This window comes from Actinomadura chokoriensis (assembly GCF_041463665.1).
GTDB lineage: Bacteria > Actinomycetota > Actinomycetes > Streptosporangiales > Streptosporangiaceae > Spirillospora > Spirillospora chokoriensis_A.
In genome coordinates, this window is sequence record NZ_JAXCEJ010000005.1 from 57,672 (window position 1) to 113,514 (window position 55,843).

Sequence of the window (55,843 nt, forward strand, 5' to 3'; positions counted from 1 at the left end):
CGCTCCCGCCCGCGGGCTCCTGGTGGCTGCGCGACCGCCTGGACGACCGCGTCCGCGTCTCGACGGGCCGCCGCGTGGCGAAGGCCGTGGAACTGGAGGACGGCGTCGCCCTCACCACCCTCGACCGGACGGGCCGCCGCATCGCCGTCGAGGTCGAGCACGTCATCGCCGCGACCGGTTTCGTCCCGGACGTCGGCCGCCTCGGCCTGCTGGCCCCGGAACTGCGCGGCGGCATCCGCACCCGCCTCGGCGCCCCGGTCCTGAGCCGCGACTTCGAGGCGTCCACACCGGGCCTGTACTTCGCGGGCCTGGCGGCGGCGTCCATCTTCGGCCCCGTGATGCGCTTCGTCCACGGCGCCGACTTCGCCGCGACGCGCATAGCCCACCACATCATCCACCGGACCCCTCGCAGGCGCCCGACAGCGGCCCGCCTGGCAGAAGTCCTGGAACCGGACACGACCCGCCAGTAGTCCGAGAACCGCTCGCCTCCAGGAGCACCCGCTCCTGGAGGCGAGCCTTTGAAAGCCGAGCCCCGGCGGCGTACGCCCCGACCGTGCCGTCCCGGTTCCGCGGGTTGAGGATTTTCCTCTAGGGGTGGTTTTGTGTCCCGGCCCTCGGGGCGGTGCTCTAGTACCTCGTCGCGCGGGCGCGGCGGCGGCGGGCTTGCTCGGCTCTGGCGGTGGCCACGGCCCAATGGCAGCGCCAGTACAGCGTCCAGGCGGACGACCAGCCGCGGCGGGTCCTGGGGCCCTGAGCGGCGGGGACGTCGGAGAGCGCGATGCGGTCGAGGTCGGCGCGGGTGAGGAACCGGTGGGCCTGGCGGCGGGGGGCGCGGCGCCGGCGCAGCGGGCGGAGGCGCGTGCTCGCGGACGAGGGGTTGGGCATGGGAGCTCCTCGGTGAGCGGCCGGGTGACCGCCGTTCGCCCACTGTAGCGCGTTGGATACCGTCCGCCATGCTTCTCCCGGAATCGGTATGGGATGTTCGGTGAATAGGTCGATTCCGGCAAAGCAGGCGTTGTGTCGGCGGAAACCCTGGTGCGGTAAAAGCCGGATTCATGCGCTGGTAAATGTTCCCGGGACACGCGCGGGAAAAAATGTTTGGCTCCTTGCGCGGGCCGGTCTCGGTGCTACCTTCGACCAGTCCTCGAATCGAGAAGGAGAACCGGCAGTGGATTCCGTTCCGATCCAGCGTGAGGCGACTCGCCTCCAGGGTCGGCCGCGGCATGTCCTCGTGCCCGTTCTCCTGCGGATCGCCGCCATTGCCGGTTTCGCTTTCGCGGGCTGGTTCGCGCTTTCCGCGCTGAGCGACTCCGCGTACGCGGCGGAGCAGCCGTCGCACGCCGCGCCGGCGGAGGGGCCGGGCGCGCTCCGGCACCTCACGTCAGCGCCCGGCTTGCGGACGGTGACCGAGGGCGTGCGCGAGGTGGGCGACGACCCGGTGCGGTACGTCCGGTCGCGGCAGCACGACCTGCTCGCCGACAAGCAACTGCCGACCGGCAAGCACCTGCTCGCCGGCAAGCACCTGCTCACGGACAGGGGCCTGCTCGCCGGCGAGGACCGGGTCATCGGCCAGGTGCGCGAACTCGCCGGCGACACCGGCGTCCCGCACGTCCGGATCCCGGACCTCGGGCCCGAGCGGCCCGTCATCGGCGACCTCGTCCACCCGGTGAACGACGCGCGTCCCGGTCAGGAGACGGCCGCTCCCGAGCGGCTCGAGGAGCAGCACGAAGCCGGCGCCACCGGTAAGGCGGAGTCCAAGGACAAGGCTTCCGGGGCGCGTCACACGGCCGTCGCTCCCGTCTCGGTCGCGGACCAGAAGGCGGGCGACTGCACCCGCTGCGGCGGTGACGACCGTGCCCCGGCGCACGGACCCGTTCCGCCCGGGCAGGACGCTCCGAAGGGCGGCGGCGGTTCCGCGGGCGGGCACCAGATCGTGCCGGTCGCCGACCTGCCGAGCCGCCGGTCCCCGGCGGCGCCCACCGCCGTGGACGCGAGCACGTTCCGGCGCACCGCGCTGACCGACGTGGCGGCGCCCGGCGGCCCGTCCGTCGTCCCCGACTAGGCGCAACCGGCCCGCAGCGGCCGTTTCCCGGCGACCGCGTGTGCGAGACACGCCGTCCGCCCTCACTGAACCTTCCTCAAGAGCAACGGCCGAGCCTGGCCGCTGCCGGCGTCGCGCCCACCCGAAGGGTGCCGCGGCGATCACCACCGATCCAGAAGACAGGAGCAACACATCATGCGTATGTGGGCAATGAGCACCTCCCGCGCCGCCCTGGTGGCCGCGGGCGCCCTCGCCATGGGAGCCGCCTTCGGCCCCACCGCCAACGCCGGCGGCTGGGACGGCGGCCATCACGACGGCGGGGTCAAGATGGAGTCGTCGGGCAACTTCGGCGTGCTGAACGGCAACCAGGTGTACGCGCCGATCAGCATCCCGGTCGACGTGTGCGGCAACGCGGTCGCGATCGCCGGGCTCAGCCGGGCCCAGTGCAAGGGCGGCGCCACGGTGTCGTCCCACCGGTCGAAGGACGGCGACGACGGGGGCAAGGGCTACCGGGCGGCCGGCGGCCACGCGGCGGTCCAGGGCCACCGCGCGGTCGGCGGCTGGGACGGCGGCCACGGCGGCGGCCAGGGCCACGGCAAGGGCGTGGACATGAAGACGTCCGGCAACTTCGGCATCGCGAACGGCAACCAGGTGTACGCGCCGATCAGCATCCCGGTCGACGTGTGCGGCAACGCCGTCGCGGTGCTCGGGGCCGCGCAGGCGAAGTGCAAGGGCGGCGCGTCCGTCAAGCGGATGGCCGAACGCAAGGTGGACATGCAGAGCTCGGGCAACTTCGGCCTGCTGAACGGCAACCAGGTCTTCCTGCCGATCAGCATCCCGGTCAACGTGTGCGGCAACGCCGTCGCGGTGCTCGGGCTCGCGCAGGCGCAGTGCAAGGGCGGCGCGTCCGTCGGGGACGGGCACGAGCACGGGCACCACCACAAGCACCCGCACAAGCCGTGGCGGCCGCCGGTGAAGAAGCACAAGAAGCCGTACAAGCCGTCCAAGCACCGCCCGGCCGCCAAGCACGAGAAGCTGCCGTCGACCATGCGGGGCGACGCCCACCGCGTGGCGAACACGGGCGCGAACTACCGCCGCGCGGACGGCCTGCCCGGCGTGCAGGGGCTGCTGGACTCGCTCCGCCGGCTCGCCAAGGTGCCCGGGATGGACGCGCAGCCGGGCCAGGTCGGGCCGCAGCTGCCGGGCGCCGGCTCCGGGGCGCCCGTCCGGATCGGGTCGCCGGTCCTGAGCTGATCGCACGCCGGCCCGGGTGACGATCCGCAACCGGCGAACGAGGTGAGGGGCGGCAGACGTGCCGCCCCTTCCCATGTCATCGGCACCCCAGCTCGATGGAGACGAACCATGCTCGACCGAACAACCCTCGGCGCGGCGGTCGTCGCGGCGTTCTGCTGCGCGCCCGTGCTGGGCGTCCCGCAGGCGCACGCGTCAGCGCAGGTGCGGGCGGCGGAGCACGTGCGGGTGATGCCGCAGGCCGCGCCCGCGGTGGCCGCCGCACGTCCGAGAAAGGGCGCGCTGATCGGGACGATCCGGATCAAGCGGATGCACCTGAAGGCGGACGTCCGGCAGGGCGTCGCCCAGAAGGTGCTGCGGCGCGCCGTCGGGCACTACCCGGGGACGGGCCTTCCCGGCCGGGACGGCAACACGGTGCTGCTCGGCCACCGGACGACCTGGCTGCGCCCGTTCAACAAGCTCGACCGGATGCGGCGCGGTGACCGGATCGTCCTGCGCGTCGGCCGGACGACCTACGTATACCGGGTGAGCGTCAAGCGCGTCATCAGGCCGGCCGACCGGCGGGCCCTGGAACCGGTGCCGTTCCATCGGCGCAGCGCGCCGCACGGCCAGTACGTCACGCTGATCAGCTGCACACCGAAGGGGTCGGACCGGCGCCGCCTCGTCGTCGTCGGGAAACTCCGGCCGAAGCGCTGACAGGAGGACGGGCGCTGGACGGCGCGGTGCGGCTCCGCACCGTTCAGCGCCCGCCGTAGAGGGCGATCAGCCCGTCGTAGTCGCCCTTCGCGAGGGTGGCCGGGCCGTCGTCGCACGACGCGATGGACGGCGCCATCGTGAGGTTCTCGTGCTCGGTCCCCTCGACGTGGGCCAGCCCGAGGACGTGGCCCGCCTCGTGCGTCGCGACCGCTTCGGCGGAGTAGCTCCCGGCCGGGCAGGAACCGCTCGTCCACCACCGCTTGCCCTGTGCCTGCAACGCCATGTCGGTCTCGACCGTCGTCGGGCCGTCGAACCAGGTGCAGCTCGCCGCGAGGACGTCCCTGCCCGCGTCCGGCATCGCGTGCCAGCCGAAGGTGTTGACCCGGTCCCGGTTTCCGCAGGTGGCGCCGCCGGTGATGTTCGGGGCCCGGTCCGCCTGCCCGGCGTTGCGCTCGCCCACGTCCGGCGGGACGGCGAAGCGGCCCTCGCCGTTGCAGTCCGTCCGGGCTCCGACCATGTTGGAGATCGCCTTGGCGATGGGCTCCACCGGCAGCCCGGCCGTCCCCGCGTAGTAGCGCCACTGGACGGTGGCGCCCTTCGGCCATCTGCTCGGCTCGGCGCGGTGGACGCCGTCCTCGCACGCGGCCGCCGGCGCCCGGAAGCCGCGCGGCCGGCCCTGCGGCACCCGCCCGCCGTCCGTGCCGACGGTGATCTCGCCGGCCCGGGGATCCACCGCGATGCGCAGTTCGGCGCCGCCGTCGGTGCGGATCTCGTGCGCGACCAGCGAGGTCCCGTCGGACGGGACGACCGCGACGAGCCCGTTCGCGCCGCGGACCGTCCGGCCGCGCAGGTCGCAGTCGGCGATCTTCACGCGCTGCGGCATCGCGCGGGCGGAGAGCGTCCCGCCGGGCTTGCACCACGCGGGCGGACGCCGGGGCGGAGCGGTCCCCGCGGGCGCCGTGCCGCTGAAGACCGTGCCGCTGAAGACCGTGCCGCTGAAGACCGTGCTGCTGAAGACCGTGCCGCCGAACGCCGTGCCACTGAAAGCCGTGCCGCTGAACGCCGTACCGGCGAGCGCGGTGGCGGCCGCCATGGCCCCGGCCCGCCGGGCCGCCCGTGGAAAGTCGCGCATAGCAGTTTCTCCGATGTGCGGGAACGTCCCCTGGCAGTCTTTCGTGGGGCCGGGAAAGGGAAACGGGCGCTTCCTAAAATGATCACCATGCCGGGGGTCCCGGTATCCGTGGCCGATCTGTTCAATGGGCATTTGTCGAGAAATGGCCGACTGGTGCGGCGCGGTGGGTGGTAAGAATCTAGTAAATTGCCTTCCATAATCGAGCAAACGTGTTTATTACGCCCCCATACGGAAAAGCAGCCTGTAATCCGGCAACTCGGGATCAAATAGAACACCGTTGCCGGGAGGTCGGGCGCAGGACCACACCTCCCCCTGGCCCCCTCCGCCCGGCAGCGTTCACGGAAGCAGAGGTGTTCAACGTGCAGACGCAGACACAGGTGCGGGAGCTCATGGGCATGAGCGTGACCGACACCAACGGGACCAAGGTCGGCACGATCAAGCAGGTCTACCTCAACGACGACTCCGGTGCCCCGGAGTGGGTGACCGTCCACACCGGATGGTTCGGGATGCGGGAGAGCTTCGTCCCACTGTCCGGCTCGCGCAAGAACAAGGACATGCTTCAGGTCCCTTACGACAAGGAGACCATCAAGGGCGCTCCGAACGTCGACGCGGACGAGCATCTGTCCCACGCCCAGATCGTGGACCTGTACCGCCACTACGGCGTACGCCCGCCGGGCGGCCGACGTGAGGGCGGCCAGCAGGACACGCCCCGGACGGCCGACGAGGGACGTCCCACCGGCGAGGGCAGGGCCGCGACCGGCCGGACCGGAACCACCGAGCCCACCGGAACCACTGAGCCCACCGGCACTGCCGAGACCACCGGAACCACTGAGCCCACCGGGACCCCGGGAACCGCCAGGCCCACCGCCGGGACGACGGGCGCCCCGGGGATGGCCGTGCACCCGGACCGCACCGGCGAGCGCGGGCAGGCCATGCCGCCGCGGCCGGCGGGCGAGGGCGCGGGCGTTCCGGCGGCCGAGATCACCCGGTCGGAGGAGCAGTTCCACATCGACACCGAGCGGCACGAGGCCGGCCGCGTCCACGTGCACAAGTTCGTCGAGACGGAGATGGTGGAGCGCACGGTCCCGGTCTCGCGCGAGGAGATCAAGATCGACCGCGAGCCGATCGTGGGCGGCGAGCCGGACCCGGAGATCACCATCGGCGAGGACGACCGCGAGATCATCCTCTACGAGGAGCGTCCGGTCATCGCCAAGGAGACCGTCCCCGTCGAGCGCGTCCACGTGCGCACCGAGCAGGTGCAGGACGAGCAGACGGTGCGCGGTGAGCTCCGCAAGGAGCGCATCGAGGTCACCCGCGACGGGGGCACGGGTGCCTAGTGGCGGGCCGACCGCGGAGACCGGCGCCCGCGCCTCCATGTGATCCGCCTTCCACGTGAGCAGTCCATAAGTGATCCGCTCGTCCACGTGAGTTGCCCGTCCCCGGCGGGCGGTGGCGGCCTTTCGCCGCCGCGCCCGCCGGAACGATCGACGACCAGGTCCTGAGTACACGCCACACCGGATAGAGCGCCCGGGTCGCCCGTTTCACCCGCCGGCCGGCCCGGGCGCTCGCACGCCCGGACAGGTCCGGACATGACCGGACGTGGCCACGGGCGGCGGCGGGTGCGAGCGCGCCGACGTCGGCGGGCGGCGCCGGCCCGGCGGGGACGAACTCGGCCTTCGCCCGCCCGGGGCGCTTGACCGACGTGTGTGTTCAGTGGCCGTCAACCCCTCTTCCATGGTTTTCGCAAGGGCCGGCCGCGAAATAGGCAGGTTTGTTGACAGGTAGCGGAGGGCCGGGGGAGGTTCCTGGGAGACGACGCCGCCGAGCGCGGAGGTCGTGGCCGTCCGGGCGAGCCACGACCTCCGCTCCCGGCAGCGCGCGGTCCGCCGGGCCGCGCGGCGTCCCCGGAGCGACCCAGGAGGGACGACTTGCGACACCCCCACAGACGCCTCATCGCCACCCGGATCGGGCGATCACTGGCCGCGTTCGCGACCGTCGCGGCCCTGCCGTCCGCCGTCGCGGTGGATCCCGCGCTGGCCGCGCGGGCGCGCGGGCCCGCGGCCTATCTCGACGCTCGGCGCCCCGTCGCCGAGCGGGTGAGCGACCTGCTCGGCCGGATGACGCTGGAGGAGAAGGTCGGCCAGATGACGCAGGCCGAGCGCGGCGCCGTCGACGGCGCCCGCGACCAGATCACCACCCTGGCCCTCGGGTCGGTGCTCTCGGGCGGCGGGTCGGTGCCGGCCGACAACACGCCGTCCGGCTGGGCGGACATGGTGGACGCCTACCAGTCGAAGGCGCTCGCCACCCGGCTGAAGATCCCGCTCCTGTACGGGATCGACTCGGTGCACGGCCACAACAACCTCGTCGGCGCGACCGTCTTCCCGCACAACATCGGGATGGGCGCGACCCGTGACCCCGGCCTCGTCCGGAAGGAAGAGCAGATCACGGCCGTCGAGACGAAGGCGACCGGACCTCAGTGGGTGTTCGCGCCGTGCGTCTGCGTCAGCCGTGACGTTCGCTGGGGCCGGACGTACGAGAGCTTCGGCGAGCACCCGCGGCTCGTGACCGAGATGGCCGTCGCCATCGAGGGCTTCCAGGGCGGGAACAAGCGCGACCTGGCCACGAACCGGCACGTCCTCGCGACGGCGAAGCATTACGCCGGGGACGGCGACACGGTGTTCGGCTCGTCCACCAGCGGGACGTACACGATCGACCAGGGCGTCACCGTCACCGACCGCAGGACGTTCGCGAAGGTCGATCTCGCGCCCTATGTCACCGCCGTGCGCAAGTACGGCGTGGGCAGCATCATGCCGTCGTTCTCCAGCGTCGACTGGACGGAGGACGGCGTCGGCAACCCGGTCAAGATGAGCGCGCACACGGAGCTGCTGACGGAGGTCCTCAAGAAGAAGATCGGCTTCGACGGGTTCCTCGTCAGCGACTGGGAGGCCGTCCACCAGCTCCCGGGCGACTACCCGACCCAGGTCCGGACGTCCGTCAACGCCGGCATGGACATGTTCATGGAGCCCTACAGCGCCCCGCAGTTCGTCCGGACGCTGCTGGACGAGGTCCGCGCGGGACGCGTGAAGACGTCGCGCATCGAGGACGCCGTCAGCCGCATCCTCAAGGCGAAGTTCGAGCTGGGCCTGTTCGAGCACCCCTACACCGACCGCGGCCTCGCCAGGACGATCGGCTCGCCGGAGCATCGGGCGGTCGCACGCGAGGCCGTCGCCAAGTCGCAGGTCCTGCTGAAGAACTCCCAGGGCGCGCTGCCGCTGCGCAAGGGCGAGCGGATCTACGTCGCGGGCGTCAACGCCGACGACATCGGCAACCAGGCCGGCGGCTGGACGGTCACCTGGCAGGGATCGTCCGGCGGCATCATCCCGGGCACGACGATCCTGGACGGCATAGAGCAGAACTCGTCCCACGTCACCTACAGCGCGGACGCGTCGGCGCCCACGTCCGGCAATGACGTCGGCATCGTCGTGGTCGGCGAGACCCCGTACGCGGAAGGCGTCGGCGACGTCGGCAACGGGCACACGCTGAACCTGTCGGACGCCGACAAGGCCAACATCGACAAGGTGTGCGGCGCGATCCGGACGTGCGTCGTCCTCGACGTCGCGGGACGGCCGCAGATCGTCACCGACCGGCTGCCCAGGATGGACGCGTTCGTCATGTCCTGGCTGCCGGGCAGCGAGGGCGCGGGCGTCGCGGACGTCCTGTTCGGCAGGCGTCCCTTCACCGGCCGCCTGCCGGTGACGTGGCCGCGCAGCGAGGGCCAGGAGCCGATCAACATCGGCGACCGGGACTACGCGCCGCTGTTCCCCTACGGCCACGGCCTCCGCACCCGCCGCTGACCGGCCTGCCCGCCGCGGGCCGAGACCCCTGCCCAGGACCGGCCGCCCGTCACCCCTCGGGCGGCCGGTCCGGTTTATCCCGCTTTACTCGGGAGAGGCTGCCTCCGTGGAAAACGTGGATCGGGAGCCGCGGACCGCGTTCGTGCTCGGCGGCGGCGGCGTGCTCGGCGCGCACGAGGTCGGCATGCTGCGGGCGCTGGAGGAGACCGGCGTCCGCCCCGACCTCGTCGTCGGGACGTCGATCGGCGCGCTCAACGGCGTCTTCGTCGCGGCCGAACCGGACACGGCCGTCGAGCGACTCACCAGCCTCTGGTCGGACGAGTCCGTCCGCGACGTGTTCGGCGCGCGCATGGTCTCCCGGCTGTGGACGCTCGCCCGCTCCGGCACGCACCTGCACTCCAACGAGCCGCTGCGCCGCATGCTGGACGAGCTGCTCCCCGTCCGGACGTTCGAGGAACTCGCCGTCCCGTTCCAGTGCGTCGCCGCCGGGATCGAGACGGCGATGGCGCACTGGTTCACGTCCGGGCCGCTGCCGCCGGCGGTGCTGGCCTCGTGCGCCGCGCCGGGCCTGCTGCCGCCCGTCCGGGTCGGGGACGGCCACTACTACGACGGCGGGCTCGTCCACAGCATCCCGGTCGGCCGTGCCGTGATGCTCGGCGCGACGACCATCTACGTCCTGCACGTCGGGCGCATCGAGCGCGACCTGCCGCCGCCGCGCCGCCCGTGGGAGGTCGGCATGGTGGCGTTCGAGATCGCGCGCCGGCACCGGTTCTTCGAGGAGATGGCGACCCTCCCGGACGGCCTGACCGTGCACGTCCTGCCGGCGGGCGGCAAGTCGCAGAAGGCCGGGGTCGACCTCGCGCAGATGCGCTACCGGAACGTGTCCGGAATCGGGGCGCACATCGAACGCGCCCACCAGGCATCGTTGGAGTACCTCAAAGAACGAGCGTGAGATGCTGCCTGCCCCTTTCGTCCGCCGGATGGTCTTCACTCCGCTGCTGTTCGTGCTGACCCTGCTGGTCATCGTCCTGTTCCCGGTCGCGTTCACGCTGGCGTTCCTGATCGGCCGCGACCGCAAGCGGGTCCTCCGGCTGCTGTGGTTCACGCTCGCCTGGGGGACGCGGGAGTCGGCCGCCGTGCTGGAGTGCGGCCGGCTGTGGATCCTGCGCCGCGCCCACGACGACCGGCACTACGACGTCATCCGCCGCTACGTCGCCGGCCTGTACGGGGCGGCGCAGCGGCGGCTCGGCCTGCGCGTGGAGGTAGACGGCGGCGGGGACGTGCCGCCCGGCGACCGCCCGCTGATCGTGCTCAGCCGGCACGCCGGGCCCGGTGACGCGCTCCTCATCGTCCACCACCTGCTGGCCGACTACCGGCGGCGGCCCCGCGTGGTCATGAAGGCGCAGCTCCAGTTCGACCCCTGCATCGACATCGCCGCGAACCGCATGCCGAACGTGTTCGTCACGCCGGGCGGCGGCGCCGTCGCGGACATCGGCCGGCTCGCCGCCGGGCTCGGCCCCCGCGACGCGCTGCTGATCTTCCCGGAGGGCGGCAACTTCTCCCCGGCACGGCGGCGCCGCGCGATCCGGCGGTTGACCCGGTTGCGGCGCACGGAGGAGGCGACCCGCGCGGCCGCGATGCGCAACCTCATGCCGCCCCGACCCGGCGGGGTGCTCGCCGCCCTCGATTCCGCCCCGTCGGCCGACGTCGTGTTCATCGCGCACGTCGGGCTCGACGACATGGCGACGGTCGGCGACATCTGGCGGCGGATCCCGCTCACCGGCACCGTCCACGCCCGCTGGTGGCGCATCCCCGCCGAGGACGTCCCGGACGGCCGGGACGCCCGCGTCGACTGGCTCTTCGAACAATGGGAGCGGGCCGACGCCTGGATCGCCGCGAACCGGGCGCCCTCGCCCGGGTGACATCATGGACGCATGGGCGACGAGGGGTCCGTGCGGGTCGACCTGTGGATCTGGTCCGTGCGGCTGCTGAAGACCCGTTCGATGGCGACGACGGCGTGCCGGGCGGGGCATGTCCGCGTGAACGACGAGCGCGCCAAGCCGTCCACGGCGGTGAAGCCGGGCGACACGGTGCGGCTCCGCCATGACGGGCGGGAGCGGATCGTCGTCGTGCAGAAGATCGTCCGCAAGCGGGTCGCGGCGCCTGTCGCGCAGGAATGCCTGATCGACCAGAGCCCGCCCCCGCCGCCCCGCGAGGCGCTCATCCCGGTCGGCCGGCGCGAGCGCGGCGCGGGTCGCCCCACCAAGCGCGACCGCCGCGAGCTGGAACGCATCCTCGACCGCTACCGCGTCCAGAACGAACCGCCCGAAGGCGACTGATCAGACGGATCGCTCGCCGCCGTAGCGGCGCTCGGACTCCAGCGCCGACGCCACGTCCCGCGGGTAGCCGTGCCGGGCCCTGGTCAGCAGCAGACCGTTGATCAGCAGGGGCAGCAGCGCGAAGAGGAACGCCCGGTCCAGGCCGGTGGCCGTCTCGTCCTGGGCCGCGAACTGCTCCGACAGCCAGCCGAACAGCACGGGCGCCGCGGCCTCCCCGGCCATGCGGACCACCGTCCGGACCGCCTCCGCACGCCCCCACAGCCGGAAGTGGACGACGTCCAGCCGCACCGCGTCCAGCGGCGGGTTCGCGGCGGCGAGCGCGGCGGCGGCGAGCGTGAACAGCGGCAGCGCGACCAGCGCCCGCGTGGTGAGGAGAGCGGGCACGAACAGCAGCGCGGACGCGGCGAACGCCGCCCCGGGCACGATGACCCGCGCGGTGACCACGCCTTGCTGCACCAGGCGGTCGGCCAGGCGCCCGCCGAGGAGCACGCCCGCGAGCGCGGCCACCCCGATGACCGGGATGAACCCCGACAGTTCGGGGCGGCTGAGCGAGTACCGCTCCTGGACGAAGACGATCGCGAAGGTGCGCAGCCCCGCGAAGAAGAAGTAGCCGATCGTCGACGCCACGATGATGATCACGTTCGTGCGGATCCTGAGGACGTGCCGCACGGCCTGCGGCAGCGTCATGCTCTCCGGATCGGTGTCCAGGATGATCCGCGGATCGGGCTCCACCTCGGCCTTGTCCACCTGCCGCCGCGCCGGTTCCTCGCCCCGGCCCGTCACCGGCCCCTGCGCGCCCCGCTCCGGCTCCGGCAGCATCCGCCACAGCAGCACGGCCAGCACGAGCCCGAGCCCCGCGACGAACCAGAACGCGACCCGCCAGCTCAGCGCCGCGGCGATGTTCCCGCCCGCGATCAGCCCGAACCCGACGCCGACCAGCTCACCGGCCAGGATCCGCCCCCACGTCGCCGCCCGCTCCTGCGGCGGGAACAGGTCGCCGATCAGGGACGCGACCGTCGGCCCCGCCGTGGCCGTCACCGCGCCCAGTGCCACCCGCGACGCCAGCAGCCATTCGTACGAACCGGCCAGCCCCCCGACGATCATCGCGAGGCTCCACAGCACGACGCTGCCCGCGAGCAGCGGCACCCGCGGCACCCGGTCGGTCAGCTGCCCCACCGGGAGCGTCGCGAGCGCGCCGACCGCCGCCGGCGCCGCGGTGAGCACCCCGACCTGCGTGTTGCCGATGTGCAGCGCGTGCCGCAACTCCTGGACGATCGCCCCGACGACCCCGACGTCGGCCGTGTTCAGCGCGAGCACGCACGCCAGCAGCACCACGGCGCGCGCCCGGCGCCCCCCACCGAGCCGGTCCGCCAGGGCGCGGCGCACCCGTCTCCACGACCGCGGGGTTCGCGCCGATGTCACCAACCACTACTGCCCGTGCGCTGACCAGGTATGTCGTGCGGGCGACCACCCCCGCCGGGGCCGGTGACCCGCGTGGACTCCGCCACTGCGCGGCCGAGCGAGCGCGTCCTGCCGCGTCTCCGGTTTCGACGGGGGCGTTCGCGCTGCTGGGAGACTTACCGTGTACGGGTAGAGTGCGCCGGGAGGAAGATCCATGACCCCACGGACCGACGCCGACGAGCTGACCGAGCAGCCCCGTGTCCCGCTGAGCCGGAGGCGGGTGCTGCGTGCGGCCGTGGGGCTGGCCGACCGGGACGGCCTCGACGCGCTCACCATGCGCCGGCTCGCGCAGGAGCTCGGGGTCGAGGCGATGTCGCTGTACCACCACGTCGCCAACAAGGAGGCCGTCTTCGACGGCGTCGTCGAGGTGGTCCTCGGCGAGATCATGGCGGCGGTGGACGAGGCCGAGGCTCCGTCCCCGGAAGAGGACTGGCGCGCCGCGTTGCGCGCGCGGATCCTCGCCGCCCGGCAGGTCCTCCTGCGCCACCGCTGGGCCCCGCAGGTGCTCGAAACCCGCCCCGACGCGAGCCCGGTCGTCATCGCCTACCTCGATCAGGTCGTCGCCATCCTCCGGGCGGGCGGCTTCTCCTTCGATCTGGCCCACCGCGCGCTGCACGTCCTCGGCAGCCGCGCCCTCGGGTTCACCCAGGAGCTGTTCCAGCCCGACGGCGCCGAGGACGCGAACGCCGCGGCCGCCGCGATGATGGAGCAGATGGCCGACCGGTTCCCGAACATCGTCGGGATGCTGGCGGACGCCGTCCACGACGACCCGGACGGCACCCTGGGCTTCTGCGACGACCAGTTCGAGTTCGAGTTCGCGCTCGACCTGATCCTGGAAGGTCTGGAACGGCGCCGAGCCTCCGCCTCGTGACCCCTTCCGGGCGCGACTGAGCCCGCCGACGCCGGTCGGCGCGCGGGACGTCCCACGCCTTCGGGCACTCACCCGAACCTTTTCCGCCGCAACCCTTGACCGCCTTACGCCGTACGATTACCTTACGCCGTATGACAACCTTACGACGTACGACGGCGTCTGCTCAGATCGTCGTCCCGACCGACCGAGGCGGAACACCGGCCGAAAGGAAGACGCCATGAAAGCCTGGAGCTGGGACCGTTACGGCCCGCCCGAGGTGCTGACCCTCAAGGACATGGACGAACCCGCCATCGCCCCGGACGAAGTGCTCGTGCGGGTACGGGCGGCCTCCGTCAACCCCTACGACTGGCGGCACGTCGGGGCGGATCCGAAGCTGGTACGGCTCAGCATCGGCCTGCGGCGGCCGAAGCCGGGCCTGGTCCCCGGCGCCGATCTCGCCGGCGTCGTCGAGCGGGTGGGCGACCAGGTGACCGGGCTGCGCCCCGGCGACGCGGTCTTCGGCGAGGTCCGGCTGGGCTCGTTCGCCGAGACCGTCGCCGTCCCGCAGGGACGGCTGGCCCTCAAGCCCGCCCGCCTCACCTTCGAACAGGCGGCGTCGGTGTCGATGGCCGCGCACACCGCGCTCCAAGGGCTGCGGGACGTGGGCCGGATCTCCGCCGGGCAGCGCGTCCTCGTCAACGGTTCCTCCGGCGGCATCGGCACGTTCGCCGTCCAGCTCGCCAAGACGTTCGGAGCCGAGGTCACCGGCGTGTGCAGCACCCGCAACATCGAACTGGTCCGCTCCCTGGGCGCGGACGAGGTCGTCGACTACACCCGCGACGACTTCACCGAGCGGGAGGGGCGGTACGACCTGCTCATGGACATCGTGGGCGACCGGTCACTGGCGCGACTGCGCCGCCCCCTGACCTCCCGCGGCACGCTCGTGATCGTGGGCGGCATCGCCTCGGCCCGCGGCGGACTGCTCGGCCCGGCGGCCCAGGTGGCCCGCGGCGCCCTGGCCGCCCCCTTCGTCAGCCAGCGCATCGCCACCGTCAGCTGGAAGCCCAACTCCACGGACCTCCGCCTCCTCGCCGAGCTGATGGAGAAGGAGCAGATATCCCCGGTCATCGACCGGACCTACGCCTTCGCCGAACTCCCCGAAGCGCTCCGCTACATAGAGCGCGGCCACGCGCGAGGCAAAGTGGCCATCAGGTTCTAACGCGTGTGATCCCGGCGGCTCCGATGCGCACCGCAGCGATCTGCACGCACCCTCGCCCGTCCCCGGTCAGCCGGTTCGGGTCAGGGTGTCGATCGCGGTGACCTCGTCCTTCGTGAGGGCGAAACCGTCCAGGTCGAAGTTGGCGGCGATGTGCTCCCGGCGCGAGGACCTGGGCAGGATCGCGATGTCGTGTTCCAGATGCCACCGCAGGACGACCTGGGCGGGAGTGACCCCGTGCCGCTGAGCGATCCCGGTGAGGACCGGATCGCGCATATCGGTGTTCTTCAGGCCGCTGTAGCCCTCGACCGCGATTCCCCGGCGGCGGTGCTCGTCCAGCAGGGCCGGGTCGTGCTGCGCCGGGCTCCACGAAACCTGGTTGACCGCCGGCTGTTGTCCGGTCGCCTCGGTCAGCTCGTCGATCAGTGCCGGGCTGTAATTGCTGACCCCGACGTTGCGGGCCAATCCCGCGTCCTTGGCGGACAGCAGCTCCCGCCACGTCGAGACGAGCTCGTCCTGGCCGGTCGGCCAGTGGATCAGCCAGAGATCCACGTAGCCGGTGTCGAGCAGGCGAAGGCTCGACTCCAGGGTGCGGCGGGCGTGCCGCGCGTCCTGCGGGCGCAGCTTGGTGGTGACGAAGACCTGCTCCCGACCCAGGCCGCTGTCCTTCACGGCTCTGCCGACGTCCGCCTCGTTCTGGTACAGCGTCGCGGTGTCGATATGCCGGTAACCGATCTCAAGCGCAGCGCGCACCGACTCGTACGCCGTCCTGGACCCCAGCTGCCAGGTCCCAAACCCGATCAACGGCATCGCGGTACCACCGGGCAGATTCACAGTCCGAGTCATGCAGGGCATTCTGCCCCCGGACGCCCGGCCTAGACCGAAGGCCGCGCTCCCGAGGCTGGATGGTGCCTCTGGCCCCCGAGGGCTTGGCGTCCGGGCTGCGGCTTGACCGTCGACATACCCGACCGCTACCGATAGCGAGTAGAAGAGGAGATAGCGAAAAGCTTAGTATATTCGCAGATAATTCCCCATCAGAGATGTTGGGAGTTGGACGATGAACTACCCACTTCTTAACGTTTTCTTGACCATGATGTGGGTCTTCTTTTGGGTGCTGTGGTTCGTGCTGCTGTTCCGCGTGATCGGCGACCTGTTCCGTGACGACTCCCTGAGCGGCCTGGCCAAGGCCGCCTGGACGGTCTTCGTCATCGTGCTGCCGTTCCTGGGCGTCTTCATGTACCTGATCGCCCGCGGCAAGGGCATGGGCAAGCGAGAGATGGCCCGTACGCGAGAATTCGCGGCCCGGTACCACGAGGCTTCCGCAGGGAGCGTCCCGCCCGCCGGGGGCAGTTCCGAGGAACTGGCCCGCCTGGCGGATTTGAAGGCTCACGGCGATCTGACCGCGGATGAATTCCAGCGCGCCAAGACCAAGGTCCTCACGGGGTGAGTCGCACGGCCCACAGGCGCCCCCGCCGTGGACGGACGCGTTTCAGGGCGGCCGAGTCGAACCCGATCTGGGCGCGGCTCACCGCCCTGGACTTCATCGGCAACTCCTTCCAACTGGCCGCCCTCGCCGTCCTGTGCTTCTTCCCGTTCCTCATCGTCGTCACCACGGCACTCGGCCGGGACACCGCCACGGTGGTGGCCGGCTGGCTGGGCCTGGACAAGCCCGCGGCGGAGGCTGTGGCGGGCCTGTTCAAAACAGACTCGATCTCCGGATCGCTGACGGTGGCCGGAGCCTGCCTGCTGATCGTCGGCGCCGTCGCGGTGGCCGGGGTCCTGCAGGGCTGGTACCAGCGGGTCTTCGACGTTCCCAGCCGGGGCTGGCGAGATTCGATCGACCGGTTCCTCTGGCTGGTCGCGCTCTTCGGCTACAGCACGATCCAAGCCGTTGTCGGAAGATTCCTGGGCCCGATCGGCGGCGCGGTGGCACAGAACCTGCTGGGCCTCGTGCTGGCAACGCTCTTCTGGTGGTTGAGCATCGAGATCCTGCTGGCGGGTGCGGTGCGGTGGCGGACATCGTTCCCCGCAGCCGTGGCCACCGGAGCGTGCTGCCTGGGGCTGGGCGCCTTCTCGGCCCGCTTCTTCTCCGAGCAGATCGTGGTCAACAACCAGAGTTACGGACTCATCGGGGTCGTCATGGTCATCTTGTCCTGGCTGGTCGCCGTGGGAGTGGTCGTCCACCTCGGTTCGGTTCTCGGAGGCCTGTACACCGAGCACCGCGCCCGGTCCCGTTCGCCCCGCTGAGCGGAGCGACCCGGGGGCCGGGATCCTCACCCCGCCGCGGCATGACGCCTCCCGTTGACGATCGTTCGTAGTAAGAACTATTGTACTTCGCACTACGTATATTTCGTACTGCGAAGGAGATGCGGATGATCGAGTACCGGGCGCGGGGCGGTGCGCGGTGAGCGACGAGCGGGGCGGGACCAGGCCCCTGATCGCCCTCGTGGTGGCGGTCTTCGGATACGCGCTGATGCAGACCGTCGTGGTCCCGGCGTTGAAGGTGCTGCAGGTCGGGCTGCACACGACCCCGGCCACGTCGGCCTGGATCCTCACCGCCTTCCTGCTGTCCAGCGCGGTGCTGACACCGCTGTTGGGACGGCTCGGCGACCAGTACGGCAAGCGGCGGGTGGCCCTGGCGGTGCTGGTGGTCTACGCGGTCGGGATGGCGTGCGCGGCGGCGTCACAGAACATCGGCCAGCTCATCGCCGCGCGAGTGCTGCAGGGCGCGGCGCTGGCGCTGGTCCCCCTGTCGATGGCCATCCTGCGGGACGCGCTGCCGCGCACCCGGCTGCCCTTCGCGATGGGGCTGGTGTCGGGGGTCGTCGGAGCCGGCGCGGGGGCCGGTCTGATCGCCGGCGGGCTGCTGGCCGATCACCTGTCCTGGCGGTGGCTGTTCGTCCTGGGCGCCGCGCTTGCGCTGGTGAGCCTGGCGCTGGTGGCACTGTGGGTGCCGGCCGACCGGCGCACGGCCGGAGGCGGGATCGACCTGCCGGGCACCGGGCTGCTGGGCGGAAGCCTCGTCGCGGTCCTGCTCGCCCTGGCCAAGGGCCCGGCGTGGGGCTGGTCGTCGGGCCGGGTGCTCGGGCTGTTCGCGCTCGGCGGGCTGCTGTTCGCCGCGCTCATCGCGGTGGAGCGAGGCAAGGGCGACGCCCTCATCGACGTCGCCGAACTGGCCGACCGGCCGATGCTGATGACACATCTGGCTGCGTTCCTGTTCGGCACCGGCTCGTACTTCTTCTACCTGGCCCTGCCGCAGTACGCGCAGCAGCGGCCCGGCGGCACCGGAGCCGGTTTCGGTGCTTCGGTCACCGAGGCGGGCCTGCTGATGCTGGCGGGCGCGCTGGCGGTGATCCCCGCCGGGATGGCGGTCGGACGGCTCACCACCGCGCTCGGGCCCCGCTGGCCGATGGCAGGAGGGTTCGCCCTCATCACCGCCGGGTCGGTGCTGTTCGCCCTCGCGCACGACCAGAAATGGCAGCACGTGGTGTTCTACGCGATCGTCGGGGTCGGAACCGGCCTGGTCATAGGTGTGCTGCCCAAGCTGATCGCCGACATCGTGCCGCTGGAGCGCACCGGCACCGCCAACGGGCTGAACAACATCGCCCGCACCGTGGGCGGCGCCGTCGGCACCGCGGCGGCCGCCGCCGTGATCGCCTCCGCCGACGCCCCGCGCGGCGCGACCCCCGACTCCACCTACACCACCTTGTTCCAGCTGGCGACGGCCGCGGGGGCGCTCGGCATCGCGGTCGCCCTCCTGGCCGTCCGCCACCGAGTCCGTCCCGCCGCGCCGGCCCCAGCCAACACCCGCGAGCGGGCGCGAACGACCAAGTGAGTGAACCTGTGAACGTCTTCAGCGACGTCGAACTGGCCTATCTGCGCGACGCCCCGGCCCGGCTCGGACGGCTGGCCACGGTCGGGCCGGACGGAACACCGCACGTCGTCCCCGTCGGCTGGACCCTCGATCCGACGGCGACCTTCATTGAGATCGGAGGCCGCCACCTGGTGCGGTCCAAGAAGTTCCGGGACGCGGCCCGTACGGGCCGCGCCGCCCTGGTCATCGACGATGTGCTGCCACCGTGGCGGCCGCGCGGGATCGAGATCCGGGGCCGCGCCGAGACCGTCTCCGATCCCGGTGCCCGAATCCGGCTGTTCCCCGAGCGCATCACCAGCTGGGGGCTGCACGAGGGCGCCACCATCGAGGACACCTACCGGCCCCGCAACGTCGAGACCAGTCGACCGCCCTCGCGCCGCTCCGGGCACAAGCGTGCGTGACCAGAGTCCTCGACGGGCCGCTCTCACTCCTGGCGGGCTGGCACCGAGAACCCCTGCGCGACAAGGAGTTGAGCCGCTGCCGACGTCAAACCCTCCCGCGCGTCGCGCTCCAGCCGCCCGGTCATCGCGTCCAGCCGCGCGACCACGTCGTCGTGGGCCCGAGTGGCGGCCTGGCCGCCCTCATCGGTCAACGCGACGCGGCAGGCTCGCCGGTCCTCCGGGTCGGCCACACGTTCGATCAGCCGCCGCTTCTCCACCCGGTCCACCAGGCCGGTCATGCTGGACCTCTCCAGATGCATCAGGCGGCTCAGCTCCGTCATCCCCAGCGGTCCTGAGATGAGCATGCACACCAACTGCAACTGCTGCGGCGTGAGCCCGTGCTCCCTGCTGACATCGGCGAACACGTGCTGCACCAGATGCGACAGCCGCACCAGGGCGTCCGCCGTGCCCAAGCCGTCCAACGCGCGCGTCGTCATGACACCTCCGGCACCCAGCCTAGCCAGCAATACTTCGGACTACGAAGTAGCCTCCGCGCCGAACCTGAGCGCGTACAGCGAGGCAGCAGCGTTCAACGCAGGTTCGTCGGCTCCGGAGAGACGCTTGAGGATCTTCGAGGGGGCCACCGGGTGCACCAGGGTGAAGCAGTACGCCTCGGCAAGGTCCGGGAAGTCTTCCTCGAACCAAAGATAGTCGGTCGCAGTCGAGTCCATGGTTGAGATCTCCGCGTACCCACGGTCGCCGTTCGAGGAAACTCCGTCCTTGCAAGGAACGAGAATCCAACGCCGTTGTTGGCGCCACCCTTCGAATTCCGACTGGCGTCAACGTGGGTCCGGAGCTCTCGTTCGTGCGAACGGCAGGGCGTAGCGACAGATCGTCTCGCGTGAATGAGTGACCCGGCTCACGGGGCTTGCGCTGGTGGATCGGACACTCTCAACCGTGCTCCTAGTCACCTGAGTGGCGAGTGAGTAGCAACTAGGTGCGGGTACTCAGGCAGGGCCCAATTTCGCTCCAGAAGACTGACGCGTATGACAAAGAATCTGCGCCGTCGTGTGGCCGCATCGATCGCTGTCGCCTACGCACTGGTCGTGGTCGCTGCCGGGGTTGATGCGGTCCTTGCCTCCCGGCCTGACGAGTCCGGACTTTCGGCGCTCGGGCTTGTGCTCGTCACGATGCCCTTGGGCGATTTCCTCTACATGATGCTGGACTGGATGCTCGGGGGAGCGTCGGACCAACTGGAACCGGCGCTGCCCCTCAGCGTGATGACCCTGGGCGGCTTGGTTCAGGCATGGCTGCTGTGGGTGATCACGCGCGGCATACCGGCAAATGAGTGACGAACACGCATGATCGGCCCCTGGCCGGACGGGTGTTCCGGCGTGGCGGGACCGGACGGGCCAGGCCAGGCCGCAAGACCGGCGCGCCGAGGTGGACGGCCCCGACCGCCGCAGGGATCAGGCGGTGGGGACGACGGCAAGAGCCTCCACCTCGATGAGCAGGTCGTCCCGGACCAGCCCGGACACCTGGATCAGGGACGCGGCGGGATCGACGCCCTCCGGCAGCATCTGGGTGCGGACGGCGCGCACCACGCCGACCCAGCTCGCGTCGCGCAGGAAGTAGCCGAGCCGGATCACGTGCTCCCATCGGGCGCCGGCGGACGCGAGCGCGGCCTCCAGGTTGGTGAACACCTGGCGGGTCTGGGCCTCCAGGTCGCCGGGGCCGACGAGGTTCCCCTCGCCGTCCAGGGGGATCTGGCCGCTGACCACGACGAGGCGCCCCGGGACGTCCACGGACACCACGTGGCTGTAGCCGGGGCCGGGCGCCAGGCCCGGCGCGTTGATCCGGCGAATCCCGCCGCCGTTCGGTCGCTGCTCCTCGCTCACGTGATCACGTTAACGCGCACTGGGCCTACTAGTGCCGCATCAGGCAACGTTCGCCCCGTCCTGAGTGCGTGACACGCCCGTCGTCTTCCCGGACCGGCGGGCGTGACCGCTTCAGACTTCAGGCATGGCTGAGCGGGTGCGGGTGCGGGAACTCGATGACGATGAGGGCAACGGCTGCTGCGGATCATCCGACGCGGCACCGGGTCGGTGGTGACCTGGCGGCGAGCACAGATGATCCTGCTATCGGCCCTGGGCATGAACGTCGCCAAGATCGCTCAGGTGGCGTTCACCAGCGAGGATCGGGTACGGGACGCGATTCACAACTTCAACGCCGACGGGTTCGACTCGCTGTATCCCGCAGGTCGTGCGTGACCACGCGTCTGTAGGTCGTGTCCACGCACCAGATCTACTCGGCAACCGCCGTGGCGGGGAGGTCTAGGACGGGGCGGACAGCGGCGAACATGTCAAGCGGGCCTCGCGCGGCAGACAGCATGGCCAACCACTCGTTACATCCCTGCCACGGACTCATGTCCGCGGCGCCGCCTCGAATCACCCCAACTCCGTCGCCGTGGCGGGGAGCCGCATCGGTCGGCGCGCCGGCATAGCCGGGCACGTATGTATCGGCGCACAACTCGCCCAGTGAACCCATGGCCGCCAGCCCGAACGCGTTCTCACTCGTCAGGACGCGCTGTTCCACCCCGAAGTGGTCCAGCAGGTCGGTTTCGGACGGCACCAGGTCACCTCGAAATGTCAGGGTCGTGGTTCCGGCCCGCGCGGCGTACTCCCACTCCGCTTCGCTGGGGAGCCGAAAAGGCAGCACGTCCCCAGAGTAGGTGAAGCCGATCTTGCGGCCGTCACTGAAGTACCTCGGGGCAGGGGTAAAGCTGTGGCACTGCGGTCGCCGGGTTCGCGACCCATCCGCATGTCCGATCCATACGTTCATCACGAACGTCCGCCCATGTTGCCTGGTCATCGCCACTGGCGCCTGGAAGGGGCACGCCCCTCGACCCGCAACCCGGTCGAGCGACCGGGACACCTGCCGGCAACAACTCCAGGAGTCCACGGCGCCGCGCGCCGGGGCGTCAGTCGGCGGAACAGGCCCCTCGAAACGGAGGCGGACCAGCGGCCGGCCCAGCCGCTGGTCACGCCCCTGTTCAGCGCAGGCGGGCCTTGCGCAGCAGGCCGACGAGGCCGTGCGTCTCGTCGTTCGGGCCGGACGAGAACCAGACGGCGTCGGTGCCACCGGTCGTCGGCGTCCCGCGCAGGAGCGCCCACAGGCCGTCGATCACGATCGGGCGGCCGTCTGGCCGGCGCAGCGCGCCCCGCCAACGGCCACGCGGGGTGAAGGCGTTGATCCGGCCGTCGCCGAAGTTGCCGACGAGGACGTCTCCGGCGAAGTCGCCGAATGATCGGGGCGCGATCACCAGCCCCCACGGCGCGTTCAGCGGACCGCGGGAGGCGAAGCGATGATGGGAGCGGCCGAACCGCCGGTACTCCACGACGAAGCCGAGCCCGGGGCCGGGGACGTCGTCCTCGGCGTCCGCATCCTGCTTGGCGTAGGTGACGAACACGGAGCCGCCGAGGACGGCGACGTTGAACGGAGCGAAGCCTGGTGGGATCGACGGGTCATTGAAGCGCCCGCCGGGCAGCCTGAGCCGCCGGAACCTGCCGTCGAAGACGTCGATGCGTCTGTTGTGGAAGTCGGTCGCCAGCAGGAACGCCCCATGGCGGGTGTGCAGCAGCGCCAGTCCCTTGTAGATGGCGCCGGGCGCGCCTGCCACGCGGACCGCGGTGGTCCCCGTGTTGCGGTTCCACGCGGTGATCGCGCCGCTCTCGCTGCTGAAGATGAAGTTGGCCGGCGCGCCGTTCACCGCGAAGTCGGCGGTGTCGTTGAAGACCTCTCCGGTGGGCGCGCCGCCCTCGACGGTGACTTCCAGTGCCTGCTTCGTGATGCCTTTCGCGCCGCCGGCGTACACGGTGGCGACGCCGGTGCCGTTGTTGGCGACCCACAGCGGCCCGGTCGGGCCAAGCGCCAGGCCCCATGGGTTGACGAGCTTGGGGTCCTGAAGACGCGCCCGGCCTGGGATGTCGGAGACCAGGTCGGTCTCGGTGAACCGGGTGCGCCAGCCCAATCCGTCGGCGCGGTCCGGGGTTCCGGCGGACGCGGGACGGGTCGGGGCCATTCCTGCCAGCAGGGCAAGGACGGCCGTGAGCATAGCTAGAAGTCTTCGCATTCAGATCTCCCCTGAATCGACCAGCCGGTCTGGAGGGACCGCGGCGATCATTACCCCGGGCAGGTTCGGCGAACCCGGCTGCCGCACCACGCGACGGAATCCTGACCAACAACGACGGCCGCTTTACGTTCAGGTCGATCGGTGCACCGCCCGGTACACCCGAGCCCGGGGAACCGACCTCATGAGATGGAACAACCAACTCGGCCCGTCCGGACACCCAACTCGCGGGCTGAACTGCAGGAATCAGGGAAAGGGGAATCGGAGCACAGGCTGTCCACGGTCAGAGCACCGGAAGCCCCGCTGCAGCGATCGTCTCGGACGTCAGTCATCGTGTCGGCGTATGGGATCGGCGCGCGGGCCAGGAGATTGATGCGCTCGCACCGAGTCTCGGTGGGGGCGTCAGATATCTAGACCTTTGCAGTAATCCTCCATTGCTAGATTGACCGGCCGCTAGACTAGACCCCGCGATCGCTATGAATCTCACGAGAGGGATCCCGCGGGCTAGATCAGTGTCATGCACAAGGGGTGCATACCTCGAAAGCGTTCCCTCTTTGTCATGCACCAATTTGTTTCTGATTTTGTGCATCCTGCTCGCGATTGAGGCATTCATATTCAAGGGATCTGACCTCGTTCACCTAAAGGTCGGTGTGGCGGTCGTGCGGGTCGCCGTCGAGCGAGGTTGATAGGCGTTCGGTGAGGCGTGGCGTCAGGGGGCCCTTGTTCAGGAAGGCCAGCCCGAAATGTCGTGAGAAAGCGCGTGAACTCGGTCTTGTCCGATCCGGGGTATCCGCCGACCAGGACGAGTGTGGTCGTTCGCGATGCTGCCGCTCGTGGCTTGGCCTCGCCATGCGTTCACAACGCGGGCCTTCAGCGGCGGCGGGGTCCTGGGTCTGGTCGGAGAGCCAACCCCCCTGCGAGATCGTGTCGGCTGCCTCCTCGGCGGCGGGGCTCAGCGGGCCGGGCAACGGGAGGGCGGGGTCTCCGGCCTCCTCGGCCGGGAGCGGGAGACGAAAGCTCGACTCGGGCTCGGTGGCCTCGTACAAAAGCCAGTTGGCGCGCCGGAAGTGCGGGCCTGGGTACATGTTGCCGTTCTCGTGCTCCCACAGCGTTTGGAAGCTCGCCACGCCCCTGAACCCTTCCCACCCGGCGACCGCGCGCAGCTTGTGACCCGTCGCTTGAAGGCTCGGGCCGTGAGTCCCCGGCGTTCGTGTGGTCTGCCGGGCTGCCAACCGTTTCGCTGCCTGGACGTACTTGACTCCGACCCTTTCCGTGGAGCAGATATCGGCCCAGACGCTCGCCGAGGGCCGGTGACGGTCGGACACAGCCGGACAGACGAGAGAAGCGCCCGGACCTGTTCTTGCAGGTCGAGCACTTCTTGCTGCTGCTTGGAGACATGGGCAGGGGCGGAGTCGAACCGCCGACCTTCCGCTTTTCAGGTCACAACGTCTGAGCGCTGTACTGACCTGCGAAAACCCAGGCCGCTCACGAGCGAGAAGCCGATAAGCGGATTGTGTTTCCGTCAGACTACCGCGCTGTGTTACCTGACGGCTATCCAATGCATGCGGCGGTCATGCCTCTGGCTCAGGTCGCCGAGATGTTCACGGCAGGCCCACCTGGCGCAGTCTCCGAGAGATCGGAGAGCAGCAGGGGCACCAGCCGCTCCTCCATGACAGCGCGGCCCGCCCGGCGCATCCGTGCGGCCAGGACGGGGTCCCAAGGGCTGGATGCGGGGGAGCCGCGCAGGGGCTCGGAGTCTCCGGCGGCCAGAGCAGTTTCGTAGTCGGCGGTGGACATTCGCCAGGGTTCGGCGCCGTAGCGGTCGATTGCGGAGGCGGTGGTGCGCAGACCGGTCCAGTCGAAGTCGCCGCGCCAGCGGATCTGCGCACCGGTTCCGGCGATGGACGTCAGCAGCCGGTTGCAGGCCGCCGAGGGAATTCCCTCTGTGCAGATCAGCGGCATGGCGACCGGAGCGGAGACGGCAGCGCGCAGCACCGACGGGTTCTCGCAGACGTGCACGACCGTGGCGGACCGCTCGATCGGCATGGTGACGAGTTGGTGCAGAGTGATCCGGAAGGGCGTACGCCGGGCGGCTGCCTGAGTCAGCCAATCGGCCAGGGGACCTTCGCCGTCCGCGGCGAGGCCGAGGACCAGGACCTGGCTGGAGAGGTCGTCGATGATGACGCCTACGGATTCCCAGAGGGCCCGTTCGGCTTCTGCGCCACGCGGCTGGTCGGCCTGCGCGCGGTGGACGAGGGCTCGCTGGACCAGCCCGGCGAGCGGCGTGCCGGACAGCGCCTTGGTGTCTCCGGTGGCGCGTTCGGCGATGACCGGCAGCGGGCTGCCGGGGGCGGGCAGCAGATCAAGGACGGAGACGGCCGCGCCGATCAGCGCGGTGTCGCCGCGGTGGATCAGCCGGGTGAGCGTCCCGTCGGTGGTCAATGCCTCAGCCCACGCCCGGTACCAGGCCGTTCCGGCATGCCGCCCCGCCACCAGTGCCCGTTCCGCCGCGTCCCGTGCCGTCTCCTCGGCGGCCGCCGCCACGGCTCGCGGTGTGATCGGCCCCGCCAGGGCCTGCACGGCGGAATGCAGGTCGGGTGCGATCGCGGCTTGGGCCAGCGTCGCGGCGACCCTGTCCAGGGGGACGGCGACCGAGCCGCCTCGCACTCCGGCTCGGCCGGAGCCCAGCAGGGCGCGGATCGCGCGCAGTTCGGCCTCGGACGGCCGCGACAGGATCAGCCGCCCGCTCAGCGTCCGCCCCAGCTCGATCCTGCGAGCGAGCGCCGCGACCAGCCGGGCCAACTCCGGATCGCCGAGCGTCCGGCGCAGCCGGGGAAGATCGACGGCCGCGGACACCGTCAGAACAGCCCTTCGGTATCCGGACCGGGCTCAGGTGCGCGCGGCGCGGGAGGCCGGATCGCGGTGCGGCGTTCGACGCGGATCGGTTCGCGGCCGTCCCATTCCCAGGTGGTGACGTGGACGGCGTCCACACCGTCGCGGCGGACCAGGTGATGCGCGGCCAGGCCAGGGACGGTCGCGTAGAAGCCCCACTCACGTTCGGAGGTCATCACCACGTCCAGATCGAAGGTGGTGAGAAGACCGAGGCACTTGGCGCGGGCGTCGTCGTCCACGCCGGCGAACGCCTCGTCCAGTGCCACCATGCGCGGCGCATGCGGGTGGGCGGAGCGGTAGTGCGCCGACGCGGCGGCGAACAGCGGCAGCGACACCGTCAGCACGCGCTCACCGCCGGAGGCCGGTCCGACCGCGCTGCGCCATCGGCCGTCCTGGTACCGCTCGATGACGAAGCGGTGCCAGGATCGGTAGTCCAGCGCCCGGCGCAGGTGCTCCTGCCAGGTGCCGTGCTCGTCCTCGGCGCGGACCCGCTCGATCTCGCGCTGCAGGAAGTCGCCGACGGCCCCGCGGTCGGCGGGCGACCACAGGTCGGCGTTCTGCCGGAGCAGCCGGGCGCGGGCCTCGGCGAGCCCGGCGGGGCCGTCCGGACTTGGCTCCCAGCGCAACCGCAGCCGCATGCCCGTGGAGGTGGGACGCTCCTCCAACTCGGCGTTCATGAACCCGACCTGCGCCTCCGCCTCCGTGATGAGCTCTTGGAGATGGCTGGCGACGTCGTTGATCAGGTGTTCTTCGAGCAGGTCGCGTTCCTTGGCGGTCAGCATCCGCTCGCGGTAGTCGATCTCGCCGTCCAGCAGCTCGGTCAGCTCGGCGGGGGCGCGCTCGCGGCCCTGGAACTGGATGGTGACCACGAACCAGTCGTCCAGGCCCGCCACCGCGTGGTGCCCGTGCCGCGAGAGCGCCTCCGACAGGTCGGAGTAGTGGCGGGTGATCTCGTCCTGGACGCGGCGCCAGGCATCGTCCCCGTCATCGACGTCGCGCAGGCGCTCCTCGGCGCGGCGCGCGAGCCGGACCGCGGGGTCGGCCGCCCAGGCGTCGCCGGTGCCGGGAATCTCCACGTCGCAGGCGAGCGCAAGCAGGCCGGTCGCGGCGAATCGCCGCAGTTCGGTGACGGCGCTCTCCCGGCGGCCTCCGGCCTCGGTCAGCTGCTCGGTGAGCTGCTCCTCGCGTCCTTGTGCCTTGGCGTGCGCCTGCCCTGCCCGGCGTTCCTCGCCCTCCAGACGGCGGAGTTCGGCATCGAGTTCGGCGATGCGTCGCCTGGTGTCCTGGAGCCGTCGGCGCAGCTCCTCGACGGACGCCCCGATCGACTCGCGCAAGGTCTCCAGCCGGCCGCGCTCCTGCGCCGCGCGGACCTCGGCGGCGCGCGCCTGGTCGCCGGCCTCCGCGGCCTCCGCGGCCGCGGAGGCGAGCTCCTCGGTCCAGGTCGTCAGCTCGGCGAGGCGGTCGGCGTGCCGTCGCGCGGCCGCGAGCAGAGCCGACGTCGCACGCCGGTAGTCCGCCAGCGCCGCCCCGACGGTGGCGAGGCCGTCCGGCTCGGCGGGTAGGCCGACGTCGTCTGCGGCCTGGTCGCGTTCGGCGACGGCTGCGGCGTGGTCGCGTCCGGCCCAGTTGGCGTCCTCGGTCGCCTTGTCCACACGGGACCGTGCCTTCTCCAGTTGCCCGGCCGCGCCGGTGACGGCGCTGTGCGCATCGCGAAGCGGTTGGTCGTCCGGTACGCGACGCAGCTCGGCGGCCAGCATGTCACGGCGGCGTTCGACGGAATCGACGGCCGCGCGGGCCCCGGCGACGGCGCGCTCGGCGGTGGCGATGAGCTCGGCCAGTTCCGCCAGCCGGCGGCGGCGCGCCTCTTCACGGGCGCCCGCTCCGACAAAGCCGGCGGCCTCTTTGGACCAGGCTCCACGCAGCGGACCGACACCCCAGCGGCCTGCGGTGTCCACCCAGCCGGGGGCGTCCTGCTCGCCCAGCCCGATGCCTGCCAGTACGGCCGACACGGTGTCGGGTGCCAGTGCCGCGGCCTGGACGTCATCGGGGTCGATCGCGACGGTGAGAGCCGCGGTGAGCGGCCGGTCGGCGGTGCTCCCCGCCTGGACGACCACGTCGTGGGCGTCGCGGTCCAGCAGTGCGCCCTCGGGGGTGATCCACGCGTCCAGCAGGCCGGAGGCCTCCAGCGCCGCCTCCAGGCGCGCGCGCTCGCCGGTGGTCAGGTCGTCGGAGAAGTCTACGACCTGCCAGAGCGCCGCCCCGGGACCGGTGCGGATGCCCGCGCCGCGCGTGTGGGGGACGATCGGACGGTCGATGACGCCCGCTTCCAGGCGTTCCCGCTCGGAGGTCAGTTCGTGCAGGTCGGCTTCGGCGGTCCGCAGGGCGGTGTCGGCGGCCGCGCGCTCGGTGGCCAGGGTGCGGTGGGCCTCCTCGGTCGCGGCCCGGAGCGCGGCCAGTAGCGGATGCGGGCCCTCCAGGGTCTCCGCCCAGCCCTCCAGATCGACGTCGGCCGGGTCGGGGGCGGTCAGCTCGGTGAGCGAGCGACCGTAGTCGCGCCACTGCCCGATGTGCCGCTCCGCCTCGTTCGCCAGCGCGTCCTGGGCTTCGCCGAGAGTGTCGGCGGCGGCGTCCCGATCGGCCTCGCGCTCCCCGAGAACCCGCCGCGCCTGAGCCAGCTCGGCTTCAGCGCGCGCCGCCTTCCCGGCCAGCCGCGTCACATGCGCGACGGCCTCGGCGCGGCCCTCGGCAAGGCGTACCATCTCCCGTTCCGCGGCAATCAGTGTCGCCTCCTCGGCCGGGTCGAAGGCGATGCCGGAGTGCGGGCCGGAGATCCCGGCGAGCTCCGCGGCGGCGGCGAGGGGGAGACGCGCCTCGGTCAGGGCCGCGGCGCTGTGCTCGGCCGCCTTCGTGGCCTTGTCGTGCCGGGCCTTCCGCTCCGACCGTGTCCTCTCGGTCCGCTCGGCGGTCTGCCGGGCCCTCGCCGCGTCCTGCTCGGCCTGCTCGGCGTACCGCTGGGCGTCCGCGAGGTTCTTCAGCCGAGGGTCGGACTGGAGCTCCTCACGGACCGCCGTCTGCTCGGCGTGCTCGACGCGGGCCGTCTCCAGAAGTTCGGCGGCCTCCGCCTCCTCCCGTCCGGCGCGCTCGATCTCCTCGCGCACTCCGGCGAGGGAGCGCTGCGCGGCCTCGTACGCGCTGTGGGCCGTGCGCAGTTCGCGGGCCTGCCGGCGCGCGGCGACCGAGGCGTAGCGGCGGTACCGGTCGACGAAGCGGGCCACGTGGCGGCGGGTGTCGCGCAGGCCGGTCAGTTCCGCGCGCTGCTGCTCCAGGTCGTGGAACGCGGTCGCGATGTCGCTCAGCACCGCCTGGTCGAGCGGCGTGAGGGCGTCCGACAAGGCCGCCGAGAGGCGCTTCTCGTCGGGGCGTTTGGACAACTGGGGCTGCCGGAGCTGGATGAGCAGATTGATCAGCGCGTCGTAGCGCTCCTCGCCCAGATGGAACAGGTGTTCGTCCAGCATCCGCCGATAGCGTTCGGCGCGCTGGGTGACCCGGCCGTGCAACCCGATCGCCTCGGTGAGCCGGTCCCGGGTGAGCGCGGCACCCCCGGACCCGATGAGGAACAGGTCATGGCCGACCCGCTGCGAGGTCACGAAGAACCAGCGGTCGGCGATGCCGCGTCCGGCGACCGCCTTCAGCGCCACGCCGACGGTGAGGTAGGCGCGTTCTCCGTCCTCGGTGATCCGGCCGAACTCCAGCCACGTGTACCCCAGCCGCTCGTCGTAGCGGCCGCCGAGAAGCAGGTTCCACTCCATCCGCTTGCCCCGGTCACCGTCGGGCTCGACACGGCTGGGAGTCAGGTCGCCGTCCAGCAGGAACGGGAGCGTCAGAGCCAGCACCTTGGACTTGCCGGTGCCGTTATTGCCGCGGAACAGCACTCGGCCGTCACGAAACCAGAACTCCTGGTGGTCGTAGTAGAACAGGTCGACCAGGCCTGTGCGCAGAGGCTGCCATCGCGCGGCGCGGGCCACCGGCAACTCCGCCGGTGCGTCCGGGGCCGCGGACGCACCGGTCGCGTCCGAACCGGCGGTAGCCGTCATGGCTCTTTCCTCTTCCCGATGATGGTGGCTTCGAGATACCCGAAGCGGGCCAGTGCCGGCAACGGCACCACGTCTTCGGCGGCCAGCCGCACCAGCCCGAGAGCGGACAGCCGGTGCAGGGCATGGGCGGTCAGCGCACGTTCGGCGCCGGGATCGCGGACGTTCTTGCGCCAGTGCGCCTTGTGCTCGCGGATGAGTTCGACCATGCGCTGCTCCGCCGCCTCGATCGCCACGGCCCGCGCACCCGCTCGCAGCCGGTCGGAGAGGAATTCGGCCAGCAGCAGCGTCGCGTGCCCCTCAGTGCCCTCCTCCGGCATCCCGAAGTCGGTCGCCTCGCGGGTCGGGTCGATCAGCGCGATGCCCTCGGCCCGGACCTCCGCCAGGAATCCGGTCGCCTCCGTCAGCCGCTTCAGCAGCGGACCGCGCTGCATGTCGAGGTAGGCGCGCTGCTCAGGGGACAGGTCGGTGTAGTAGAGCACCGGGTCGTCCAGCAGGCGCCGGGTGAGGGCGTGGCGAATCATCCGGTTGCGGCCGTCGTCGGTGTCGGGCAGGAGGTCCTCGGTGATCGCGGTGAGTCTCTCATCGTGTTCGCGGGCGTCCACCAGTGAAGGGCCGCGCCGCGTCACCGGCAGCACCGCCAGCACGCGGCGGTCCACGTCGTACAGGGCATCGCCGCTCCGGTTGACGAACGCCTGCTCGTCACCGGCCACCTTCACCAGCGCGCCCAGCGACAGGAGCAGCTGCGCCACTGCGACCAGGTCGCCGCGCTCGTCCCGGTCCTCCATGGTGAAGGCGACGCCGGCGCGGGCGATCTCCTCGTCGGCGGCGAGCACGACGACCCGGTCCACCAGCCAGCCGAGCGTGACCTGGGCCTCCGCACGCTCCAGTGCGGCCAGCGCCAGACATGCCAGCACGTAGCGGCGCCGGCTGAACGGCTCCCGGGCACGCGCCCCGCCGTCGCGGACCCGGGCGGCGCGGCTCCCGTCGCCGAGGTCACCGGGGACCTTGCGGAGCCGGGCGACACCGGGGTCGGTGTGCAGCGACCAGCCCGCCTCCCGCGCGAACCACTGGGCCAGGTACCCGGCGTGCCGGCGCACGAGGGCGTACTCGGCGTCGCGCGGCGTGAGCAGCGGTGTGCGCAGCAGGATCCGGACGGCGCGGCGCCGCTCCTCGTCCCGCTGGGCGTCCAGGACGTCGGTCAACGCGCCCGTCACGAGCGGACGGCCATCGGTTCCGGGCCGGTCATGAGGTCAACGATGGTGATCTCGTGGTCGGGGCCGCGCAGCACACCGTCCTCGGTCTCGACCTCGGCCAGGCCGCCGACCGGTTTCAGGGTCACCGCCAGCGCGCCGTCGGAAGTGCGCGTGCGGATCGCCCCGTCCGGCCCGGGTGGGCCGGCCGCCAGCGCGTCGCCCAGCAGCCGCAGGAACAGGGCGAACTCCTGGCGGTCCAGGACGGCGATCTCGCTCAGCAGGACCGCCCGCCCGGTCGCCAGCCGGCGGCGTGCCGCCTCGGTCTGCTCCCGCTCGGCGGCCACCTCCCGGGCCAGCGACTCGCGCTCGACGGTCCGGTCGCGAACCCGTTTCGGCGCGCCGCGCTTGGCGTAGTGACCGGCGGCCCGCAGCCGTGCCGACACTTCGACGCGCGGAGCCTCCAGCCAACTCGTGGCGGCGGGCACCTCGGCGATCGCGGCCCCCGGTTCCGCGGTGAGGTGCCGCGCGGTCGAGAGCCCGAACGCCGCCCGCCACAGGCGGTGCGCGTCGTGCTCCGTGGGGGACTGGGCGAACCACCGGGCCAGCGCACGGAAGTCCGAGGACCGGTCGCTGCGTCCGGCACGGCGCTCCTGCAGCACGCTGATCGTGGCGAGCAGATCCGGGATCGCCTTGCGCGCCCGGGTCCGGAGCAGATCGGCTTGGCACGGGTGGCCGCGCCCGCCCACGAACCATGACCACAGGCCTGACCAGCGGTTCTCCCAGGCGGCCAACTTCTCCCCGGTGGCGGCGCTCACGGTGGCGGACGGCGCCTCCTCGGCCGCCGGTCTCGTCGCTTCGTCCGGCACGGCGTCGGCGGCCTCGCGCCCCGCGGCAGTCGCGAGCAGGTCCGCCACACGCTCGGGCGGCAGCGCTCGCAACGTCGTGGCGATGTCGTGGTGCTTGACGACCAGCTCGGAAACGAACCTTTCGAGATAGGCGATGAGCCGGTCCTTGTAGGCCAGGAACGCCTCCTCGTCGACGTCCTGGAGTTCGATGGTGCGCTGCAACCCGCCCATGAATGCGCTCGCGTTCGCGGCGAGGCTGTCCAGCCGGCCCATCAGCTCCAGGAGCAGGTTGTGGACGACGGGCGGGTCGGGATGCCCGGGCAGATCGCGCAATGCCCGCAACCGCACGCGGATGTCCTCCAGCGCGACTGCCTGAAGCTCTCCGCGGCGACCGATCTCCTGCTCGTACACCTCCAGCGCCCGCTCCGCGGCCTCGCCCTCACGGCTGAGCTGGTAGAGGTGCCGGGCCCGGTAGAAGTCCTCGACCGTGGTCACCCGGCTCGTGTCGGGATCGGCGCGCAGGTTCCCCCACTCGGCCAGGCTGCCCAGCGCCTTGTCGACCGTCTCCTGCGACAGCCCGGAACCACCGTCGCGGCGCAGCGCCTCGGCCACGTCCTCGGGTCTCAGATGGACGACGAACCGCCGCTTGTTCTGCACGAAGACGCCCATGACCCGCCGGTAGGTGCCCGACAGCGGCGTGTCGAGATGCGCGAACGGTCTCGCGGTCTGCGGCTCCATCACATCCCCCGGTCGGCCGCGCTCTCCCCAGTCCAAGCCGCGCCGCCGTCGCCGCTGCCGGGTCGTCGGCTGGGGCGGGGCACTGCTCTGTGGACGAGTATCACCTTAGCCCGGTCGTAGGTGCGGATGGGCTTCGGGTGCTGGCGGCTCGGCGGCCGTAGCGGCGGAGCATCTGGGGTGATGACCAGCCGTTCGGGCAGCCGCAGGCCGGTCGCCTTGAACAGCGACAGGTGGCGAAGTCGCGGCGCTGTGTGAAGGTCTTCCCTTCGCAGTGCTTGAGGAGCTTGGTGAGCTCTTCGCCGGTGAAGACGGGGACGACCTTCTCGCCGACGGCGGGAGGGCGGAGCTTCGCCATGGGGTTGGGCAGCTCTTCGTCGGAGGACCACCACTTGAAGAACTGCTGCAGCGCCCGGTATCGGTTGGTGGCGTTGCTGTCGGAGTAGGTGTTGAGCAGCCAGACCGTCCAGGCGCGGACGTCGTCGGCGGTGACGTGGTGCCGCTTGGTTACTGACGTTGCCGTCAGGGTTGCCGTCACCGGCCGGTGTTGTCAGGCGACTTTGATTGAGTGGGGACCGACGCTGACGGTGATGTCGACGTGCCCGCCGAGCGCGGTGGCGTAAGCGCGGAGCGTCTCCAGTTCCATGGCTTCAAGGTTGCCGTTTTCGATCTGGGAGACGCGGGACTGGGAGACCCCCAGGATCTGGGCGACCTCGGCTTGCGTCTTGCCGATGGCCTTGCGAAGTTCCTTGAGGTGGTGGCCGGCGACGTAGGCGTCCAGTTCGGCGCGTGCCTGGGCCTGGCGCTCGGGATCCGCCAGCTCAGGGTTGCGGCGGTGTGCTTCGGCCTTGATGTCCTGCCAGCGGCGTCCGGTGCTCATCGTCCGCTCTCCTTGTCCTTCGCTGCCCGGTACTCGGCGTAGCGGGCCTCGGCCAGTGGGCTCGCCTCGTCGTACCAGCGTGACCACTGCCCGGCCTTGTCTCCGGCCACCAGGAAGATCGCGGCACGGTCTGGGTCAGAGACGAACAGCATGCGGATCTCCGATCGTCCTCGGCTGCCGGGCCGCAGCTCCTTGAGGTTGCGCATCTCGCTGTGTTCCAGGGTGTCGACGAGCGGCCGTCCTAACGTCGGCCCGACCTCGGCCAACCTGTCGATGGCCTGCTCGATCAAGGCAGCTGTGTCCAGCTCGGATTCACACAGCTTGAGGAACCAGCTCTCGACCGGTTCGAGGAGGATGACATCCCAGGGCACCCCCCACCCCCACCAATATAACCTCTAGCTCATACTGCGGAGCTGACCGCCCGCTTCCTGGTGACGTCCGTTGCCGTCAAACACAACGCCCCGGGCCTCATGGCTCCGGGGCGTTTTTGCTGGTCAACTGTGTGGGCAGGGGCGGGGTCGAACCGCCGACCTTCCGCTTTTCAGAAGTAGCAACCACCCTGCCGCCACGGTTCCTACCGAGGTCGGACGGTGCCCGACGTGCGCCCGTGGTGGGCTTTGGTTGCCGTCGTTGTCGTCAGGGCTGTCGTCACCTGTCGGCCCGGCGACCTCGGTCCTTCAGTCGTCGGACGTGCCGCTCGTGCTGTCCGGCGCGGCGTCGCTGGGCACGGTCGATGAGCAGCGTTCGGGGGTCGGCTGCCAGCTCGTACAACTCGACCTCGAACGGGTCGGCGTCGTACTCGATGAGACGAGCCAAGGCCACCCGGTCCTGCTCGACGGTTCCCCGCTGGCGCACCTGGTCCCGCCAGGCCTGCCCACTCACCTCCACCGCGTCCATGCATCGATGGTAACCGGGCCGACCGTCAGCGTATGGCGAGAGGCCGCATAGGCAGAGGACAAGTCGATTCGGTGCGCAGGGCCGACCACGGCCCGAGCACCGGAAGCGCCGCGTCAGCACCTTGATCTCAGCCTGTAGCGAGCCGACGGATTTACAGTCCCACCGCCAAACTCCCCTGACCTGCGCCTTCGCACACAGGCCGTCGAACTCCGGCAAGTATTCGGCACAGCCGTCGGGAAGTCAGGAACAGCGGGTGAGCTGAGCTGCGTCACCGGCAATTGCCTGCGCGCGCCAGCATCTCGGCCATACGTGGTCATCATTCGGATAGCTCGCTACAGCTTCGGCGAAGTCGGGTTCGTCTCTGAAGTGGGCCTCTTCGAAGCTAGCGGTCCCCCCGAAACGTGCCTCGCGGAAGTGGACTTGTCGACCAAACTGCGCATTCTTGAACGAAGCATCCCCTTTGCAGTGAATGTTGTCAAAAAAGGCATCATTCTCAAAGTGAGCTCCGAAGAATTCTACATTTCCATTGAAGTGAGACATGGCAAACATGGCGATTTCGCCAAAATTGACCAGGTCGAATGAGGTTTCGCCAAAGCGAACCTTGAAAAACCCTGTGATTCCACTGAAGCGGGCCCCCATGAAACTGGCGGACCCGCTAAACAGGGCTCTGTTGAACCAGACGGGCCCGTCAAAGTGCGCCCCATCGAATACGGAAACCCCATTGAAATGAGCTTCGAGGAACCTGGCCTCTCTTGGACGGCAATGCGTGAACTCGAAGTCGACAAGGTGGGCACCGGTGAGGTCAATGTTGATGCCGCCCCAGTAGGTGGGAGGGGGTTCTTGATCGGGTGAGGTTATGGTTAGGTGGCGTTTCAGCAGTCGTTGCGCAGTGAGACGCACCTGAAGTTCCTGCAATGGTGCATCGCTAGTTTCTGGGTCATGGGGGGTGTGGTCATCGGGTTGCCTAGACCGATCAGCCTGGCCGCCGTGGTCGGTGAATGGTGATTTGAAGGGCATCCGAAGGTAGGAGCACACAACATCGGTGACTGTCTGTCGATAATAGGGGTGGTCTTGGGCCAGCCGTTCCAGGGAATACAGCCCGCCCAGTCGGACGGCGGCTTTGTCATGGCCGAGCAACTCGACGGCTTGGCCGTATTCGACGTGGGCTTGGACGCGTTCGGCACGTTCGCCGGCGGCCTCATCGACGCGTTGGCGGCGGTATGCGGTGACCAAGGCGACCAGGGCACCAACTCCAGCGACTAGGGCGAAGACGAGTTTGAGTAGCTCCAGGACGTCTTTGGTGTCGAGCGGCATGGGTTCGGCGTGGGTTGGTGATCCCAGCAGCCACAGCAGCAGGAACCACGCCGCAACCAACAACACCACCGCAGCGGTGAACGCGAATGTCAGCGCCCTGCGAATTGACCACAAGCCCAGCGTCTTGTGCGCGTCCTTGATCGGCCGGTACTCCGGTGTTTGCTTGCGCCGTCCCATGGAGCCCGATGCTAGAGACACCACCACCACGCCGGTAGGACTTTCGGAAAACCGCCGTCCACGCCCAGACAACTGAACTCACTAGGAGCGCGACTCTGTAGGTCCCCAGGCGTGCAGCGGTGCCCCTGCTGTCTCAGCCTTCTCCCCCCACCCCGAGGAGACCAGTACCTTGCGGTGGGCTGGTTATGTCAAGACGGTGTAGCCATCACGGAGTGACGCCCGCAGGGCGGCGCTAACGGCTTCTGGCCGTCGCCCCCTCGACAGGTTTCGGGTTAGGGGGATCCCTACTTACAACCTAGCTTGCAGCGTCCCCGCGCCGGGGGATTGCTTGTGCCCTTGCTCTTGGGGTCGGTGGCTGGGCAGTGGCGCAGCCCCGTGACCGCCGTCAGCCGGGGCTCCGTTAGCACCCCCGTTGGCACGCACGTCCGTCCCGGAGGGTGCGCCCGCGCGAACGGCGAGACGGTGTGACAGACCGCTTCGCGCGGGCGTGCCCTCTGGCCCGCGGGGGGCTGGGGGCCGCGAGGCCCCCGCTTCGCACCCGTCCAACCGGCGATTATCCTAAATGAGGCGGCCGATGAAGCCAACGGTACAGCCTGGATTGAGTCAAGTACCGCCACCATTTGCCGGAGTATTGCCTTCGTCCGCCTCTGTCGTTCGCTGCCGGTCGCGGCCCCTGCGATTCAGAAAGTAGGTCCCAAACCCCAGAGCGCCGAGCGCCGTAGTAATCGCTACCAGCCAGTTGGTTATGGAACCCACCATCGAACCAGCCTGGCGAGCCAGTGTAGCTACCGACATGTTTCTTTCTACTGTTACGTTCACTTGGAAGAATCGAGTAGGGACTCTTGCTTGATCTTTATCGTCCTCCAGAAGGGTGAGTCCAAGGACAAGATGATATCTTCCTGGCTTTTTTGCGGATACGCTCCACACCCAGGATGCCCAGTCTCTCTCTTTCCTTACTCGCTGAATGTTGGCACCGAGTTGCTTTATTTTTATATCCTTATTGCCGCCAAATATTTCGGCCCGCAGCCTTCCTCCTGCTTTGAGTGCCCGTGAAGGCTTTTTCTCGCTGAAGGAATTCGCTTGATGGCCGATCTGTTCAGCTTCCGGAGGGGGGCAACCCGATTCTTCAGCAATCTTTGGGCCGCAAACGTACGCTGATAGCAATAGGTCATTTCCGGTATCGCCCAGGCCTTTTCCTGGGACCACCACCATGGCATTGAAAATGCTGGTAGACTGCCCAGCTGCCATTCCCAAGTACCGGGGACGCATTATAGTCAAGGCTGTGACGGTCAGAGCTATAACCACAAGTGCTGCCGTGAAACCTGCAGCTACTGCTTTTCCTGGTTGAAGCCTAGGAAGGTTATGATCACTGGGCATGCTACCTCTCAATCAACATCAATAGGAGGCGCATTCTAGGCCACCCAAGGCTAGACGGAGGGTAGTTTGGCTGGGACCGGCCACCTCTGAAAGGGGAACGGATAGGCGCGGGGCTAAGCGGCCAAGTCTCAGGACCTGCCATACCGGGAACGGAGACGTCAGCTTGGTCGACACGTGCTTGCGGGGACCAGGCTGGACCCTCCGTCGGTAGGAGGCTTCTTAACTTCGCCAGTGGTGGACGGGCGACGCGGCGCGGCGGGACCGGACGGAACAGGCCGCACGCCCGGCGCGCCGGGGCGGGCGGCCGCCGGCGACCGCGGAGCGGGCGCCCTTGAAGACGTAGAGAAAGTTCTCATCGGGCGCGGCCCGGACGTCGTTGACCTGCGGGTTTAGTGCATGAGTCTGGTCAGGGTGCGGCGGGTTTGGTCGGCGAGGCTGACGGCTGCGCCGAGTCGGTTGTCGATGGTGTGGTGTGCGGCCTTGGGTGGGTCTTCGGTGTTGAGGCCGGCGGTGTACTCGTCCCAGTTGGCTAGTTTCCAGCCGTCTCGGGCGGCGTCTCGTAGCTCGATGTACTCGTGCATGGTGTCGATGTCGCTGTGGACCCAGATGGATGTCACGTCTACGCCTTTGGCTTGGCAGCGGTGGGTGAGGCGGGGGAGCCAGTTGGGGTTGTTGAGTTCGGTGATGAACGGGGCGGCGAGGATGATTGATACGCCGCAGTCGATGTTGCCGTAGGCGGCGTTCATCAGGCATCGGTACTCGTGTGGGCGGACCTGGGTGCGGTAGAGGTCGGTGTGGCGGTCGTGCTGGTCGGCTCCGAGTGAGATGAGCAGGCGTTCGGTCATGCGGCGGGTGAGGGCGTCTTTGTCCAGGAGGGCCCAGCCTGAGAGGTCGGCGAGGAAGCGGGCGAACTCGGTTTTGCCGGATCCGGCGTATCCGCCGACCAGGACCAGTACGGGGTTGCCGCCGGCGTTGGCGACGGCGCGGCCGTGCCAGGCGTTGGCCAGGCGGGTCTTGAGGGTGTCGGCTCCGGGGAAGAACGCGGACAGGTCGAACGGGGTCCCGTCGTTGCCGGGCTCGTGGCCGTGGGCTTGGGCTGCCATGCGTTCCAGGACGGGCAGCGCGATGTTGTGCGCGCGGGCGAGGTAGGGCAACCAGTCGTCGGGGATGCGTAGCCCGCGTTCCCAGCGGGACACCTCGTGTCGGGTGATCGTGTCAGACCCGGCGAGGTCGCAGAGTTGGGCGGCGAGGGCGCGTTGGCTCCTGCTGCCTCGTAAGCGTGCCAGATATGCGCCGAATGCTCGTCTTGCCTCGGTCGTCATGGGCGGCTACCTCCTGTCGCAAAGTCTGGCCCCCTGCTGGCCCCTTGTCAGGCTCCTTTGTAAGTCGCGGCACGGCGAGAGGCTGGCGGGGCGGTTGACGACATGCCGCACGGGCCGTCTTTCGGCTCGTCCACCACCCCATGAGGAACCCCGCGATGGAAACGCGTACGCAGATCGAGGAGCCGGCGCTTCGTCGGCTTCGGGAGGAGTTCACCGGTCATCGGATCTGGCGGGCTCGGCGCTGGGATGGGCGCCTGGGTGACTGGGTCGCCACTTTGCATGATCCGGCCGCCGGTGTGGATGCGACGGTGATCTGTTCGGACTCGGCCGCGCTGCGTGAGGCGCTTGTCCGAGAGCGGGACCTCGCGGAGCGTCTCGTGATGAAAAGGGCCTGGTGATGGTGGCATGGACTCCCCCGCCATCACCGGATGGGGCCGTCCCTGCGCTGGGCAGGACGGCCCTGGGTGAGGCTGAGGCGGCGCGGCGGGTGCCTATCCCCCCGGATGCACTCGTCGCGTCGCCTCGGCCGTTCACCGCGCGGCGGCTGCTCAACCGGCTCGGCCGTGCCCTGCGGCGGCGTGGGTGGAGGGTGGAGCGGCGGTATGCCGAGACCCGGCCCCTGCTGCGGGTGCACTTCCCCGATGTCGCGGGCCTGGGTGAGAGCATCACCGTCGTGGGCGGGGATGGCGGGTGGTGGTACCGGTCCAGTACCGGGGAACTGCTCGCCCCCTGCGCGGATATGCGCCTGGCGGTCGCGCGGGTGACGACGGCGCTGGATCGGTGGATCGCGGCGGCACGCCTCCCCTGGGAGACGGACGGGTCCTGATGGACGCCGGGGCGGCCCTGGCCGAGGTCGCCGAACGCTTCGGCGTCCATTGCTGGTGGGGGTCGCACACCCGGACCTACTGGGCGCTGGTCCGCGCTAGTGACGGGTGGCGGCTGGTGGAAGCGGTGTCTGTCCGAGAGCTGGCCATGGCCATCACAATCCCCGAGGGGTGGCCATGGCCTTGATGGCCGCGCGGCAGGAGGCGGTGGGGTGCCGTAGGTACCTGCCGCGCGGCCATCGCTATTCGAGGTCGGGTGGGACGGGTGCGGGCTGTCCGGGGCCGGTGTGCACGGCTTCGAGGATGCGGCGGGCGGTCTTGGCGGGGTCGGCCTGGTCGGTATGGATGACGAGATTGAAGACGGGTGTGTCTGCGGCCTTGAGGTCGCTGCGTGTCTCGTCCCATGCCTGGAGGCGGTTGGGGGTGTCGACGTCCCCGCGGTGCTTGGCCCGGTCGGCGCAGACCGTTCGGGGAATCCAGAGGAGGACGGCCGTCCAGTCGAGCGGGACGGCGGCGCGTAGGCGCTGGAGGTCGGCGAGGTTGCCCATGTGGACGACCGGGACCTTGCCGGCCTCGACCAGGGCGGCGATGTCGTCGCGGTCGACGGCGTAGACGTTGCCGTAGCGGTGGGTCTGGACGACCAGTCGGCCGGCGGCGCGTAGCTCGTCCAGGTCGTCGGACGTCACGGAGCGGTATCCGGTGCTGCGGCCGGTGCCGACTTTGAGCTTGGGCAGGAGGGTGTACCGGTCGTCCTGGCGTGCCAGCTCGGCCGTGACGGTGTCCTTGCCGCTGGTGGGAGGGCCGTAGAGGATCACGCCGGGACGGGTCATGGCAGGACCCTACGCAACGCCTCCCGCGTCTGGTCGGCGATGCTGATCGCTGCGCCTAGCCGGTTGTCGACGGTGAGGTGAACGCCCGGCGGGCTGTGCTGGGTGTCGAGCGCGCTGGTGTACTCATCCCAGTTGGCGAGCTTCCAGGCATCGCGGGGGGCGTCACGGAACTCGATGTACTCGCGCATCGAGTCGACGTCGCACCGAACCCAAATCACCGCTACATCTACGCCCTTGGCTTTGCAGCGGTTGGTGAGACGGCTCAACCAAGCTTCGTTCTTCAATTCGGCGATGAACGGGGCGGCGAGAATGGTGGATACGCCGCAATCGATGTTGTCGTTGGCGGTGTCCATGAGGCACTTGTATTCGAGCGGCCTGACCTCATTCAGGTAGAGGTCGGTGTGGCGGTCGTGCGGGTCGCCGTCCAGCGAGGTCAAGAGACGTTCGGTGAGACGTCGCGTCAGTGAGTCCTTGTCGAGAAATGCCCACCCGGACACGTCGCCGAGGAAACGGGCAAATTCGGTCTTGCCAGATCCGGCGTAACCGCCGACCAGCACGAGCGTGGTCGTGGCGATGCTGCCGCTCATCGCGCGGCCTCGCCATGCGCTGACCACCCGGGCTTTGAGCGCGTCACCGGCGGTGGGGTCGGGGTCCTGGGTCTGGTCGGACACTCGCTCCAGGCCCTGAGTGATCGCGTTGGCCGCGTCCTCGGTGGCTGCGGGGCTGAGCGGGCTCGGCAAAGGAAGGGTGAGGTCTCCGCTCTCCTCGGCGGGGAGGGGAAGACGAAAGCCCAACTCCGGCTCGGTGGCCTCGTACATGAGGCAGTAGGCCCGGCGGTAGTGCGGGCCTGGGTACATGTTCCCGTTCTCGTGTTCCCACAGCGTTTGAAAGTTCGCTGCGACCCTGAGCCCTCCGCGGTGGGCGACTTGCCGCAACTTGTCGCCTGCGGCCTCCAGACTCAAGCCGTGGTTCTCCCGGCGTTGGCGAAGCTTGCGGGGCTGCCAACCGTTTCGCTGCTTGACCGTGCTCAATTCCCGGCCTTCCGGTTACCGCAGATATCGGCACATATCGCCATGTGCTCGCCGTCTGCTCTGGGGCGTGAAAGCGGACGTATAAACGGACGTGAAAGAACCCGATGAGGGATTAATGATGGGCTTCGCGGGCCTCCTGAACTGAAATACCGGTGTGCCGAACGAGAGAACGGATCACGATGGGAGGCGGTCACCGGTGGTGGCGGGCGGAGAGCAGGGGCGAACTTCTCGGGAGCTGCTGGAGCTGATCCTCGCCGAGTTGGAAGACCTCACTTGCCGGGTCGACCAGCTGGCGGAGGCTCTGGAAACACACTCTGCTCAATCCGGGCGACGCGCTCACCAAGATCGCGGACGGCGGCCAGTACTTCCGTGAGCTGCCTCAACGTCACGTCGTCGCCCTCGGCCGCCGGCGGAGTATCGCCGGATGGGCGGACGTCGGCCGTGTCGCGGACGAACACGCCCTTGCCCTGCTGTCCGACCACGACACCTTCGGTCCGCAACACGCTGATGGCGGACTTCACGACTCCCGCGGACACCTCGTACTCCTCGCGGAGACGGGCCGTCGACGGCAGGGCCTGCCCCGTGGCAAGGCGTCCGTCCCGGATCTGTTGCCGCAGGTCATCGGCTATCTGCAGGTATCCGGGTCGCCCGGTCCTCTCGACCACTCGTCTGCCTTCCGTCGGGGGCTCCGACTCCAGTTCAGCACACCTGAACGGCCAAGGAAACCATGACTGCCTTGACAGCTTGGCCTGCTAGGCCGACTATGTTGTCTAAGTAGTTCGACGAACCTCGGAGGTTCTCCATGCGCAACATCCCGGTGGACGTGTCGGCGCTGACGTTCGTGTGCGTCTCCCCGCCGCGTCCCAAGCTGGTCAACCAGGACACGGGGGAGGTGAAGACCGACCGCAACGGCCAGACGGTGTTCACCGTCGGCTTGTCGGCCGCCGATGCGATGGGGCGGGTGGACCTGCTCAACGTGGCGGTGACCGGCGATCAGTCGGTGACGATCGGGGAGGTGGTGACGCCGGTCGGGCTGGTGGCGTTTCCGTGGGAGGCGGTGCTTGGGGGTGAGAAGCGGTGGGGTGTGGCCTTCCGCGCCGACCGCATCGCGCCCGTGTCGGCCGTCCCGCCCTCGGCCCCCTCGGCGTCCTCGTCGGGTGCGTCCGCTTCGGCGGGCGTGGCCTGAGCGGCGGCCCGGTCATGAACGACGCGTTGATGGTGTTCGGGGTCCTGGCCGCTGCGGCGGCCGGGCTCTGGGCCTGGCGCCGGTACCACCCGGCCTCGTTCTGGTACGGGATCGGCTTCCCGGTCCGGGCGGTGCTGGTGTATCTGACGTGGCATCACGTCGCCTCGGGCTGCAAGCTCACCCGCAACCGGCGGCGGTTCCGCCTCACCCTGGACGCCATCCCGGTTGTCGGCCCTGCGTCCCGGTCCGCTGCAACGGTGGTCGAGCACAAGCGGCGTGTGCGGCGGGTCGACGTCGAACGTTCCCCGCGTCTGGGTCTGCTGCGGCCGACCCGGCTCGGGTGGCGTATGCGGCTGCGGCTGCATGACGGGCAGGTCCCGGCGGACTACGAGAAGGCGGCTGAGGGGATCGCGCACGCCTGGCGCGTGCACTCGGTGCGGGTGGTCGACGTCCGTCCGGGCTTTGTCACCCTGTGGGCGACCATGCGTGACCCGCTGGTCGACGTCGCCACCCGACCCGAGACCGGCGAGCTGCTGACGGTGCGTCCGGGGAAGCTGGAGAACGGCCGTGACTGGCTGATCGACCTGCGCACGGTCCCGCACTGGCTCAACGCGGGCGCGACCCAGTCCGGCAAGTCCAATCTCGCCAACGCCCTGATCAAGGGTCTGGCTCCGCAACCGGTCGCGCTGGTCGGCTTCGACCTCAAGGGCGGCGTGGAGTTCACCCCGTACGCGCCTCGCCTGTCGGCGCTGGCCACCACCCGCAAAGAGTCGGTCGACCTGCTGGCCGACCTGGTGGGCGAGGTCGAGCACCGGATGGCGCTGTGCCGGGCGCACGGCGCCCGCAACGTCTGGACGCTGCCCGAGCACCTGCGGCCCTTCCCGGTGGTGGTGCTGGTGGACGAGGTCGCGGAACTGTTCTTGATGGCTGACAAGTCGGAGAAGGAGGAGGTGTCTCGGACGGCTACCGCGCTGCTGCGGATCGCGCAGCTCGGCCGGGCGTTCGCCGTGCACCTGATCGTGTGCGGGCAGCGCATCGGCTCCGACCTCGGCCCCGGCGTCACCGCGCTGCGCGCCCAACTCTCGGGGCGGGTGTGCCACCGCGTCAACGACCCCGAAACCGCCAACATGACCCTCGGTGACCTGGACCCGGCCGCCCTGGACGCCGCACGCGCCATCCCCGCCGAAACCCCCGGCGTCTGCATCGTCGCCGGGCAGGACGGCGCATGGCACCGCGCCCGCTCGGTCTACGTCCCCGAGAACGAGGCCGAACACGCGGCCCGCGAGTGGGCGCACCTGACCCCGGACTGGGATGCACTGATCGGCACGGTCCCGGCCGTCGACCCGGCCGCATAACCCGCCCGGCCCTTCCCACTCGCTTCTTCTCCTTCGGCTCGGCGTGAGCCCTGATCACGCCACGTCCCTACCCGACCCATGCCCGAAACCCGTCCCTGGAGGCTGCCCGATGGTCGCCCGCATCCGCGCCCTTCGTCCCCGTCCTCGGTTCGTCGCCGTCCCGTCCCCGTCCTCGCCGTCCGGCTCCTCCTCGGGTTCGTCCCGCTCGGTGGTGTCGTCCTGGGACGTGTGGCCGGTCGGCGTCGAATGGGACGACTTCCGCTCCCTGCACCTGGCCCGATGCCAGCACTGCGCCGACTCCTTCGCCTCCTCCTCCTGCGGCAAGGTCGACACCTGGGCCAACACCCACCGCTGTGACCCCGAACTCGCCGCGCTGCTCGCGCTCGTCGACAACCGGCGGGCGGCATGACCCGCCGCATCCTGGGCGCGGTCACCGACTCCGGGCCGGTGGTGGTCCTCGCGGGGATCGCGGCGGCGGGGTCGTTCACCCACATCCGCGACACCGCCACCGAACACGGCCAAACCGGGTGGATGGCCTGGGCCATCGCCGTCTGCATCGACCTGACATGCGTCATGGCCGCCGGGGAACGCCAGCGCGACAAGAACACCGGGCGGGCGACGGGGCGGCTGTCGTGGCCGACCGTCGTCCTGGTCGGCGGGATCCTGCTGTCCCTTGCCGCCAACCTCGCCCAAGCCGACCCCTCGGTGTGGGGCTGGATCACCGCGGGCACACCAGCGGGCGCGTTCCTGGTCGCGGTGTCGATGCTGGAACGCCGCAAAGCCGGCCCGGCTGCGGCGGCTCGTCCCTCACCGGTCCCGGGCGCCTTCGGACACCCGTCCCCGGCAGGTGACTCGGCCTCAACACCGTCCGCCTCTCCGTCTTCGTCCTCGGCTGGCTCGCCTGTCCCGTCCTCGGTGTCATCGCCGTGGGTGGTGTGGGAGGACGACCGGCCCACGGTCGCGGCTGCCGCCCCTGCCGTCCACCACAACACCGAGCAGGGCCAGGACGAGCAGGACGGCCAGACCTCCATCCCCGTCCCTGCTGCCGCCGAACAGTCCGCCTCGCCCTCGTCCCTGTCGTCGTCCGCCCCGTCGGGCTCGGCGGATCCGGCGGGGCCGCTGGTGGAGTTCGCGCGCCGCGTCGCCACCGAACACCAGACCCAGCACGGGCGGCCCATCACCCGTGACGCGCTCCGCGCACGCCTCGGGGTCTCCAACCAGCTCGCATCCGATCTGCTCCGCCAGCTCCGCACCGAAACCGCATCCCTCGCCTAACCCACTGGAGGAACCCGCAATGACCGCCCACACCGACCCGACCGGCCAGACCGAACAGACGCGCCCGGTCGTGCCCGGTGACCTGTTCGCCCGCCACCAGGTCATCACCGGCCTGCGCGCCCTGGCCGACTTCCTGGAGGCCAACCCCGGCGTCCCTGTACCCGAGTACGGCGAGACCTTCGACGTCTTCGCCCGTACCGGCGACGACACCAGCTCGGCCGCGCTGGTCGACCACGTCGCCGCACTCCTGGGCGTCCCCGTCGATGACGACCGCCCGCTCGGCGGCCACTACAAGGCCGCCAAGTCCTTCGGCCGCATGGCCTACCGCATCATCCACATCCCCGACCAGCGGCGCCGCGAGCACGAAGCGGAAATGAGCTACCGCGCCAACATCCGCCTCGACCCCGACCACAACCAGGACCGCGACCAGGGCACCGGACGGGCGGCCTGATGACGACCGGCCAGCACCCGGCACCCTCGCGCGTGCTCATCCCGTTCGTCCGGCTCCTCGTCGGGTGGGTGTGCGGGACCTGCGGCGGGGGCGGGGTCTCCTCCGACGGGTCCACCTGCCCCGACTGCAACGGCCACGGCCACACCTACTAAGGGGACTTGCCGATGTTCCTGCGCCGCTGCGCCTTCGCCTGCTTCTGGCTCGTCGTGAGCCTGTTCGTCCTCAACCACCCCGAGAACGCCGCCCATGCCGCACGCGCCATCGTCGCCGGCCTCGCGCTGCTGGCCGATGGCCTGTCGCGGTTCGTGTCGGCGTTCTGAGTCCGCCCCCGGCGTGGCCCACAAGCCGCCAAGCACGAGTGCCGCGCCGGGGGCCTCGGTCCCGCTCCAACCGCCTGAACGGATAGGGAGACCCGTCCATCGTGCCGCAACCCGCTCCACACGTCACTGCACTGGCCGCCCGCGACATGGCCAACCGGTACAACCGCGCCGACTTCCGCGCCTGGGCACGCCGCGCGCACTCCACCGGCGGCTGCGCCCAACCGGTCCACCTACGCGGCCGTATCACCCACCTGGACCCGCTCACCGGCGAGATCCTGCACCACTACTCGACCGCGCAAGAGCCGGGCGGGGCGCTGCGGGTGGCCTGCAAAACCCGGCGCGCATCGCGGTGCCTGGCGTGCGCCGAGACATACCGCGCCGACACCTACCAACTCGTCCGCGCGGGCCTGGTCGGCGGCAAGGGCGTTCCAGACACCGTGAGCACTCACCCGGCCGCGTTCGTCACCCTCACCGCGCCCTCGTTCGGGCCCGTCCACTCCCGCCGCGTCGGCAAGAGCGGCGGAGTGGTGGCCTGCCGCCCTCGACGCGATGGCGGGCCTTGCCCGCACGGGCGCCAGGTTTCCTGCACCGTCCGCCACTCCGCTGACGATCCGCGCCTCGGGCAACCGATCTGCCCCGACTGCTTCGACTACTCCGGAGCCGTCCTGTGGAACGCGCACGCCCCGGAACTGTGGCGCCGCTTCACGCTCGCGTTCCGCCGCTACGTCGCCCGATCGGCAGGGCTGCGGGTCTCCGACCTGCGGGACGTGCTCACGGTGTCGTTCGCCAAGGTCGCCGAATACCAGCGGCGCGGCCTGGTCCACTTCCACGCCGTCATCCGCCTCGACGGACCCGGCGGCCCCAATGCCTCGCCCCCGGCCTGGGCGTCCCTCGACCTGCTCAAGGCGGCTGTGGAACACGCGGCGGGCGCGGTCACCGTCTCCACCCCTGCGGCTGGCGACGTCCCGGCCACAGAGCACGTGTGGGGATCGCAGATCGACGTACGTCCCATCGCGACCTCGGGGGAACTGACCGATACGGCGGTGGCGGGCTACATCGCCAAGTACGCCACCAAAGCCGCCGAATGCGTCGGCACCCTCGACCGCCGAGTACGCCCCACCGACGACCTGGCGAGTCTGCCTGTGAGCGGCCACGCCCGACGGCTCATCGCCGAATGCCTCCGCTTGGGTGCGATCCAGGACTACGCCGGGCTGCGGCTGGCCGAGTGGGCTCACATGCTCGGCTTCCGCGGACATTTCTCCACCAAGTCACGGCGGTACTCCACCACCCTCGGCGCATTGCGGGCCGCACGCGTCGAGCACAACCAGCGCCAACACGCCGACGACATCACAACCGGCCGCCTGCCCTTCGACGACGACCAGGTCCTCGTCATCGCCCACTGGCGCTACCTCGGCCAAGGCATGACGCCGGGCGAAGCACTGCTCACCGCTGCCCTCACCGGAAAACCCATGCCACCTCTCAACCCGTCCACCTCGCCACAAGGGAGCACGAGTTGACCGACCTTGTCCTGACCGTCGACGAAGCGGCCGAACGCCTGCGCGTCAGCCGCTGGACGCTCTACAACCTCATCCGCTCCAACCAGCTCCGCACGGTCAAGATCGGCCGCCGCCGACTCGTCCCCGTCAACGCCCTCGCCGAATGCCTCGACAAGCTCTCGGAGGTTGCTGCCTGATGACCACAACCGCACTCGCCACGCCGGAGGAACCTGAGCGGCGCAAGCCTCGGAAGGCTCGTTCTCGTCGGCGTGCCAACGGTGAGGGGACCATCGTCCAACGTAAGGACGGACGGTATGAGGCGAAGGTCTTCGTCCCGACGACTGCCGGGACCATCAAGCGCGTCAGTGTGTACGGCAAGACTCGTGACGAATGCCACGCGAAATACGTCAAGCTCAAGGCACAGGCTGACGACGGGGTCCCCGTCGCCTCCGTGAGCTGGACGGTAGAGCAGTACCTCGCGTACTGGCTGGACAACGTCGTACGGGTCGAACGGCGGCCCAAGACCGTCCAGGGATACGAGAGCGTCACCCGGCTCCACCTCGTCCCTGGGCTGGGTAAAAAGCGGCTCGGAAAGCTGACGGCCCGCGACGTCCGAGCGTTCATCTCCACCGTCCGCGAGTCGTGCCAGTGCTGTCGGCACGGGTGGGACGCCAGCCGGGACAAGCCGCGGTGCTGTGCTCTCAAGGGCGGTGAGTGCTGCAAGTCCCGGCTCTCGGTGCGCATGGTTCAGTTCGTCCTGGCCGTGCTCCGCAACGCGCTGCAATCGGCCGTGCGTGAGGAGATCCTCACGCGGAACGTCGCCCGGCTCGTCACGGTCACCACTCCCAAGTACAAGGTCAACCGGGGCCTCACGGTCGACCAGGCGCGGGCCGTGCTCAAGGCGGCGCAAGACGAGCGGCTCCATGCCCTCTACGTCCTGGCGCTGTGCCTCGGTCTGCGGCGCGGGGAACTGCTCGGCCTGCGATGGGAAGACATCACCCTGACGCCGTGCCGTGCCTGCGGGGGAGAAGGCGGCACCCTCGACGGCGCCCCGTGCGCGCACTGCGCAGAGACGGGCATTCAGGATGCCAAGCTAGAGGTCGTCCAGACCCTGCAACGAGTCGCCGGCGAACTGCGGTTCGTCCCGCCCAAGACCGACGACTCAACGCGAACCATCCCGCTGCCGGACCTGTGCGTCACTGCGCTCTGCGAGCACCGGGTGAAGCAGAACGCAGAACGGGCCGACGCCTGGCCGCGCTGGCAGGATCACGGGCTCGTCTTCCCGTCCCGCCTCGGCACTCCCATGGAGCCGGACAACCTTCGCCGTAGCTGGGGCCGTATCCGTGCCGCTGCGGGCCTCGGCTCGATGCGGCTGCACGACATGCGCCACACCTGCGTCTCGCTGCTCCTGGACCTCGGCGTCCCTCCGCACATCGTGCGAGAGATCGTTGGACACAGCGACATCGAGGTGACCATGACGATCTACGCACACGCGGCCCTCGACGAGAAGCGCGCGGCCCTGCGGAAGCTGGGGGATGCCCTCGGCTAGGGACGTTGTCGTCAGGACTGTCGTCAAAAGGCCCGGAACCGAGACTGGTTCCGGGCCTTTTGGCTGGTCAACGAGGTGGGCAGGGGCGGGGTCGAACCGCCGACCTTCCGCTTTTCAGGCGGACGCTCGTACCGACTGAGCTACCTGCCCAGGACGCGCGTCGGCGCGTCTGGCGGTCCTGACGGGATTTGAACCCGCGGCCTCCACCTTGACAGGGTGGCGAGCACTCCTAGCTGCTCCACAGGACCTTGCTGCTCCGAGCTTAGCGGCTCCGGAGGGGTGTCTCGGCCGGTGTTGATCCCGGCCTTTGGCACGTCCGAGAGCATACGCGATGGCCGAGGGACGCGCCAACTCGTTAACGCGGGAGGCTCCGGGGGATAGAGGGTAACGGAGAGATATCGGACGGCTACTGGTTGGCGATGGGTGCTACGTGTTTGCGGCCGGGGATCCTAGTCTGTCCGGGTTGCGCGACTGTGCGTGACCAAGGGGTGACAAAGAAGGGAGGTCGGACGTGGTCGCAAAGTTCCCAGAGCAGAGTGCCGAGAGCTACCAGCGGGGGCTCGGCAGGCGCCAGATCCAGATGCTGGCGATCGGCGGGACGATCGGGACCGGGTTGTTCCTGGGTGCCGGGGAGAACATCGCCAAGGCGGGGCCGGGCCTCATCCTGATGTACGCCGTCGCGGGGCTGGCGTTGTTCTTCGTCATGCGGGCGCTCGGTGAGCTGCTGATGTACCGGCGGACGGAGGGCGGGTTCGCCGGGTATGCCCGGGAGTTCCTCGGTCCGTTCTGGGGATACGCCACGACGTGGACGTACTGGATCATCTGGGTGACGACCGGGATGGCGGAGCTGACCGCGGCCGGCACGTACATCCAGAAGTGGTGGCCGGGGGTGGAGCAGTGGCAGACGGCGCTGGCCGCGCTGCTGGTGTTGTTCGTGGTGAACCTGATCTCGGTGAGCCTCTTCGGCGAGCTGGAGTTCTGGTTCGCGGCGATCAAGATCGCGGCGATCGTGATGATGATCCTGGTCGGGCTCGGGGTGCTGATCTTCGGGTTCGGCGACGCGGGTGACACGGCGAGCGTCCAGAATCTGTGGGATCACGGCGGTGTGTTCCCCGAGGGATACAGCGCCACGATCATGACCCTGCAGATGGTGATGTTCGCCTACCTGGGCGTCGAACTCGTGGGCGTCACGGCCAGCGAGGCCAAGGATCCGGAGCGGAACATCCCGCGGGCGATCAACGCGCTGCCGCTGCGGTTCGCGCTGTTCTACCTCGGGTCGCTGCTGGTCATCCTGGCCGTGGTGCCCTGGACGGCGTTCAAGGGCGGGGCGAGCCCGTTCGTCCTGGCCTTCGACAAGATCGGCATTCCGGGCGGGGCGGACATCGTCAACTTCGTGGTGCTGACCGCGGCCCTGTCGTCCTGCAACGCGGGCGGGCTGTACGCGACGTCCCGGATGCTGCGGACGGCGGGAGTGAACGGCGACGGGCCGAAGGTGCTCGGACGGTTGAACGGGCGCGGTGTGCCGGTGCTGACGGTCGTCATCTCGGCGCTCGTCATGGGCATCGGGGTCGTCGTGAACGCGGTCGTCCCGGAGAAGGCGTTCGAGTACATCACCTCGGTGTCGACCGGCGGTGCCCTCATGGTGTGGACGGTCATCCTCGTCGCGCACATGATCTACCGGCGGAGGGCCGCGTCCGGGGTCCTGGCGACGTCGCCGTACCGGATGCCGTGGGCGCCCTACAGCAGCTGGCTCGTGCTGGTGTTCTTCGCGTTCGTGACCGTGACGATCGCGTGGGGGGCCGACACTCGAGTGGCGCTGTACGTGATGGCGGCCTGGGGGGCGGTCGTCGCCATCGGCTGGCCGTTCGTCCGGCGGACCTCGCAGGAGGCGGAGATGAAGGTCGCGGTGGAGAGCCCCAGCGCCTGACCGTCATGGGATGATTCCTCCAGGCGGTTCCATCCCTCCGGAGGCGCACGTGACCAGCAGGCTAGAGATCCGTGTGCGCTGGGTCCTGCTGGTCGTGGTGGGTGTCGCGAACGTCGTCGGCTCGGTGGTCGTCCTGCTGTTCGCGACGTTCGTACTGCCGGATCCGCCGCTGGACGACCGCGACTACGCCCACATGGTGAACGCGGTCGCGTTCTTCAGCTATCCGGTCGTGGCCGCTCCGGTGGCTCTGCTCATGGGGTTGTGGCTGTGGCGGCCCGTCGTCACGTTCGTCCGGGACGGGGGAGAACCCGACCGGCAGCAGCGGCGGGCCGTCCTGCTGGGGCCGTTGCGGCTGACCCTGCTCGTCGGCGCCCTGTGGACGGCCGGCGCCCTCGGCTGGGGGGTGCTCGACCTCGTCCTGTTCACCGGGCGGCTCGCGGTGAAGACGGGCCTGACCTGCCTGCTCGGCGCGGCGACGACGTGCACGATCGTGTACCTGCTGTCGGAGCGGCTGCTGCGGCCGGCGGCGGCGCTGGTGCTCGGCGCGGAACGTCCGAAACGGCTCCGGCTGCCGGGGGTGACGACGCGGGTGATGCTCGCGTGGGCGCTCGGGACGGCGATCCCGGTGTTCGGGCTGATCTGCGTCGCGATCGCCGCGCTCGCCGCGCCGGACATCAACGTCGGGCAGCTCGCCGTGACGAGCCTCGGGCTCGGCGGCGTGGCGCTGCTGGCCGGGGTCTATGTCATCTATATGGCGACACAGGCGATCGCGGATCCGATCAAGGCCGTCCGGACGGGGATGGCGCAGGTCGAGCGGGGCGACCTGCGCGCCGAGGTCGCGGTGTACGACGCGAGCGAGGTCGGGCAGCTGCAGGCCGGCTTCAACCACATGGTCGCCGGGCTCCGCGAGAACGAACGGCTGCGCGACCTGTTCGGCCGTCATGTCGGCGAGGAGGTCGCCGACCTGGCGCTGGAGCGCGGCGACATCACGCTCGGCGGCGAGACGCGCGAGGTGGCGGTCCTGTTCGTCGACCTGACCGGGTCCACCAGGCTCGCCGACACCAGGAGCCCGGACGAGGTCGTCGGGCTGCTCAACCGGTTCTTCGGCGTCGTGGTCTCGGCGGTGGCGAAGCACGGCGGCTGGATCAACAAGTTCGAGGGCGACGCGGCGCTGGCGATCTTCGGGGCGCCGACGCAACTGGAGGACTCGGCGGGCGGCGCGCTCGGCGCCGCACGCGAGCTGGCGCTGCGGCTGCGCGCCGAGGTGCCGATGCTGGACGCGGGGATCGGCGTGTCCGCGGGCCCGGTCGTCGCCGGTTACATCGGCGCGGAGGAGCGGTTCGAGTACACGGTGATCGGCGATCCGGTGAACGAGGCGGCGCGGCTCAGCGATCTGGCGAAGGGCGAGGCGGGACGGGTGCTCGCCTCGGCGGCCGTCCTCGACCTGGCGCATCTGGCGGAGTCGGGCGAGTGGGACGTCGACGGGGCGATAACGCTGCGCGGCCGAAGCCGTCCGACCGGGCTCGGCAGGCCGCGCCGTCCGCTTGAGCCTGTGCCGGGGCCGAGGCCAGGGCCGGAGCCGGCGTCCGAGATCGAGGGGGCTGCCCGTCGTGTCCGGTTCCCGCGTCCGCTGCGGCGGAGCCGGCGGCTGCTGCTCGGCGCGCTGATCCTCTCGAAGGCGGCCAAGGGCGCGAGCATCCCGGACAAGTCCGACGAGCCGCGGTAGCCGTCGCCGCCCGTTCCGGCGAAAGCGCCGTGTCGTCCCCGTCCCGGACGGGCCGGATGCGTATCGTCGCCGGCAGTACACGGTCTGCTACCGGCTCGTTACTTCGGTGTCACCGGACGGATCGAGGGTTGGGGCGGACAGCCCCGCTCCCGAAGAGGTGACAGATGCACCGACGGAATCGTCTCGCGCTCCTCGCCGTCACGGCCACCACGCTGATCGTCGTCCCGGCGACGGCGGCCCCCGCCGACCCCGCCCCTCCCGGCGCGGCGCACACGGGTACACCGGATCCGCGGCCGCGCGCCGAGACCGCGCTGCAGTCCGGCATCGTGAACGTCGCGCACCGCGGCGCGTCCGCGTACGCGCCGGAGAACACCCTCGCCGCGTTCAAGCTGGCGAAGGTCCAGCGCGCGGACATGTTCGAGCTGGACGTCCAGGAGACCGAGGACCACAAGCTCGTGATCATGCACGACGCGACGCTCGCCAGGACGACGAATGTGGAGGACGTCTACCCGGACCGGAAGCCCTGGAATGTCGCCGACTTCACCCTCGCCGAGATCCAGAAGCTGGACGCGGGGTCGTGGTTCGCGGCGCAGTACGAGGGCGAGCGCGTCCCGACGCTGGGCCGGGTGCTGGCCGCGATGCGCGGTGAGGGGCTCGGCCTGCTGCTGGAGATCAAGAGCCCGGCTCTCTATCCGGGCATCGAGAAGCGCATCGCCGCGGCGCTGTGGCGCTCGCCGTCCTGGCTCCGGTACGACCCGCGCCAGCGGCGCCTCGCCGTCCAGTCGTTCGACTGGGAGTCCGTGCGCCGCTTCCACGCCCTCATGCCCAGGGTGCCGACCGGCCTGCTCGGCACCCCGAAGGCCGAGGACCTGCCGAAACTCGCCTCGTACGCCGACCAGATCAACCCGACGTTCGGTGACCTGACCGCCTCCTATGTGGAGCAGGTGCACGCGTCCCGCATGGACGTCCTCACCTGGACGATCAACGATCGCGGCGACATGGAGAAGGCCGTCGCCCTCGGCGTGGACGGGATCATCACCAACAATCCGGACGTCCTGCGCCAAGTCCTGAAGGCGACCCGAGCGGGCCGAGCAGCCCGAGCAGCCCGAGCGGGCCAAGCGGCCCGGGCGGCCTGATCAGGGGAGCAGCCTGCGTGCGCGGGCGGTGAGGGCTCGCGCCGCCGGGCTGCGCGGGCCCTCCGCCCGCCAGGCCAGCGCGATCCGCCCGCTCAGCCGGGGCCGGACGATCGGCATCGCGTGCAGCGCGTCCGGCAGGCCGCGCGCGGCGGACTCGGGCAGGACGGCGACGCCGAGGCCGTGCGCGGCGATCTGCGCCAGTACCGGCGGTTCGCCGGCCTCGAACGCGATGCGCGGGCGCAGTCCGGCGTTCGCGAACGCGGCGTCCAGGACGGCCCGCACTCCGGTCCCCTTCGGCAGGCTGACCAGCGCCTCGTCACCGAGCGCCCGCAGCGTGATCGTGGTCCGCCGGGCCAGCGGATGATCGCGGCCGACGGCGGCGTAGAGGTCCTGCTCGATGACGACCTTGGTCGCGATGCCCTCGGGCTCCTCGGCGCCGAGGCTGAGGAAGGCGAGGTCGACGCGTCCGGTGCGGAGCCCGTCGGCCAGGGTTTCGGCGTCCTGCTGGATGACCGTGATCTCCACGTCCGGGTGGTCCCGGTGGAATTCGGCGATCATGCCGGGAAGGTCGAGCGACCTGATCCAGTCGACCGTGCCGACCGTGACATGCCCGCGCAGCAGCCCGGTCAGCTCGTCCACCGACAGCCGCGCGCCCTCGACCGCCGCGAGCGCCGCCCGCGCGTAGGGGAGGACGGCGGCGCCGACCTCGGTCAGCCGGACGGTCCGCCCGGACCGGTCGAGCAGCGGCTGGCCCAGTTCCCGTTCCAGTTGCCGGATCTGCGCGCTGACCCCCGGCTGGGCGACGTGCAGCCGGGCGGCCGCCTTGGTGAAGCTCGCCTCTTCGGTGACCGCGACGAAGTACTCAAGCTGGCGCAGCTCCATAAGCGTTCATGCTAACTGCGCGCCCGGCCAGCGCCATGGCTTCTGCCGAAACGGTGCCGGGACGGCCTCCGGGCGCGGCCGGGGCCGACACCTTCGGCAACCATTTCTTTAGCCCCTTTTGGGTGCATCGCTGCTGTTCGGAGGACTGATTCCGGTCTGGGTGGTGAATACCTCACCTGCGGGAGGTCGGGTGTACGGACGGCGCACATGGTCCATACGGCTGCGGATGACCGTGATTGCCGGAGTCGTCACCGCCGTGATCTGTGCCATCGTGACGACGCTGGTCCTGGTGGAGGTGCGCGGCGCCGAGACCGACTCCAAGCGCAACCGGGCGACGGCCGCGGCGTTGCGCATCTCCTACGAGATGCGGCACGGCCCGGTGCAGGGCCGGCTCCGCGCGCCGGACGATGTGGTCATCCAGGTCATGAACAAGAACCGGACGGTGATCGCGGGCACGCCGGGCCCGTCGCTGGACGGGCCGCCGGTGGCCGAGTTCCTCCCATCGCAGGCCCAGGTGTACTCGACCCGGGACGTGTGCTCGTCGGCGAGCCTGCGCGGCTGCGCCTGGGTGGTCGGGTTCCGCGTCTACCAGCCCGACGGGGACTTGATCGTCTACGCCGCCGCCCCGTCCGTCTCCTGGTATGTCAGTCCCGGCCTGATCATGTTCCTGGTCAGCATCTCGCTGCTGGCGACCATGCTGGCGTGCCTGCGCGCCTGGGCGACGGTGGACCAGACCCTCGCCCCCGTGGACGCGATCCGCGCCGAACTGGCGGAGATCACCGCGCGGCAGTCGGGCCGGCGGGTGACGGTGCCGGAGAACCGGGACGAGATCAGGCGGCTCGCGGAGGCCGCGAACGCGACGCTCGACCGCCTGGACAGGGCCCTGGAGCGGCAGCGCAGCTTCAC

At 70.2% G+C, this 55,843-nt stretch carries 58 protein-coding genes and 2 tRNA genes (2 of these 60 only partly in view); 33 read left to right on the top strand and 27 right to left on the bottom strand.

All coding sequences use genetic code 11. The features are described 5' to 3' along the window. A protein-coding gene (locus tag SM418_RS10735) for an FAD-dependent oxidoreductase (protein ID WP_371940761.1) crosses the window boundary here: on the top strand, positions 1-470 show its 3' end. The gene continues 805 nt to the left of window position 1, outside the view; 470 of the gene's 1,275 nt are visible here — the last part of the coding sequence; its start codon lies off the left edge, out of view; its stop codon occupies positions 468-470. A 157-nt stretch (positions 471-627) separates the two neighbouring features. Here the strand turns inward: SM418_RS10735 and SM418_RS10740 are convergent, their stop codons facing one another. Beyond that, the gene (locus SM418_RS10740; protein WP_371940760.1) at positions 628-885 is read right to left on the bottom strand and encodes a hypothetical protein; all 258 of its coding nucleotides are present in this window, start codon (positions 883-885) and stop codon (positions 628-630) included. Positions 886-1,231: 346 nt separating this feature from the next. Here SM418_RS10740 and SM418_RS10745 point away from each other — a divergent pair, with 346 nt between their 5' ends. From SM418_RS10745 to SM418_RS10755, 3 genes are all read left to right on the top strand, one after another. Beyond that, on the top strand, positions 1,232-2,062 hold the full coding sequence (locus tag SM418_RS10745) for a hypothetical protein (RefSeq protein WP_371940759.1): 831 nt from the start codon (positions 1,232-1,234) through the stop codon (positions 2,060-2,062). Between the two features lie 189 nt (positions 2,063-2,251). Next, on the top strand, positions 2,252-3,295 hold the full coding sequence (locus SM418_RS10750; RefSeq protein ID WP_371940757.1) for a chaplin family protein: 1,044 nt from the start codon (positions 2,252-2,254) through the stop codon (positions 3,293-3,295). Between the two features lie 108 nt (positions 3,296-3,403). Then, entirely contained in the window at positions 3,404-3,988 is a 585-nt protein-coding gene (locus SM418_RS10755) for a class E sortase (RefSeq protein ID WP_371940755.1), read from the top strand. A 43-nt stretch (positions 3,989-4,031) separates the two neighbouring features. On the opposite strand, the gene SM418_RS10760 is transcribed toward SM418_RS10755, so the two are convergent. Continuing rightward, complete coding sequence (locus SM418_RS10760) at positions 4,032-5,120, bottom strand: matrixin family metalloprotease (protein WP_371940754.1); 1,089 nt, start codon at positions 5,118-5,120, stop codon at positions 4,032-4,034. Between the two features lie 359 nt (positions 5,121-5,479). On the opposite strand from SM418_RS10760, the gene SM418_RS10765 reads away from it, so the two are divergent. The 5 genes from SM418_RS10765 (at position 5,480) to SM418_RS10785 (ending at position 11,313) form a co-directional block, all read left to right on the top strand. Next, entirely contained in the window at positions 5,480-6,457 is a 978-nt protein-coding gene (locus SM418_RS10765; RefSeq protein ID WP_371940753.1) for a DUF2382 domain-containing protein, read from the top strand. 591 nt (positions 6,458-7,048) lie between these two features. Then, entirely contained in the window at positions 7,049-8,974 is a 1,926-nt protein-coding gene (locus SM418_RS10770; protein WP_371940752.1) for a glycoside hydrolase family 3 protein, read from the top strand. Positions 8,975-9,080: 106 nt separating this feature from the next. Continuing rightward, positions 9,081-9,926 carry a patatin-like phospholipase family protein gene (locus tag SM418_RS10775; RefSeq protein ID WP_371940751.1) on the top strand — a complete coding sequence of 282 codons (846 nt, stop codon included), beginning with the start codon at positions 9,081-9,083 and terminating at the stop codon, positions 9,924-9,926. Between the two features lies 1 nt (position 9,927). Further along, a complete protein-coding gene (locus SM418_RS10780; RefSeq protein WP_371940750.1) occupies positions 9,928-10,896 on the top strand; it encodes a 1-acyl-sn-glycerol-3-phosphate acyltransferase in 969 nt (322 codons plus the stop codon). 12 nt (positions 10,897-10,908) lie between these two features. After that, a complete protein-coding gene (locus SM418_RS10785; protein ID WP_371940749.1) occupies positions 10,909-11,313 on the top strand; it encodes an RNA-binding S4 domain-containing protein in 405 nt (134 codons plus the stop codon). Here the strand turns inward: SM418_RS10785 and SM418_RS10790 are convergent, their stop codons facing one another. Next, positions 11,314-12,699: an MFS transporter gene (locus SM418_RS10790; RefSeq protein WP_371940748.1), complete on the bottom strand. Its 1,386-nt coding sequence runs from the start codon at positions 12,697-12,699 to the stop codon at positions 11,314-11,316. A gap of 229 nt (positions 12,700-12,928) precedes the next feature. Here SM418_RS10790 and SM418_RS10795 point away from each other — a divergent pair, with 229 nt between their 5' ends. Together SM418_RS10795 and SM418_RS10800 are read left to right on the top strand one after the other, a co-directional pair. After that, the gene (locus tag SM418_RS10795) at positions 12,929-13,645 is read left to right on the top strand and encodes a TetR/AcrR family transcriptional regulator C-terminal domain-containing protein (protein ID WP_371940747.1); all 717 of its coding nucleotides are present in this window, start codon (positions 12,929-12,931) and stop codon (positions 13,643-13,645) included. Between the two features lie 217 nt (positions 13,646-13,862). Further along, entirely contained in the window at positions 13,863-14,843 is a 981-nt protein-coding gene (locus SM418_RS10800; protein ID WP_371940746.1) for an NAD(P)-dependent alcohol dehydrogenase, read from the top strand. Between the two features lie 66 nt (positions 14,844-14,909). Here SM418_RS10800 and SM418_RS10805 read toward each other — a convergent pair whose 3' ends face one another. Beyond that, positions 14,910-15,644, bottom strand: coding sequence for an aldo/keto reductase (locus SM418_RS10805; RefSeq protein ID WP_371940745.1), 735 nt, complete (start codon positions 15,642-15,644; stop codon positions 14,910-14,912). 253 nt (positions 15,645-15,897) lie between these two features. Here SM418_RS10805 and SM418_RS10810 point away from each other — a divergent pair, with 253 nt between their 5' ends. From SM418_RS10810 to SM418_RS10825, 4 genes are all read left to right on the top strand, one after another. Next, the gene (locus SM418_RS10810) at positions 15,898-16,287 is read left to right on the top strand and encodes a PLD nuclease N-terminal domain-containing protein (protein WP_371940744.1); all 390 of its coding nucleotides are present in this window, start codon (positions 15,898-15,900) and stop codon (positions 16,285-16,287) included. Continuing rightward, complete coding sequence (locus SM418_RS10815; RefSeq protein WP_371940743.1) at positions 16,284-17,087, top strand: YhjD/YihY/BrkB family envelope integrity protein; 804 nt, start codon at positions 16,284-16,286, stop codon at positions 17,085-17,087. The genes SM418_RS10810 and SM418_RS10815 overlap by 4 nt, the downstream gene beginning before the upstream one ends. Before the next feature lie 157 nt (positions 17,088-17,244). Continuing rightward, on the top strand, positions 17,245-18,675 hold the full coding sequence (locus SM418_RS10820; protein ID WP_371940742.1) for an MFS transporter: 1,431 nt from the start codon (positions 17,245-17,247) through the stop codon (positions 18,673-18,675). 8 nt (positions 18,676-18,683) lie between these two features. Next, complete coding sequence (locus SM418_RS10825) at positions 18,684-19,115, top strand: PPOX class F420-dependent oxidoreductase (RefSeq protein ID WP_371940741.1); 432 nt, start codon at positions 18,684-18,686, stop codon at positions 19,113-19,115. A 23-nt stretch (positions 19,116-19,138) separates the two neighbouring features. Here SM418_RS10825 and SM418_RS10830 read toward each other — a convergent pair whose 3' ends face one another. Continuing rightward, complete coding sequence (locus SM418_RS10830; protein WP_371940740.1) at positions 19,139-19,591, bottom strand: MarR family winged helix-turn-helix transcriptional regulator; 453 nt, start codon at positions 19,589-19,591, stop codon at positions 19,139-19,141. Between the two features lie 39 nt (positions 19,592-19,630). Next, on the bottom strand, positions 19,631-19,825 hold the full coding sequence (locus SM418_RS10835) for a DUF6461 domain-containing protein (RefSeq protein ID WP_371940739.1): 195 nt from the start codon (positions 19,823-19,825) through the stop codon (positions 19,631-19,633). Positions 19,826-20,140: 315 nt separating this feature from the next. Here SM418_RS10835 and SM418_RS10840 point away from each other — a divergent pair, with 315 nt between their 5' ends. After that, complete coding sequence (locus tag SM418_RS10840) at positions 20,141-20,446, top strand: SCO4225 family membrane protein (RefSeq protein WP_371940738.1); 306 nt, start codon at positions 20,141-20,143, stop codon at positions 20,444-20,446. A gap of 117 nt (positions 20,447-20,563) precedes the next feature. Here SM418_RS10840 and SM418_RS10845 read toward each other — a convergent pair whose 3' ends face one another. Beyond that, a complete protein-coding gene (locus SM418_RS10845) occupies positions 20,564-20,992 on the bottom strand; it encodes a RidA family protein (RefSeq protein ID WP_371940737.1) in 429 nt (142 codons plus the stop codon). Positions 20,993-21,202: 210 nt separating this feature from the next. Here SM418_RS10845 and SM418_RS10850 point away from each other — a divergent pair, with 210 nt between their 5' ends. Next, on the top strand, positions 21,203-21,364 hold the full coding sequence (locus SM418_RS10850; protein ID WP_371966062.1) for a helix-turn-helix domain-containing protein: 162 nt from the start codon (positions 21,203-21,205) through the stop codon (positions 21,362-21,364). A 34-nt stretch (positions 21,365-21,398) separates the two neighbouring features. Here SM418_RS10850 and SM418_RS10855 read toward each other — a convergent pair whose 3' ends face one another. The 14 genes from SM418_RS10855 to SM418_RS10920 form a co-directional block, all read right to left on the bottom strand. Continuing rightward, positions 21,399-21,965 carry a formylglycine-generating enzyme family protein gene (locus SM418_RS10855; protein ID WP_371966063.1) on the bottom strand — a complete coding sequence of 189 codons (567 nt, stop codon included), beginning with the start codon at positions 21,963-21,965 and terminating at the stop codon, positions 21,399-21,401. A 181-nt stretch (positions 21,966-22,146) separates the two neighbouring features. Beyond that, positions 22,147-23,208 (bottom strand): TIGR03118 family protein, encoded by a 1,062-nt coding sequence (locus tag SM418_RS10860; RefSeq protein ID WP_371940734.1) that lies wholly within the window; start codon positions 23,206-23,208, stop codon positions 22,147-22,149. A 653-nt stretch (positions 23,209-23,861) separates the two neighbouring features. Beyond that, the gene (locus tag SM418_RS10865; RefSeq protein WP_371940733.1) at positions 23,862-24,350 is read right to left on the bottom strand and encodes a hypothetical protein; all 489 of its coding nucleotides are present in this window, start codon (positions 24,348-24,350) and stop codon (positions 23,862-23,864) included. Positions 24,351-24,807: 457 nt separating this feature from the next. Then, on the bottom strand, positions 24,808-26,079 hold the full coding sequence (locus SM418_RS10870; RefSeq protein WP_371940732.1) for a TIGR02679 family protein: 1,272 nt from the start codon (positions 26,077-26,079) through the stop codon (positions 24,808-24,810). Between the two features lie 2 nt (positions 26,080-26,081). Beyond that, positions 26,082-30,209, bottom strand: a complete 4,128-nt coding sequence (locus SM418_RS10875; protein ID WP_371940731.1) for a TIGR02680 family protein — start codon at positions 30,207-30,209, stop codon at positions 26,082-26,084. Beyond that, positions 30,206-31,423 (bottom strand): TIGR02678 family protein, encoded by a 1,218-nt coding sequence (locus tag SM418_RS10880; RefSeq protein WP_371940730.1) that lies wholly within the window; start codon positions 31,421-31,423, stop codon positions 30,206-30,208. Before SM418_RS10880 ends, SM418_RS10875 begins: the two co-directional genes overlap by 4 nt. Continuing rightward, on the bottom strand, positions 31,420-32,985 hold the full coding sequence (locus SM418_RS10885) for a TIGR02677 family protein (RefSeq protein WP_371940729.1): 1,566 nt from the start codon (positions 32,983-32,985) through the stop codon (positions 31,420-31,422). Before SM418_RS10885 ends, SM418_RS10880 begins: the two co-directional genes overlap by 4 nt. A 100-nt stretch (positions 32,986-33,085) precedes the next feature. Further along, on the bottom strand, positions 33,086-33,520 hold the full coding sequence (locus SM418_RS10890) for a site-specific integrase (protein WP_371940728.1): 435 nt from the start codon (positions 33,518-33,520) through the stop codon (positions 33,086-33,088). 12 nt (positions 33,521-33,532) lie between these two features. Then, a complete protein-coding gene (locus SM418_RS10895; RefSeq protein ID WP_371940727.1) occupies positions 33,533-33,862 on the bottom strand; it encodes a helix-turn-helix domain-containing protein in 330 nt (109 codons plus the stop codon). Next, positions 33,859-34,233 carry a type II toxin-antitoxin system RelE/ParE family toxin gene (locus SM418_RS10900; protein WP_371940726.1) on the bottom strand — a complete coding sequence of 125 codons (375 nt, stop codon included), beginning with the start codon at positions 34,231-34,233 and terminating at the stop codon, positions 33,859-33,861. Before SM418_RS10900 ends, SM418_RS10895 begins: the two co-directional genes overlap by 4 nt. 277 nt (positions 34,234-34,510) lie before the next feature. Beyond that, positions 34,511-34,759: a hypothetical protein gene (locus tag SM418_RS10905; RefSeq protein ID WP_371940725.1), complete on the bottom strand. Its 249-nt coding sequence runs from the start codon at positions 34,757-34,759 to the stop codon at positions 34,511-34,513. 240 nt (positions 34,760-34,999) lie between these two features. Next, positions 35,000-36,250 (bottom strand): pentapeptide repeat-containing protein, encoded by a 1,251-nt coding sequence (locus tag SM418_RS10910; RefSeq protein ID WP_371940724.1) that lies wholly within the window; start codon positions 36,248-36,250, stop codon positions 35,000-35,002. Positions 36,251-36,853: 603 nt separating this feature from the next. Then, entirely contained in the window at positions 36,854-37,462 is a 609-nt protein-coding gene (locus SM418_RS10915) for a hypothetical protein (RefSeq protein WP_371940723.1), read from the bottom strand. A 554-nt stretch (positions 37,463-38,016) separates the two neighbouring features. Next, positions 38,017-38,949, bottom strand: a complete 933-nt coding sequence (locus tag SM418_RS10920; protein WP_371940722.1) for an AAA family ATPase — start codon at positions 38,947-38,949, stop codon at positions 38,017-38,019. Positions 38,950-39,104: 155 nt separating this feature from the next. Here SM418_RS10920 and SM418_RS10925 point away from each other — a divergent pair, with 155 nt between their 5' ends. Continuing rightward, positions 39,105-39,347 (top strand): hypothetical protein, encoded by a 243-nt coding sequence (locus SM418_RS10925; protein WP_371940721.1) that lies wholly within the window; start codon positions 39,105-39,107, stop codon positions 39,345-39,347. A gap of 89 nt (positions 39,348-39,436) precedes the next feature. Next, positions 39,437-39,775, top strand: coding sequence for a hypothetical protein (locus SM418_RS10930; protein WP_371940720.1), 339 nt, complete (start codon positions 39,437-39,439; stop codon positions 39,773-39,775). Positions 39,776-40,015: 240 nt separating this feature from the next. Here SM418_RS10930 and SM418_RS10935 read toward each other — a convergent pair whose 3' ends face one another. The 3 genes from SM418_RS10935 to SM418_RS10945 all read right to left on the bottom strand — a co-directional run bounded on the left by SM418_RS10935 (position 40,016) and on the right by SM418_RS10945 (position 42,299). After that, a complete protein-coding gene (locus SM418_RS10935; protein WP_371940719.1) occupies positions 40,016-40,603 on the bottom strand; it encodes a guanylate kinase in 588 nt (195 codons plus the stop codon). Then, positions 40,600-41,634: a P-loop nucleotide/nucleoside kinase family protein gene (locus SM418_RS10940; protein ID WP_371940718.1), complete on the bottom strand. Its 1,035-nt coding sequence runs from the start codon at positions 41,632-41,634 to the stop codon at positions 40,600-40,602. Before SM418_RS10940 ends, SM418_RS10935 begins: the two co-directional genes overlap by 4 nt. A gap of 269 nt (positions 41,635-41,903) precedes the next feature. Then, on the bottom strand, positions 41,904-42,299 hold the full coding sequence (locus tag SM418_RS10945; protein WP_371940717.1) for a winged helix-turn-helix domain-containing protein: 396 nt from the start codon (positions 42,297-42,299) through the stop codon (positions 41,904-41,906). Between the two features lie 137 nt (positions 42,300-42,436). Between SM418_RS10945 and SM418_RS10950 the strand changes: the two genes are divergently transcribed. The 10 genes from SM418_RS10950 to SM418_RS10995 all read left to right on the top strand — a co-directional run bounded on the left by SM418_RS10950 (position 42,437) and on the right by SM418_RS10995 (position 49,266). Then, positions 42,437-42,820 carry an SCO3933 family regulatory protein gene (locus SM418_RS10950; protein ID WP_371940716.1) on the top strand — a complete coding sequence of 128 codons (384 nt, stop codon included), beginning with the start codon at positions 42,437-42,439 and terminating at the stop codon, positions 42,818-42,820. Between the two features lie 14 nt (positions 42,821-42,834). Beyond that, entirely contained in the window at positions 42,835-44,175 is a 1,341-nt protein-coding gene (locus tag SM418_RS10955; protein WP_371940715.1) for an FtsK/SpoIIIE domain-containing protein, read from the top strand. Between the two features lie 109 nt (positions 44,176-44,284). Beyond that, the gene (locus SM418_RS10960; protein ID WP_371940714.1) at positions 44,285-44,584 is read left to right on the top strand and encodes a hypothetical protein; all 300 of its coding nucleotides are present in this window, start codon (positions 44,285-44,287) and stop codon (positions 44,582-44,584) included. After that, positions 44,581-45,450, top strand: a complete 870-nt coding sequence (locus SM418_RS10965; RefSeq protein WP_371940713.1) for a DUF2637 domain-containing protein — start codon at positions 44,581-44,583, stop codon at positions 45,448-45,450. The genes SM418_RS10960 and SM418_RS10965 overlap by 4 nt, the downstream gene beginning before the upstream one ends. A gap of 19 nt (positions 45,451-45,469) precedes the next feature. Continuing rightward, entirely contained in the window at positions 45,470-45,901 is a 432-nt protein-coding gene (locus SM418_RS10970; protein WP_371940712.1) for a hypothetical protein, read from the top strand. Next, on the top strand, positions 45,901-46,053 hold the full coding sequence (locus SM418_RS10975) for a hypothetical protein (protein WP_371940711.1): 153 nt from the start codon (positions 45,901-45,903) through the stop codon (positions 46,051-46,053). The genes SM418_RS10970 and SM418_RS10975 overlap by 1 nt, the downstream gene beginning before the upstream one ends. 6 nt (positions 46,054-46,059) lie before the next feature. Then, complete coding sequence (locus SM418_RS10980; RefSeq protein ID WP_371940710.1) at positions 46,060-46,221, top strand: hypothetical protein; 162 nt, start codon at positions 46,060-46,062, stop codon at positions 46,219-46,221. A 101-nt stretch (positions 46,222-46,322) separates the two neighbouring features. Beyond that, on the top strand, positions 46,323-47,738 hold the full coding sequence (locus SM418_RS10985; RefSeq protein WP_371940709.1) for a replication initiator: 1,416 nt from the start codon (positions 46,323-46,325) through the stop codon (positions 47,736-47,738). After that, positions 47,735-47,914: a helix-turn-helix domain-containing protein gene (locus SM418_RS10990; protein WP_176404131.1), complete on the top strand. Its 180-nt coding sequence runs from the start codon at positions 47,735-47,737 to the stop codon at positions 47,912-47,914. Before SM418_RS10985 ends, SM418_RS10990 begins: the two co-directional genes overlap by 4 nt. A gap of 254 nt (positions 47,915-48,168) precedes the next feature. After that, entirely contained in the window at positions 48,169-49,266 is a 1,098-nt protein-coding gene (locus SM418_RS10995) for a tyrosine-type recombinase/integrase (protein WP_371940708.1), read from the top strand. A gap of 76 nt (positions 49,267-49,342) precedes the next feature. Here the strand turns inward: SM418_RS10995 and SM418_RS11000 are convergent. Further along, positions 49,343-49,416, bottom strand: a tRNA-Phe gene (locus SM418_RS11000). A 20-nt stretch (positions 49,417-49,436) separates the two neighbouring features. Then, a tRNA-Asp gene (locus SM418_RS11005) sits at positions 49,437-49,514 on the bottom strand. Positions 49,515-49,777: 263 nt separating this feature from the next. On the opposite strand from SM418_RS11005, the gene SM418_RS11010 reads away from it, so the two are divergent. The 3 genes from SM418_RS11010 (at position 49,778) to SM418_RS11020 (ending at position 54,055) form a co-directional block, all read left to right on the top strand. Beyond that, positions 49,778-51,193 (top strand): amino acid permease, encoded by a 1,416-nt coding sequence (locus SM418_RS11010; protein WP_371940707.1) that lies wholly within the window; start codon positions 49,778-49,780, stop codon positions 51,191-51,193. A gap of 49 nt (positions 51,194-51,242) precedes the next feature. Then, complete coding sequence (locus SM418_RS11015; RefSeq protein ID WP_371940706.1) at positions 51,243-52,919, top strand: adenylate/guanylate cyclase domain-containing protein; 1,677 nt, start codon at positions 51,243-51,245, stop codon at positions 52,917-52,919. 164 nt (positions 52,920-53,083) lie between these two features. Beyond that, positions 53,084-54,055, top strand: coding sequence for a glycerophosphodiester phosphodiesterase (locus SM418_RS11020; protein ID WP_371940705.1), 972 nt, complete (start codon positions 53,084-53,086; stop codon positions 54,053-54,055). Here the strand turns inward: SM418_RS11020 and SM418_RS11025 are convergent, their stop codons facing one another. Further along, entirely contained in the window at positions 54,056-54,937 is an 882-nt protein-coding gene (locus SM418_RS11025) for a LysR family transcriptional regulator (RefSeq protein ID WP_371940704.1), read from the bottom strand. A 226-nt stretch (positions 54,938-55,163) separates the two neighbouring features. Between SM418_RS11025 and SM418_RS11030 the strand changes: the two genes are divergently transcribed. Next, on the top strand, positions 55,164-55,843 hold the 5' portion of the coding sequence (locus SM418_RS11030) for a sensor histidine kinase (RefSeq protein WP_371940703.1). It continues 652 nt past the right edge of the window; the window shows 680 of its 1,332 coding nt (coding positions 1-680); the start codon lies at positions 55,164-55,166; its stop codon lies beyond the right edge, outside the window.

Bases quoted from the DNA above. Each gene is read 5' to 3' on its own strand.
- SM418_RS10795 (WP_371940747.1), top strand. From the start codon at position 12,929: ATGACCCCACGGACCGACGCCGACGAGCTGACCGAGCAGCCCCGTGTC.
- SM418_RS10780 (WP_371940750.1), top strand. From the start codon at position 9,928: ATGCTGCCTGCCCCTTTCGTCCGCCGGATGGTCTTCACTCCGCTGCTG.
- SM418_RS11020 (WP_371940705.1), top strand. From the start codon at position 53,084: ATGCACCGACGGAATCGTCTCGCGCTCCTCGCCGTCACGGCCACCACG.
- SM418_RS10860 (WP_371940734.1), bottom strand. From the start codon at position 23,208: ATGCTCACGGCCGTCCTTGCCCTGCTGGCAGGAATGGCCCCGACCCGT.
- SM418_RS10915 (WP_371940723.1), bottom strand. From the start codon at position 37,462: ATGGTGGTGGTCCCAGGAAAAGGCCTGGGCGATACCGGAAATGACCTA.
- SM418_RS10975 (WP_371940711.1), top strand. From the start codon at position 45,901: ATGACGACCGGCCAGCACCCGGCACCCTCGCGCGTGCTCATCCCGTTC.
- SM418_RS10925 (WP_371940721.1), top strand. From the start codon at position 39,105: ATGGAAACGCGTACGCAGATCGAGGAGCCGGCGCTTCGTCGGCTTCGG.
- SM418_RS10935 (WP_371940719.1), bottom strand. From the start codon at position 40,603: ATGACCCGTCCCGGCGTGATCCTCTACGGCCCTCCCACCAGCGGCAAG.
- SM418_RS10740 (WP_371940760.1), bottom strand. From the start codon at position 885: ATGCCCAACCCCTCGTCCGCGAGCACGCGCCTCCGCCCGCTGCGCCGG.
- SM418_RS10755 (WP_371940755.1), top strand. From the start codon at position 3,404: ATGCTCGACCGAACAACCCTCGGCGCGGCGGTCGTCGCGGCGTTCTGC.
- SM418_RS10800 (WP_371940746.1), top strand. From the start codon at position 13,863: ATGAAAGCCTGGAGCTGGGACCGTTACGGCCCGCCCGAGGTGCTGACC.
- SM418_RS10750 (WP_371940757.1), top strand. From the start codon at position 2,252: ATGAGCACCTCCCGCGCCGCCCTGGTGGCCGCGGGCGCCCTCGCCATG.
- SM418_RS10955 (WP_371940715.1), top strand. From the start codon at position 42,835: ATGAACGACGCGTTGATGGTGTTCGGGGTCCTGGCCGCTGCGGCGGCC.
- SM418_RS11025 (WP_371940704.1), bottom strand. From the start codon at position 54,937: ATGGAGCTGCGCCAGCTTGAGTACTTCGTCGCGGTCACCGAAGAGGCG.
- SM418_RS10970 (WP_371940712.1), top strand. From the start codon at position 45,470: ATGACCGCCCACACCGACCCGACCGGCCAGACCGAACAGACGCGCCCG.
- SM418_RS10835 (WP_371940739.1), bottom strand. From the start codon at position 19,825: ATGGACTCGACTGCGACCGACTATCTTTGGTTCGAGGAAGACTTCCCG.
- SM418_RS10895 (WP_371940727.1), bottom strand. From the start codon at position 33,862: ATGAGCACCGGACGCCGCTGGCAGGACATCAAGGCCGAAGCACACCGC.
- SM418_RS10810 (WP_371940744.1), top strand. From the start codon at position 15,898: ATGAACTACCCACTTCTTAACGTTTTCTTGACCATGATGTGGGTCTTC.
- SM418_RS10855 (WP_371966063.1), bottom strand. From the start codon at position 21,965: ATGACCAGGCAACATGGGCGGACGTTCGTGATGAACGTATGGATCGGA.
- SM418_RS10840 (WP_371940738.1), top strand. From the start codon at position 20,141: ATGACAAAGAATCTGCGCCGTCGTGTGGCCGCATCGATCGCTGTCGCC.
- SM418_RS10830 (WP_371940740.1), bottom strand. From the start codon at position 19,591: ATGACGACGCGCGCGTTGGACGGCTTGGGCACGGCGGACGCCCTGGTG.
- SM418_RS10885 (WP_371940729.1), bottom strand. From the start codon at position 32,985: ATGGAGCCGCAGACCGCGAGACCGTTCGCGCATCTCGACACGCCGCTG.
- SM418_RS10910 (WP_371940724.1), bottom strand. From the start codon at position 36,250: ATGGGACGGCGCAAGCAAACACCGGAGTACCGGCCGATCAAGGACGCG.
- SM418_RS10965 (WP_371940713.1), top strand. From the start codon at position 44,581: ATGACCCGCCGCATCCTGGGCGCGGTCACCGACTCCGGGCCGGTGGTG.
- SM418_RS10920 (WP_371940722.1), bottom strand. From the start codon at position 38,949: ATGACGACCGAGGCAAGACGAGCATTCGGCGCATATCTGGCACGCTTA.
- SM418_RS10950 (WP_371940716.1), top strand. From the start codon at position 42,437: ATGCGCAACATCCCGGTGGACGTGTCGGCGCTGACGTTCGTGTGCGTC.
- SM418_RS10785 (WP_371940749.1), top strand. From the start codon at position 10,909: ATGGGCGACGAGGGGTCCGTGCGGGTCGACCTGTGGATCTGGTCCGTG.
- SM418_RS10960 (WP_371940714.1), top strand. From the start codon at position 44,285: ATGGTCGCCCGCATCCGCGCCCTTCGTCCCCGTCCTCGGTTCGTCGCC.
- SM418_RS10760 (WP_371940754.1), bottom strand. From the start codon at position 5,120: ATGCGCGACTTTCCACGGGCGGCCCGGCGGGCCGGGGCCATGGCGGCC.
- SM418_RS10875 (WP_371940731.1), bottom strand. From the start codon at position 30,209: ATGACGGCTACCGCCGGTTCGGACGCGACCGGTGCGTCCGCGGCCCCG.
- SM418_RS10905 (WP_371940725.1), bottom strand. From the start codon at position 34,759: ATGGACGCGGTGGAGGTGAGTGGGCAGGCCTGGCGGGACCAGGTGCGC.